This is a genomic window from Streptomyces sp. NPDC096136, from assembly GCF_044763325.1.
Taxonomy (GTDB): Bacteria; Actinomycetota; Actinomycetes; order Streptomycetales; family Streptomycetaceae; genus Streptomyces.
Window position 1 is genome coordinate 114274 of record NZ_JBIWFZ010000007.1, and the last position, 55897, is coordinate 170170.

50 protein-coding genes, 1 tRNA gene and 1 pseudogene (2 of these 52 running past the window's edge) are annotated in these 55897 nt (G+C 73.8%); 24 read left to right on the forward strand and 28 right to left on the reverse strand.

The genetic code is table 11. The annotated features are described in order from the left end of the window. Positions 1–1222, forward strand: partial view of a M1 family metallopeptidase gene (locus ACIRBY_RS17160; protein ID WP_403901633.1) — the 3' portion only. 266 nt of this gene lie to the left of the window's left edge; only the last 1222 of its 1488 coding nucleotides appear in the window; its start codon lies off the left edge, out of view; its stop codon occupies positions 1220–1222. Positions 1223–1258: 36 nt separating this feature from the next. On the opposite strand, the gene ACIRBY_RS17165 is transcribed toward ACIRBY_RS17160, so the two are convergent. Next, the gene (locus tag ACIRBY_RS17165) at positions 1259–2149 is read right to left on the reverse strand and encodes an oxygenase MpaB family protein (protein ID WP_403901302.1); all 891 of its coding nucleotides are present in this window, start codon (positions 2147–2149) and stop codon (positions 1259–1261) included. 163 nt (positions 2150–2312) lie between these two features. Here ACIRBY_RS17165 and sph point away from each other — a divergent pair, with 163 nt between their 5' ends. Beyond that, positions 2313–3302 (forward strand): sphingomyelin phosphodiesterase, encoded by a 990-nt coding sequence (gene sph / locus ACIRBY_RS17170; RefSeq protein ID WP_403901304.1) that lies wholly within the window; start codon positions 2313–2315, stop codon positions 3300–3302. Between the two features lie 78 nt (positions 3303–3380). Here sph and ACIRBY_RS17175 read toward each other — a convergent pair whose 3' ends face one another. After that, complete coding sequence (locus ACIRBY_RS17175) at positions 3381–3674, reverse strand: hypothetical protein (RefSeq protein ID WP_403901306.1); 294 nt, start codon at positions 3672–3674, stop codon at positions 3381–3383. 199 nt (positions 3675–3873) lie between these two features. Here ACIRBY_RS17175 and ACIRBY_RS17180 point away from each other — a divergent pair, with 199 nt between their 5' ends. The 3 genes from ACIRBY_RS17180 to ACIRBY_RS17190 are packed head-to-tail and all read left to right on the forward strand — an operon-like array spanning position 3874 to position 5861. Further along, the gene (locus ACIRBY_RS17180) at positions 3874–4890 is read left to right on the forward strand and encodes a hypothetical protein (protein ID WP_403901308.1); all 1017 of its coding nucleotides are present in this window, start codon (positions 3874–3876) and stop codon (positions 4888–4890) included. A gap of 10 nt (positions 4891–4900) precedes the next feature. Beyond that, entirely contained in the window at positions 4901–5302 is a 402-nt protein-coding gene (locus tag ACIRBY_RS17185) for a hypothetical protein (RefSeq protein ID WP_403901309.1), read from the forward strand. Continuing rightward, entirely contained in the window at positions 5295–5861 is a 567-nt protein-coding gene (locus ACIRBY_RS17190; protein ID WP_403901311.1) for a type VII secretion system-associated protein, read from the forward strand. Before ACIRBY_RS17185 ends, ACIRBY_RS17190 begins: the two co-directional genes overlap by 8 nt. A gap of 257 nt (positions 5862–6118) precedes the next feature. Here the strand turns inward: ACIRBY_RS17190 and ACIRBY_RS17195 are convergent, their stop codons facing one another. Next, positions 6119–7945: an AMP-dependent synthetase/ligase gene (locus ACIRBY_RS17195; protein WP_403901313.1), complete on the reverse strand. Its 1827-nt coding sequence runs from the start codon at positions 7943–7945 to the stop codon at positions 6119–6121. A gap of 85 nt (positions 7946–8030) precedes the next feature. Between ACIRBY_RS17195 and ACIRBY_RS17200 the strand changes: the two genes are divergently transcribed. Next, entirely contained in the window at positions 8031–8762 is a 732-nt protein-coding gene (locus tag ACIRBY_RS17200; protein ID WP_403901315.1) for a MerR family transcriptional regulator, read from the forward strand. An 18-nt stretch (positions 8763–8780) separates the two neighbouring features. Here the strand turns inward: ACIRBY_RS17200 and ACIRBY_RS17205 are convergent, their stop codons facing one another. The 6 genes from ACIRBY_RS17205 to ACIRBY_RS17230 form a co-directional block, all read right to left on the reverse strand. Further along, positions 8781–10955, reverse strand: coding sequence for a 3-hydroxyacyl-CoA dehydrogenase NAD-binding domain-containing protein (locus tag ACIRBY_RS17205; RefSeq protein WP_403901316.1), 2175 nt, complete (start codon positions 10953–10955; stop codon positions 8781–8783). 45 nt (positions 10956–11000) lie between these two features. Next, the gene (locus ACIRBY_RS17210; protein WP_403901318.1) at positions 11001–12215 is read right to left on the reverse strand and encodes an acetyl-CoA C-acetyltransferase; all 1215 of its coding nucleotides are present in this window, start codon (positions 12213–12215) and stop codon (positions 11001–11003) included. Between the two features lie 59 nt (positions 12216–12274). Continuing rightward, a complete protein-coding gene (locus tag ACIRBY_RS17215; protein WP_403901320.1) occupies positions 12275–13417 on the reverse strand; it encodes an acyl-CoA dehydrogenase family protein in 1143 nt (380 codons plus the stop codon). Positions 13418–13426: 9 nt separating this feature from the next. After that, positions 13427–14452: an LLM class F420-dependent oxidoreductase gene (locus tag ACIRBY_RS17220; RefSeq protein WP_403901322.1), complete on the reverse strand. Its 1026-nt coding sequence runs from the start codon at positions 14450–14452 to the stop codon at positions 13427–13429. Beyond that, positions 14452–15588, reverse strand: coding sequence for a CaiB/BaiF CoA transferase family protein (locus ACIRBY_RS17225; RefSeq protein ID WP_403901324.1), 1137 nt, complete (start codon positions 15586–15588; stop codon positions 14452–14454). The genes ACIRBY_RS17220 and ACIRBY_RS17225 overlap by 1 nt, the downstream gene beginning before the upstream one ends. A gap of 132 nt (positions 15589–15720) precedes the next feature. Then, positions 15721–16107, reverse strand: a complete 387-nt coding sequence (locus ACIRBY_RS17230) for an MmcQ/YjbR family DNA-binding protein (RefSeq protein WP_403901325.1) — start codon at positions 16105–16107, stop codon at positions 15721–15723. A 96-nt stretch (positions 16108–16203) separates the two neighbouring features. On the opposite strand from ACIRBY_RS17230, the gene ACIRBY_RS17235 reads away from it, so the two are divergent. Then, positions 16204–17415, forward strand: coding sequence for a saccharopine dehydrogenase family protein (locus ACIRBY_RS17235; RefSeq protein ID WP_403901327.1), 1212 nt, complete (start codon positions 16204–16206; stop codon positions 17413–17415). On the opposite strand, the gene ACIRBY_RS17240 is transcribed toward ACIRBY_RS17235, so the two are convergent. Together ACIRBY_RS17240 and ACIRBY_RS17245 are read right to left on the reverse strand one after the other, a co-directional pair. Beyond that, a complete protein-coding gene (locus ACIRBY_RS17240; protein ID WP_403901328.1) occupies positions 17412–18155 on the reverse strand; it encodes a hypothetical protein in 744 nt (247 codons plus the stop codon). The genes ACIRBY_RS17235 and ACIRBY_RS17240 overlap by 4 nt on opposite strands. Further along, on the reverse strand, positions 18152–18838 hold the full coding sequence (locus ACIRBY_RS17245; protein ID WP_403901330.1) for an endonuclease V: 687 nt from the start codon (positions 18836–18838) through the stop codon (positions 18152–18154). The genes ACIRBY_RS17240 and ACIRBY_RS17245 overlap by 4 nt, the downstream gene beginning before the upstream one ends. A gap of 25 nt (positions 18839–18863) precedes the next feature. Here ACIRBY_RS17245 and ACIRBY_RS17250 point away from each other — a divergent pair, with 25 nt between their 5' ends. Continuing rightward, complete coding sequence (locus tag ACIRBY_RS17250; RefSeq protein ID WP_403901634.1) at positions 18864–19163, forward strand: YciI family protein; 300 nt, start codon at positions 18864–18866, stop codon at positions 19161–19163. A 159-nt stretch (positions 19164–19322) separates the two neighbouring features. Here the strand turns inward: ACIRBY_RS17250 and ACIRBY_RS17255 are convergent, their stop codons facing one another. Beyond that, positions 19323–20408 (reverse strand): WD40/YVTN/BNR-like repeat-containing protein, encoded by a 1086-nt coding sequence (locus tag ACIRBY_RS17255; protein WP_403901332.1) that lies wholly within the window; start codon positions 20406–20408, stop codon positions 19323–19325. A 483-nt stretch (positions 20409–20891) separates the two neighbouring features. Here ACIRBY_RS17255 and ACIRBY_RS17260 point away from each other — a divergent pair, with 483 nt between their 5' ends. From ACIRBY_RS17260 to ACIRBY_RS17270, 3 genes are all read left to right on the forward strand, one after another. Then, positions 20892–21308, forward strand: coding sequence for an SsgA family sporulation/cell division regulator (locus ACIRBY_RS17260; protein ID WP_403901334.1), 417 nt, complete (start codon positions 20892–20894; stop codon positions 21306–21308). A gap of 200 nt (positions 21309–21508) precedes the next feature. After that, on the forward strand, positions 21509–23155 hold the full coding sequence (locus tag ACIRBY_RS17265) for an ABC-F family ATP-binding cassette domain-containing protein (protein ID WP_403901335.1): 1647 nt from the start codon (positions 21509–21511) through the stop codon (positions 23153–23155). 240 nt (positions 23156–23395) lie between these two features. Then, positions 23396–24367 carry an acyl-ACP desaturase gene (locus ACIRBY_RS17270; RefSeq protein WP_403901337.1) on the forward strand — a complete coding sequence of 324 codons (972 nt, stop codon included), beginning with the start codon at positions 23396–23398 and terminating at the stop codon, positions 24365–24367. A gap of 113 nt (positions 24368–24480) precedes the next feature. Here ACIRBY_RS17270 and ACIRBY_RS17275 read toward each other — a convergent pair whose 3' ends face one another. After that, on the reverse strand, positions 24481–24717 hold the full coding sequence (locus tag ACIRBY_RS17275) for a WhiB family transcriptional regulator (RefSeq protein ID WP_366456261.1): 237 nt from the start codon (positions 24715–24717) through the stop codon (positions 24481–24483). Positions 24718–24905: 188 nt separating this feature from the next. Between ACIRBY_RS17275 and ACIRBY_RS17280 the strand changes: the two genes are divergently transcribed. Next, positions 24906–25838, forward strand: a complete 933-nt coding sequence (locus ACIRBY_RS17280) for a GDSL-type esterase/lipase family protein (RefSeq protein ID WP_403901339.1) — start codon at positions 24906–24908, stop codon at positions 25836–25838. A 51-nt stretch (positions 25839–25889) separates the two neighbouring features. Here the strand turns inward: ACIRBY_RS17280 and ligD are convergent, their stop codons facing one another. After that, complete coding sequence (gene ligD, locus ACIRBY_RS17285) at positions 25890–26921, reverse strand: non-homologous end-joining DNA ligase (RefSeq protein ID WP_403901341.1); 1032 nt, start codon at positions 26919–26921, stop codon at positions 25890–25892. A gap of 75 nt (positions 26922–26996) precedes the next feature. On the opposite strand from ligD, the gene ACIRBY_RS17290 reads away from it, so the two are divergent. Next, complete coding sequence (locus tag ACIRBY_RS17290) at positions 26997–28064, forward strand: ATP-dependent DNA ligase (RefSeq protein ID WP_403901343.1); 1068 nt, start codon at positions 26997–26999, stop codon at positions 28062–28064. Here the strand turns inward: ACIRBY_RS17290 and ACIRBY_RS17295 are convergent. Continuing rightward, positions 28028–29548 carry an NAD(P)-binding protein gene (locus ACIRBY_RS17295; RefSeq protein ID WP_403901345.1) on the reverse strand — a complete coding sequence of 507 codons (1521 nt, stop codon included), beginning with the start codon at positions 29546–29548 and terminating at the stop codon, positions 28028–28030. The two genes, ACIRBY_RS17290 and ACIRBY_RS17295, sit on opposite strands and share 37 nt — an antisense overlap. 185 nt (positions 29549–29733) lie before the next feature. Here ACIRBY_RS17295 and ACIRBY_RS17300 point away from each other — a divergent pair, with 185 nt between their 5' ends. Together ACIRBY_RS17300 and ACIRBY_RS17305 are read left to right on the forward strand one after the other, a co-directional pair. After that, positions 29734–30321, forward strand: coding sequence for an NUDIX hydrolase (locus tag ACIRBY_RS17300; protein WP_403901346.1), 588 nt, complete (start codon positions 29734–29736; stop codon positions 30319–30321). A 127-nt stretch (positions 30322–30448) separates the two neighbouring features. Continuing rightward, a complete protein-coding gene (locus tag ACIRBY_RS17305) occupies positions 30449–31549 on the forward strand; it encodes a serine hydrolase domain-containing protein (protein ID WP_403901348.1) in 1101 nt (366 codons plus the stop codon). Positions 31550–31562: 13 nt separating this feature from the next. On the opposite strand, the gene ACIRBY_RS17310 is transcribed toward ACIRBY_RS17305, so the two are convergent. The 3 genes from ACIRBY_RS17310 to ACIRBY_RS17320 all read right to left on the reverse strand — a co-directional run bounded on the left by ACIRBY_RS17310 (position 31563) and on the right by ACIRBY_RS17320 (position 36157). Further along, positions 31563–33539 carry an MDR family MFS transporter gene (locus tag ACIRBY_RS17310; protein WP_403901636.1) on the reverse strand — a complete coding sequence of 659 codons (1977 nt, stop codon included), beginning with the start codon at positions 33537–33539 and terminating at the stop codon, positions 31563–31565. A 165-nt stretch (positions 33540–33704) separates the two neighbouring features. Next, on the reverse strand, positions 33705–35063 hold the full coding sequence (locus ACIRBY_RS17315; RefSeq protein ID WP_403901349.1) for a 6-phospho-beta-glucosidase: 1359 nt from the start codon (positions 35061–35063) through the stop codon (positions 33705–33707). A 221-nt stretch (positions 35064–35284) separates the two neighbouring features. Further along, a complete protein-coding gene (locus ACIRBY_RS17320; protein ID WP_403901350.1) occupies positions 35285–36157 on the reverse strand; it encodes a helix-turn-helix domain-containing protein in 873 nt (290 codons plus the stop codon). A gap of 335 nt (positions 36158–36492) precedes the next feature. Between ACIRBY_RS17320 and ACIRBY_RS17325 the strand changes: the two genes are divergently transcribed. From ACIRBY_RS17325 to ACIRBY_RS17335, 3 genes are all read left to right on the forward strand, one after another. Beyond that, the gene (locus ACIRBY_RS17325) at positions 36493–37161 is read left to right on the forward strand and encodes a helix-turn-helix transcriptional regulator (RefSeq protein ID WP_042817517.1); all 669 of its coding nucleotides are present in this window, start codon (positions 36493–36495) and stop codon (positions 37159–37161) included. A gap of 64 nt (positions 37162–37225) precedes the next feature. Continuing rightward, the gene (locus tag ACIRBY_RS17330; protein ID WP_366456269.1) at positions 37226–37783 is read left to right on the forward strand and encodes a toxin-antitoxin system, toxin component; all 558 of its coding nucleotides are present in this window, start codon (positions 37226–37228) and stop codon (positions 37781–37783) included. Then, entirely contained in the window at positions 37780–38970 is a 1191-nt protein-coding gene (locus tag ACIRBY_RS17335) for an MAB_1171c family putative transporter (protein WP_403901351.1), read from the forward strand. Before ACIRBY_RS17330 ends, ACIRBY_RS17335 begins: the two co-directional genes overlap by 4 nt. A 40-nt stretch (positions 38971–39010) precedes the next feature. On the opposite strand, the gene ACIRBY_RS17340 is transcribed toward ACIRBY_RS17335, so the two are convergent. From ACIRBY_RS17340 to ACIRBY_RS17350, 3 genes are all read right to left on the reverse strand, one after another. Beyond that, the gene (locus tag ACIRBY_RS17340; protein WP_403901353.1) at positions 39011–39787 is read right to left on the reverse strand and encodes a hypothetical protein; all 777 of its coding nucleotides are present in this window, start codon (positions 39785–39787) and stop codon (positions 39011–39013) included. Positions 39788–39908: 121 nt separating this feature from the next. Then, positions 39909–40478 carry a hypothetical protein gene (locus ACIRBY_RS17345; protein WP_403901355.1) on the reverse strand — a complete coding sequence of 190 codons (570 nt, stop codon included), beginning with the start codon at positions 40476–40478 and terminating at the stop codon, positions 39909–39911. A gap of 165 nt (positions 40479–40643) precedes the next feature. Further along, positions 40644–41516, reverse strand: a complete 873-nt coding sequence (locus ACIRBY_RS17350; RefSeq protein ID WP_403901357.1) for a helix-turn-helix transcriptional regulator — start codon at positions 41514–41516, stop codon at positions 40644–40646. A gap of 187 nt (positions 41517–41703) precedes the next feature. Between ACIRBY_RS17350 and ACIRBY_RS17355 the strand changes: the two genes are divergently transcribed. Genes ACIRBY_RS17355 through ACIRBY_RS17365 form a run of 3 tightly spaced genes read left to right on the forward strand, consistent with a single transcriptional unit; the run spans position 41704 to position 44977 of the window. Beyond that, positions 41704–43386, forward strand: a complete 1683-nt coding sequence (locus ACIRBY_RS17355) for a sensor domain-containing protein (RefSeq protein WP_403901358.1) — start codon at positions 41704–41706, stop codon at positions 43384–43386. Next, on the forward strand, positions 43374–44042 hold the full coding sequence (locus ACIRBY_RS17360; protein ID WP_403901359.1) for a response regulator: 669 nt from the start codon (positions 43374–43376) through the stop codon (positions 44040–44042). Before ACIRBY_RS17355 ends, ACIRBY_RS17360 begins: the two co-directional genes overlap by 13 nt. 59 nt (positions 44043–44101) lie before the next feature. Next, positions 44102–44977 (forward strand): hypothetical protein, encoded by an 876-nt coding sequence (locus ACIRBY_RS17365; RefSeq protein WP_403901361.1) that lies wholly within the window; start codon positions 44102–44104, stop codon positions 44975–44977. Between the two features lie 38 nt (positions 44978–45015). Here the strand turns inward: ACIRBY_RS17365 and ACIRBY_RS17370 are convergent, their stop codons facing one another. Further along, positions 45016–46215, reverse strand: a complete 1200-nt coding sequence (locus ACIRBY_RS17370) for a glycosyltransferase 87 family protein (RefSeq protein WP_403901363.1) — start codon at positions 46213–46215, stop codon at positions 45016–45018. 153 nt (positions 46216–46368) lie between these two features. Further along, entirely contained in the window at positions 46369–48084 is a 1716-nt protein-coding gene (gene metG / locus ACIRBY_RS17375; RefSeq protein WP_403901364.1) for a methionine--tRNA ligase, read from the reverse strand. 383 nt (positions 48085–48467) lie between these two features. On the opposite strand from metG, the gene ACIRBY_RS17380 reads away from it, so the two are divergent. Further along, positions 48468–49070, forward strand: a complete 603-nt coding sequence (locus tag ACIRBY_RS17380) for a sigma-70 family RNA polymerase sigma factor (protein WP_403901365.1) — start codon at positions 48468–48470, stop codon at positions 49068–49070. An 812-nt stretch (positions 49071–49882) separates the two neighbouring features. Further along, positions 49883–50602, forward strand: a pseudogene (locus tag ACIRBY_RS17385) (IclR family transcriptional regulator C-terminal domain-containing protein); the annotation flags it as partial. A 353-nt stretch (positions 50603–50955) separates the two neighbouring features. Here ACIRBY_RS17385 and ACIRBY_RS17390 read toward each other — a convergent pair. The 3 genes from ACIRBY_RS17390 to ACIRBY_RS17400 form a co-directional block, all read right to left on the reverse strand. Then, the gene (locus tag ACIRBY_RS17390; protein WP_403901366.1) at positions 50956–52638 is read right to left on the reverse strand and encodes a serine/threonine-protein kinase; all 1683 of its coding nucleotides are present in this window, start codon (positions 52636–52638) and stop codon (positions 50956–50958) included. A 101-nt stretch (positions 52639–52739) separates the two neighbouring features. Next, a tRNA-Leu gene (locus ACIRBY_RS17395) sits at positions 52740–52827 on the reverse strand. A gap of 186 nt (positions 52828–53013) precedes the next feature. After that, entirely contained in the window at positions 53014–53955 is a 942-nt protein-coding gene (locus ACIRBY_RS17400) for a beta-ketoacyl-ACP synthase III (protein WP_403901368.1), read from the reverse strand. Positions 53956–54175: 220 nt separating this feature from the next. On the opposite strand from ACIRBY_RS17400, the gene fdhD reads away from it, so the two are divergent. After that, on the forward strand, positions 54176–55021 hold the full coding sequence (gene fdhD, locus ACIRBY_RS17405) for a formate dehydrogenase accessory sulfurtransferase FdhD (protein ID WP_403901370.1): 846 nt from the start codon (positions 54176–54178) through the stop codon (positions 55019–55021). A gap of 62 nt (positions 55022–55083) precedes the next feature. Here the strand turns inward: fdhD and ACIRBY_RS17410 are convergent, their stop codons facing one another. Both ACIRBY_RS17410 and ACIRBY_RS17415 read right to left on the reverse strand, forming a co-directional pair. Beyond that, positions 55084–55512 (reverse strand): (2Fe-2S) ferredoxin domain-containing protein, encoded by a 429-nt coding sequence (locus ACIRBY_RS17410; protein WP_403901371.1) that lies wholly within the window; start codon positions 55510–55512, stop codon positions 55084–55086. A 9-nt stretch (positions 55513–55521) separates the two neighbouring features. Further along, a protein-coding gene (locus ACIRBY_RS17415) for a bile acid:sodium symporter family protein (protein ID WP_403901372.1) crosses the window boundary here: on the reverse strand, positions 55522–55897 show its 3' end. It continues 686 nt past the right edge of the window; only the last 376 of its 1062 coding nucleotides appear in the window; its start codon lies beyond the right edge, outside the window; its stop codon occupies positions 55522–55524.

Here is a 55897-nt window from a genome sequence, read left to right on the forward strand (position 1 = left end):
GGTCAACGGGGCCAAGGCGAAGTTCGCCACCTCCGGCGCGCACGAGCTGGAGGTCACCCCCGCGCAGCCGCTGGCCAAGGGCAAGCAGGCCACCGTCGTCGTCAAGTACGCCGGAAAGCCCTCGGAGTTCAAGGTCGACGGCTGGTCCGCCTGGCAGCGCACCCCGGACGGCGGCATCGCGGCGCAGGAGCCCGACTCGGCGGTCTGGTGGTTCCCGAGCAACGACCACCCGCTCGACAAGGCCACCTTCGACGTGTCGATCAACGTCCCGGACGGCACCCAGGCCATCAGCAACGGCGTGCTCCAGTCGCAGACCTCCCGCCTCGGCTGGACCCGCTACAACTGGCGCTCCAACAAGCCGCAGGCCACCTACCTGGCCACCCTCGCCATCGGCAAGTTCGACATCACCACGGACAAGACGGCGAGCGGCCTGCCGATCCTCAACGCGTACAGCAAGGACCTCGGCGACAACGCGGGCTCGGCGCGCGCGAGCGTCGAGCGGACCGGCGAGGTCGCGGAGTGGCTGGAGTCGGTCTTCGGCCCGTACCCCTTCAACGCGCTGGGCGGATACGTCCCGAACGTGCCCTCCGGCTTCGCGCTGGAGACCCAGACCCGGCCGTTCTACAGCCCGCGCCAGTTCGCGAACGGCGCGAACGTCTCCGTCGTCGTGCACGAGCTGGCCCACCAGTGGTACGGCGACAGCGTGTCCGTGGACAACTGGAAGGACATCTGGGTCAACGAGGGCTTCGCCCGCTACGCCCAGTGGCTGTGGTCGGAGAAGGAGGGCGAGGGCACGGCGCAGGAGCTCGCCCAGTGGACGTACGACAACCGTCCGGCCGAGGACCCGTTCTGGCAGGTCAAGCCGGGGGACCCGGGCGCCGAGAACCAGTTCCACGGGGCCGTCTACGACCGGGGCGCGATCGCGATCCAGGCGCTGCGCAACGAGGTCGGCGACGAGAAGTTCTTCCAGATCCTCAAGGGCTGGCCGACCGAGCGGGCCTACGGCAACGCCAAGGTCGGGGACTTCGTCCGGTACGCGGAGAAGGTCTCGAACAAGCCGCTCGCCCAGCTCTTCGAGACCTGGCTCTACACCCCGGGCAAGCCGTCCTTCGGCGCCCCCGCCGCCAAGGCGGGCGCCCGCTCCCAGGCCCCGGCGAAGCCGGCGGCGGAGCCGAAGTCCTGGAAGAAGATCCAGGCGACGAACACCCTTCACGAGCACTGACCCGCGACGCCGCCCGCCCCGGCGCGCCGGGACCCCTCAGCGGGCCCCGGCGCGCCGGCGCGCCCGGGCGGCACGGGCCTGCGGGAGGTAGCGCAGCCGTTCGGGCAGGAGCGGTACGAGGAGCCGCACGGCGGTACTGAACCGCCGCAGCCGCCGCTCCTGGGCCGGCGTCCACTCCAGGCCGATGGCGGCACGGGCCTCGGGCGGCATGTAGCCGACGGTGACGAAGGCCCGGAAGCGCAGGTAGCCGGAGCACAGGAGCGGCCAGGTGAGCCGCAGCAGCAGCCGCAGCGTCCGGGAGGCCGGCTCGGGGCGGGGCAGGTCCGCGTCGGTGGCGACCAGCTCGCGGGCGACCTTGGTCGGCTCGATCTCCTCGGCGAGCATCCGGTGGTAGTACGGCCAGAACTCCTCGACGGTCTGCGGCATGTCCCGGTCGCGCAGCCCCAGGATCCGGCCCACCTGGAGCCACTCCCGGTACATCTGCCGGTCCTGGGCGGGGGTGGTGCGGCGGAAGAGGTAGCGGCCGGCGTACTGGGCGACGGGGAAGCCGGTGGCGTGCACCCAGGCGTAGCAGGCCGGGTCCAGGGAGTGGTAGCGCCGGCCCCGGGTGTCGGTGCCCTGGATCTCCTTGTGCAGGCGGCGCACCCGGCGTCCCTCCGCGGCGGCCTCCTCCCCGCCGTAGACCCACAGCATCACGGAGCGCAGCGAGCGCTCGCCGCGCCCCCAGGGGTCGGTGCGGAAGACCGAGTACCGGTCGACGCCGGCCCCGACGGCCGGGTGGGCGACCTGCATCGTGAAGGCGGCGGGCAGGGTCAGCAGGGAGCGGATGTCCCCCGCGGTGCTCCACAGCACCCCGCCGGGCGGCGGAGGCTCGGGATCGAGCCGCCTGATGGGGCTTTCGGGGGAGATGTGACCCGTGTGGTTCATGAGGTCAATTATGCGAGCGCGAGAAGTCGCGGGCCGGACAGAAAGTCTTGTCACGGGTGTTACCCCGAAGTAACCGCGGCTGCTTGGATAACGGCGTCGATCTTCCCCCCGCCCCCTCCCCCGCAGGATTCCCGGGGATTCCACAGGACTGATGGAGACCTCCATGCAGCAGATCACGCACCGCAGCCGCACCGCCGCCACGGCCGCCGCCGCGACCGCGGCCGCAGCGGCCCTCGCCCTCGCCCCCGCGCCCGCCGCCACGGCCGCCGAGACCGCTGCCGCCCCCCGGATGAGCGTCCTGACCTACAACACGTTCCTGATGAGCAAGAACCTCTACCCGAACTGGGGCCAGGACCACCGGGCCGCCGAGATCCCCGAGGCCTCCTTCTTCCAGGGCCACGACGTGGTCGTCCTCCAGGAGACCTTCGACAACGGCGCCTCGGACGCCCTGAAGGCGAACGCCGCCGCCCAGTACCCGTACCAGACCCCGGTCGTGGGCCGCAGCAAGAGCGGCTGGGACGCGACGGGCGGCTCCTACTCCTCCACCACCCCGGAGGACGGCGGCGTCACGGTCCTCAGCAAGTGGCCGATCGTGCGCAAGGAGCAGGTGGTCTACAAGGACGCCTGTGGCGCCGACTGGTGGTCCAACAAGGGCTTCGCGTACGTGGTGCTGGACGTCGACGGCACCAAGGTCCACGTGGTCGGCACGCACGCCCAGTCCACCGACCCGGGCTGCGGCGCGGGCGAGGCGGCGCAGATGCGCAGCCGCCAGTTCAAGGCGATAGACGCGTTCCTGGACGCCAAGAACATCCCGGCGGGCGAACAGGTCGTCGTGGCGGGCGACATGAACGTCGACTCCCGCAGCCCGGAGTACACCTCGATGCTCAGCGACCTCGACCTGGCCCCCGCCGACGCGCGCACGGGCCACCCGTACTCCTTCGACACTGCGCTCAACTCGATCGCCAACTACCGCTACCCGACGGACCCCCGCGAGGACCTGGACTACGTCCTCTACCGCAAGGGCAACGCCCGCCCGTCGGGCTGGGAGAACAACGTGGTGAAGGAGCAGTCGACCCCCTGGACGGTCTCCAGCTGGGGCACGTCGTACACGTACTCCAACCTCTCGGACCACTACCCGGTGATCGGCCGCTAGTGCTGTGACCGCAACGTCGTTTGGTCGCTGCTCCGTTCGTGGCGCGCCGACTCGAACTGACCGATGAGGCGTGGCCGGTCAACCGAGCCGTTGCCGGCCCCGTCCCGGATGGGCCGTCCTGTCCGGGACGGCCGGCATGTTGTCAGCAGGATGCTGTGAAAGCTGTCCACGGGTGCGGTCTGGCCGGAACTGCCCGAACGCCGCCACCCGTGGAAGACGGCGCACGATCGGTTCCGCCGCTGATCGGCGGACGGAACCTGGGATCGCCTCCTGGTAGAGGAGCCGGCCCAGCAAGGCGCTGCGGCGCTGCCGCAGCGGACTGAGGATGCCCCAAGGGCGGACCAGCACCGGCAGAATGATGTCGTGGTCCATGGAGATCGACCCGCCCGTCTTCGCATAAAGTGGATCAAGAACGAGTGCCGGTCGCCTTCTGAGGAACAGTCAGGGACAAGAGGCCAGCGTTCAACTGGATGCCGTCGGAGGAGTGCCGGAGCGAGCGGATCACCAAACGCTGTCGCGCTCGAGCGCGCCATCGACAAGGCGTGGGGAGCGACATGCGCTGGGGGCGTAGATGAGCGAGTTGCACGGAGGCGAGGGCGCAGAGCCTCAGTCGCCTGGATACGAGATACCCGCTGCGCCTTCCGCAGAAAAGGAAGAGATCGGGGAGCCGGTCGAGCCGGCTGAAGGCCCCGAGGCGGAATCCGGGCCGGATGCCCCCTCCGACGATGACGAAGCGGAGCCCGTGGAGCCGGGAGACCCGGAAGGGTCATCGGACCTCGAAGAAGCAGAGCGGCAGGAAGCGCCGGACGACGAGCCTGAAGAACCAGACGAGTTCGCAGCGGAAGCCTTGGACGAAGCTGCACGGGATGAAACTCCGGATGCCCCCGAGGAGCCTCAGGACTTTGTCGACGAGGACCACATCGAGGATCCCGAGGAAGTTGAGCCTCAGGCAGCTGCAGAGCCCGGGGAAATCATCGAGTCCCAGGACGCCGCAGTAGCGGACGGGCACGACACGGACTTGCACTCGGAAGCCGACGGGAACACGGAGAGCGCCGAACCTGCCGGGCAGGCCGATTCCTCGGAGGCTGCACCAAGCGCGAACGACGAAGCAGCGCCAGGCGATGAACCTGATCGGCTGGCCGTAGCGACGCATCGCGACATCAACCTGGACGAGTTGGGCATACCTGTCGTCTGGCGGACGGACAACCTACCCTTGCACCGCAACGACAACCGTGAGCCCGACATCGTCTTCGGGGGCGGCTTCAAGCCCCTTGATCCTTCACGCGTCGACCTCGTCGAGTACGTACAGGAAAGCAACCCTTCAGCCTTGGTCAGCACGTCGTATCGCGACGACATCGGTGAAGAGTTCGGAGGGAAGTTCACGTACCTGATCAACGCGCCCGGCGGGATTGACGTGAACGCCTCGATGGGTGATCATCCACTCTCCTACGAGCAGGAGGTAGCGTTCCCGGGAGGCATTCGCACCGAATACATCTCGGGGGCTCGACCCTACAATTACGCAACCGCCGAACTTGGCGACTTCATTCCGAACCCGAACTACCGCCCCGAGGACGACCGTGTCACATGACCCCCAAGTCTTGTACGACAGAGAGATTTCCCTGGTCTCTGATGAAGAAGTTCTGGTCGGGAGGCTCGTCGGAGAGTACTCGGGCACTGATTACACCGTCCGCATCACCTATCGGACAGACATGTCAGAACACACGGCGTGGAACCTGTTCGAGGCCCTGGCGCACGTGCGAAACGACCTGGAAAGGAGCGGACTGAAACCCGCGATCGAAGGTGCCTGCAAGGACGTCTATCCCAGCAGAATGGCGCTGGAAATGGGCGGCGGAAGGCGAGCCTATCGATGGACATCATCCCGTCGGCCGGAAACCGTGGACATCTTTGACGGTGTGCCGACTGTGGACTATGCAAGGCTTGCCTATGTGGCTGAACAGAGCGACCTGAACAAAGAACGCAGAGGGCGCGGAAATGAGTGAGCCAAAGATGACGGCGCCGCCGGTGACCGACGCGGTGCGCGCAGAGGCGATGACCAAGCCGGGATCCTGGGTATATGCCATCGATCGTTTCTTCGACCCGGCGGGGAGAGTCCCCCCGTTCGGCATCATTGGCGCCTGGAAGGTTGACGATCTCGGGCACATTACGGGCGAGTTCAAACACAATCCGAGTTACCGCCCGTCTCCTCTCACCCTTGGCATGAATGAGCCAACCGACGCCGTGGACGCCGCGATTCAGCGCGCCGCAGCGGGGTATTCCGATGACGGAGCCATTCGTAGCGCACTCTTGGATTCCATCCTCTTCTTCGTTCCCGACGGCGTCCCTGACGCGGCCGCACACGCGGACGACACCCATCACCGCGCCGTCATGGCATATACGAACGAGCGCCAAGCACCCCGATCGGTGCCACTGCTGCGACCGGTCGCATTCCGCGATCTCCTCGCGCGCCTTCCGGACCACGCGATTCTGAAGCTGAACCCCGGCAGTTCGGCTTCGGTGCACATCCCCGTTTCGGAGCTGAGGCGAGCTGCTGATGGGTGAGTCCCGTGCTTCGACCTGGTACCCCATCCCGTCCAGCAGCCGGGCCCGCTCGCCGCTGCGGTAGGCACGCCGTCATGCGGCCGTGTCGGGGATCAGGCGTACCGGCCCCAGACCGGCGGCGGACGCCGAGACGGGGGAAGCGCGTAGCGATCTGGTGCGGGGAGCGGCTCCGGAATTCCGGGAAGGGGGCCGGATGCCCGGTCCGCCGGGACCCCGCTCTCCCAGGTCCCGGCCGGCCGGCGAGTTCCCGCAGGCGGTCAGTCCCCCTCGTACAGTCCCTCGATCAGGGCCCCGTACTTCTCCCGGACCACCCGGCGGCGGAGTTTCAGCGTCGGGGTGAGTTCGCCCGTCTCCGGGCCCCATTCCTCCGCCAGCAGGCGGTAGCGCTTGATCTGTTCCGTGCGGTTGAGGCGGGCGTTGGCGGTCTCCACCGCGCGGGCGGTCTCCTCCAGGACCGCCGGGTGCGCGGCCAGGTCGGCCAGGGTGGTCGCCTCGATGCCGCGGGCGGCGGCCCAGGCCGGGGCCAGCTCGGGGTCCAGGACCAGCAGGGCGACGAGGTAGGAGCGGCCGTCGCCGTGGACCAGGGCCTGGCCGATCAGCGGGTGTTCCTTGACGGTGTTCTCCACCAGGGCCGGGGCCACGTTCTTGCCGTTCGAGGTGATGATCAGCTCCTTCTTGCGGTCGGTGAGCCACAGGAAGCCGTCCTCGTCGATCCGGCCGATGTCCCCGGTGGGGAACCAGCCCTCGGCGTCGGCGGCGCCCTCCAGCGTCCCGTCGGGCCGCAGGTAGCCGTCGAAGACGGTCGCTCCGCGTGCGAGGACCTCCCCGTCCTCCGCGAGCCTGAGCTCCAGCCCCTCGATGGGCCGGCCCACCGAGCCCAGCCGGAAGCCCCCGGGGCCGTTGCTGTTGACGGTGCACACCCCGGAGGTCTCGGTCAGGCCCCAGGCGTCCATGATGGTGATCCCCCAGCCCGCCCAGAAGCGGACCACGTCGATCGGCATCGGCGCGGTCGCGCTGGCCGTCCACAGCAGCCGGTCCAGCCCCGCCAGCCGCAGCAGCGGGTCCAGCACCCGCTCCTTCACCTCCGCGTACGCGGCCTCCAGCGCGGCCGGGACCTCCTCCCCGCGCTCCCGGTGGCCCGCCCGGGCGCGGGCCACGTCCCCGGCCCCCTCGATGGCGCGCCGCTGCTCCTGCGGGAGGCCCGCGAGCACCGCCCGTACGCCCGCGGCGAGCTTCTCCCAGACCCGGGGCACGCCGAAGAACTGCACGGGCCGCAGCTCGCGGACCGCGGCGGCCACGGCGGCGGGGTCGGCGACGAGCCGGACGTGCGCGGCGCGCAGCAGCGGCAGGTAGATGCCGAGGATGCGTTCGGCGATGTGGGCGAAGGGCAGGTAGCAGATGTGCTCGGCGTGTTCGGGGAGGTCCACGTTCCGGTCGAGGCGCACGGACTGGAGCAGGATGTTGCGGTGGCTGAGCCGGACGCCCTTGGGGTCGCCGGTGGTGCCGGAGGTGTAGACGACGGTCAGGGGGTCCTCGGGACGGGCCTCCTGCCAGGCCTTCTCGAAGGCGTCGGGGCTGTGCAGGCGGGCGCCGCTCGCGCAGAGGGAGGCGTAGGTGGTGTGCGGGCCGGCCTCGGCGGCCTCGGCGACGACGAGGCGTTCCAGCGGGGTGGCCGGGTGGTCCAGCAGCGGGGCCCAGCGGGCGAGTTCGCGGGCGCCCTCGACGACGGCGAGCCGGGCCCGGCTGTGGCGGGCGATGTGGGCGATCTGCTCGGGCGCGGAGGTCCCGTAGACGGTGACGGGGACGGCGCCGAGGTGGACGAGGGCGAGGTCGGTGAGCCAGTGCTCGGGCCGGTTGCCCATCATCAGCAGGACGTGCTCGCCGCGGGTGACGCCCAGGGCGGTGTATCCGGCGGCGAGGACGGCGACGCGGCGGCGGGCCTCGCTCCAGGTGAGGGTCTGCCAGCCGTCCCCGGTGCGCCAGGAGAGGGCGGGCAGGTCCGGGTGTTCGGCGGCGTTGCGGGCGAGCAGGGACGGGAGGGTGAGGTCTTCGGGACGTCCGGGCAGTCGCAGGTTCGTGGTCATGGGCAGCTCCTGGCCGTTTCACATCGTTGGTGCGACAGCAATACTGTTGAACCCAAGCCGTGCAGCAGAGAGCGAGGAGCGGACGATGGCCGACCACCGGGCGACCGAGCCGATGCTCACCGTCGACGAGCTGGCGTCGAAGGCCGGTGTCACCGTCCGCACCGTACGGTTCTACAGCACGCGCGGCCTTTTGCCCCCTCCCGTGATCGGACCCCGTCGGGTGGGGCACTACGGGCCGGAGCACCTGTCGCGGCTGGCGCTGATCGAGGAGCTCCGGCACCAGGGGATGACCCTGTCGGCGATCCAGCGCTATCTGGACGCGCTCCCCGACGACCTGAGCCCGCACGACCTGGCGATCCACCGGGCGCTGGTGGCGACCTGGGCGCCGGACACGGCGCGGGAGGTGTCGCGGGCGGAGCTGGAGCGGCGGGCCGGGCGGGGCCTGTCGGACGGGGACCTGCGCCGGCTGGCCGCGATGAACGTGCTGTCGGAGGCGGGTGAGGGCTACCGGGTGGACCTGGGCCTGCTGCGGCTGGGGGTGGCGCTGCTCGACGTGCCGATCGCGCACGAGACGCTGCTGGCGGCGCGGGACGTCCTGGTGGAGCACGCGCGGACGGCGGCGCACCAGCTGACGGCGCTGTTCCGGGACGAGGTGTGGGGGCCGTTCACCGAGGGCGAGAGCGACCTGGAGCAGATCGAGTCGATGAAGGCCCTGTCGGCGCACATGCAGCCGATGGTGGTGCAGGCCCTGGTGACGGCCTTCCAGCGGTCGCTGAAGGAGGAGCTGCGGGCGGCGTTCGACTCGGAATCCGGGTGAACGCCGCCCGCGGGCGGGTCAGTCGGAGTACGTCTCGCCGCGCTCGGCCTTCGCCACCAGGGAGGCCGGCGGGGTGAAGCGCTCGCCGTAGGTGGCGGCGAGCTCGCGGGCGCGGGCGACGAAGCCGGGCAGGCCGCCCTCGTAGCCGTTGATGTACTGGATCACGCCGCCGGTCCAGGCCGGGAAGCCGATGCCCATGATGGAGCCGATGTTGGCGTCGGCGACGGAGGTGAGCACGCCCTCGTCCAGGCAGCGGACGGTGTCCACGGCCTCGGCGAAGAGCATCCTCTCCTTCATGTCCTCGAAGGGGACCTGGGCGGCGTCCGGCTTGGCGAAGTGCTCGCGCAGGCCGGGCCAGATGCGGGTGCGCCTGCCGGTCCCGTCGTACTCGTAGAAGCCGGCGCCCCCGCTGCGGCCGGGGCGGCCGAAGTCGTCGACCATGCGGTCGATGACGCGGTCGGCGGGGTGCTCGGTCCACTCGCGGCCCTCGGCCTCGAAGGCCTTGCGGGTCTCGTTGCGGATCTTGCGCGGGAGGGTGAGGGTGAGCTCGTCCATCAGGGAGAGCACCTTGGCCGGGTAGCCGGCCTGGGCGGCGGCCTGTTCGACGGAGGCGGGCTCGATGCCCTCGCCGACCATCGCGACACCCTCGTTGATGAACTGGCCGATGACGCGCGAGGTGAAGAAGCCGCGCGAGTCGTTGACCACGATGGGGGTCTTGGCGATCTGGCGGACCAGGTCGAAGGCGCGGGCGACGGCCTCGTCGCCGGTGCGCCCGCCCTTGATGATCTCCACCAGCGGCATCTTGTCGACGGGCGAGAAGAAGTGCAGGCCGATGAAGTCGGCGGGGCGCGCGACCCCTTCGGCGAGGCCGGTGATGGGGAGGGTGGAGGTGTTGGAGCAGAGCAGGGCGTCGGGGGCGACCACGTCCTGGATCTCCTGGAACACCTTGTGCTTGAGGGCGGTGTCCTCGAAGACGGCCTCGATGACGGCGTCGCAGCCCGCCAGGTCGGCGGCTTCGGCGGTCGGGGTGATGCGGGCGAGCAGCTCGGTCCGCTTGGCCTCGGTGGTGCGGCCCTTGGCGAGCGCCTTGTCGAGCAGCTTCTCGGAGTACGCCTTGCCCTTGGCGGCGGCCTCGGGGGTGACGTCCTTGAGGACCACCTCGATGCCCGCGCGGGCGCAGGAGTAGGCGATGCCCGCGCCCATCATGCCGGCGCCGAGTACGGCGACCTTGCGGACCTTGCGCGGCGGGACGCCCTGCGGACGGCTGCGGCCGGCGTTGACGGCCTGGAGGTCGAAGAAGAAGGCCTGGATCATGTTCTTCGCGGTCTGGCCGGTGACCAGCTCGGTGAAGTAGCGGGCCTCGATGGTCAGCGCGGTCTCGAAGTCCACCTGGGAGCCCTCGACGGCGCAGGCCAGGATGTTGCGCGGGGCCGGGTACGGGGCGCCGTTGAGCTGCTTCTTGAGGTTGGCGGGGAAGGCCGGCAGGTTGGCGGCGAAGCGCGGGTTGGAGGGCGTGCCGCCCGGGATCTTGTAGCCGGGGACGTCCCAGGGCTGCTTCGACTCGGGGTTGGCGTCGATGAAGGCGCGGGCCTTGGCCAGCATCTCCTCGGGGGTGGCGGCCAGTTCGTGGACCAGGCCGCTGTCGAGGGCGCGCTGCGGGGTGTACTGGGTGCCCTGGAGGAGGACCTTCAGGAGGGCGTCGGCGATGCCCATGAGGCGGACGGTGCGGGTGACGCCGCCGCCGGCCGGGAGCAGGCCGAGGGTGACCTCGGGCAGACCGATCTTGGAGCCGGGGGCGTCGAGGGCGACGCGGTGGTGGGAGGCGAGGCAGATCTCGTAACCGCCGCCGAGGGCGGCGCCGTTGATCGCGGCGACGACGGGCTTGCCGAGGGTCTCGATGCGGCGCAGCGAGCGCTTGATCTCGGTGCCGGTGTCGAAGGCGAGCCGCGCGTGCTCGGGGCGCAGCCCGATCATGTCCTTGAGGTCGCCGCCGGCGAAGAAGGTCTTCTTGGCGGAGGTGTAGATGATGCCGCGGATGGAGTCCTTCTCGGCCTCGGCGCGGTCGGCGATCGCCGCGATGGAGTCCTTGAAGGCCTGGTTCATCGTGTTGGCGGACTGGTCGGGGTCGTCGAGGACCAGGGTGACGACGCCGGTCTCGTCCTGTTCCCAGCGGATCGTGGTGGACTCGCTCATGTTCGCTACTTCCGTGTGAGAGGTGGGATCAGGGGTCAGGACGGATCAGACGCGTTCGACGATGGTGGCGACGCCCATGCCGCCGCCGACGCAGAGGGTGACGAGGCCGTAGCGCTTGTCCTGGCGCTCCAGTTCGTCGACGACGGTGCCCAGCAGCATGGCGCCGGTGGCGCCGAGGGGGTGGCCGAGCGCGATGGCGCCGCCGTTGACGTTGACCTTGTCGAGGGAGACGCCCATGTCCTTGACGAAGCGCAGGACGACGCCGGCGAAGGCCTCGTTCATCTCGATGAGGTCGATGTCGTCGATGGTCAGGCCGGCCTTGGCGAGGGCCTTGCGGGTGGCGGGGGCGGGTCCGGTGAGCATGATGGTGGGCTCGGAGCCGGAGACGGCGGCCGAGACGATGCGGGCGCGCGGCCGCAGGCCGCCCCGTTCGCCGGCCTCGCGGGTGCCGATGGCGACGAGGGAGGCGCCGTCGACGATGCCGGAGGAGTTGCCGGCGTGGTGGACGTGGTCGATCTTCTCGATCCAGTGGTACTTCTGCAGGGCGACGGCGTCGAAGCCGCCGAGGTCGCCGATGTCGGCGAAGGAGGGCTTCAGCTTGGCGAGGGTGTCGGCGGTGGTGCCGGGGCGGACGAACTCCTCGTGGTCGAGGACGACCAGGCCGTTGCGGTCGGTGACGGGGACCACGGAGCCGGCGAAGCGGCCCTCCTTGATGGCGGTGGCGGCCCGCTCCTGGGAGAGGGCGGCGTACTCGTCGACGTCGCGGCGGGTGAACCCCTCGATGGTGGCGATCAGGTCGGCGCCGATGCCCTGGGGGACGAAGCCGGTGTCCCAGTTGGTCATCGGGTCGGCGAACCAGGCGCCGCCGTCGGAGGCCATGGGGACGCGGGACATGGACTCGACGCCGCCGGCCAGGACCAGGTCCTCCCAGCCGGAGCGGACCTTGGCGGCGGCGAGGTTGACGGCTTCGAGGCCGGAGGCACAGAAGCGGTTCTCTTGGACGCCGGCGACGGTGTCGGGGAGTCCGGCGGCGATGGCCGCGATGCGGGCGATGTCGGAGCCCTGGTCGCCGACCGGGCCGACGACGCCGAGGACGATGTCGTCGATGGCGGCCGGGTCGAGGCCGGCGTTGCGCTCGCGCAGGGCGTGGATGAGGCCCACGACCAGGTCGATCGGCTTGGTGCCGTGCAGGGCCCCGTTGGCCTTGCCGCGCCCGCGCGGGGTGCGGATCGCGTCGTACACGTACGCTTCGGTGCTCACAGGTCTTGCCTTTCGGGGGAGGTCCGGGATGCGTCGGGGGGAGCCGGCGGGGTCGGGTGTCAGCCGAGGAGGGAGCGGCCGATGATCTCCTTCATGATCTCGGTCGTGCCCCCGTAGATGGTCTGGATGCGGCCGTCGGTGAAGGCCCGCGCCACGCGGTACTCGGTCATGTAGCCGTAGCCCCCGTGCAGCTGGAGGCAGCGGTCGGCGACCCGCTTCTGGAGTTCGGTGGCCCACCACTTGGCCATCGAGGCGTGGACGTGGTCCAGTTCGCCGTTCGCGTGGTCGGTGATGCAGCGGTCGAGGAAGGAGCGGGTGACCGCGCACTCGGTGGCCATCTCGGCGATCTCGAAGCGGATGTGCTGGAGTGCGGCGAGCGGGCGGCCGAAGGCCTCGCGCTCCTTGACGTACGTGGTGGTGATCTCCAGCAGGTGCTCGGCGCCGGCGATGGCGGCCATGGCGATGCCCATGCGCTCCTGCGCGAGGTTGGTCATCAGGTGGAGGAAGGCGCCGTTGAGCTCGCCGAGCAGGTTCTCCTTGGGTACGCGGACGTCGTTGAAGAAGAGTTCGGCGGTGTCCTGGGACTTCTGGCCGATCTTGTCGAGGTTGCGGCCGCGTTCGAAGCCCTCCGCACCGCGCTCGACGACCAGCAGCGACAGTCCGTGCGCCCCGCCCTCGGGGGTGGTCTTCGCGACGACGATCACCAGGTCGGCGAGGATGCCGTTGGAGATGAAGGTCTTGGAGCCGTTGAGCAGCCAGTGGTCGCCGCGGTCCTCCGCGCTGGTGCGGATGCCCTGGAGGTCGGAGCCGGCGCCCGGCTCGGTCATCGCGATCGCGGTGACGGTCTCGCCCGAGCAGAAGCCGGGCAGCCAGCGGCGCTTCTGCTCCTCGGTGCCCAGTGAGGTGAGGTAGGGGCCGATGATGTCGTTGTGCAGGCCGATCGCCAGGCCGGGGGTCCCGGCCCGGGTGAACTCCTCGGCGAGGACGGCCGCGTAGCGGAAGTCGGGGTTTCCGCCGCCCCCGTACTCCTCCGGGACGGCGAGGCCCAGCAGCCCCTGCCGGCCGGCGGCGCGCCAGGCCTCTCGGCTGACGATGCCGTCCTTCTCCCACTGCTCGTAGTGCGGCAGCACCTCCTTGGCGAGGAAGGTGCGGACGGTCTCGCGGAACGCCTCGTGGTCGGCGTCGTAGATGCGGCGTTGCATCGGGGCCCCCTAGAGCCAGCTCTTGACGGTTTCGATCAGACGGGCCGGCTCGGGGCCGACGGGCGTGACGTTGAGCATGGTGACGCCCGCCTCCCGGAAGGCCTCGACGCGCTCGCGCACGTACCCTTCGGGTCCGCAGAGGGTCATGAGTTCGCAGAACTCGTCCGGGACGGCGGCGGCCGCGTCGCGCTTGCGGCCGGAGAGGTAGAGCTCCTGGATCGTGCGGGCCTCCTGCTCGTAGCCGTAGGCCACGGCGAGGTCGTTGTAGAAGTTGCGGCCGGGCGCGCCCATCCCGCCGACGTACAGGGCGATCTGCGGGCGCGCCAGGTCCCGGGCCTTCGCCGCGTCCTCCCCGATGGCCAGCAGGCCGCCGGCGACCGTCTGGAGCGGGCCGAGCCCGGCGGGCCGCTTCGCCGCGCCCTCGGCGAGGGCGCTCCCCCATACGGCGTGCGCCTTCTCGGGGAGGAAGAGGGTGGGCAGCCAGCCGTCGGCGATCTCGGCGGTCAGGGCGACGTTGGCGGGGCCGAGGGAGGCGATGTAGACGGGGATCCGGTCGCGCACCGGGCGGGTGAGGATCTTCAGGGGCTTGCCGTGGCGGCCGCCGCGCTCGGGCGGCAGCGGCATGTCGGTGATGCCGTGGTGGTCGATGGTCTCGCGGCGCCAGATGCGCCGGCAGAGCTCGACGGTCTCGCGGGTGCGGCCGAGGGGCCGGTCGTAGGGCTTGCCGTGCCAGCCCTCGACCACCTGCGGGCCGGAGGCGCCGAGGCCGAGCAGGGCCCGGCCGCCCGAGACCGCGTCGAGTCCGGCGGCGGTCTGGGCGATGAGGGCGGGGGTGCGGGAGTAGACGTTGACGACGGCCGAGCCGATCTTCATCCGCTCGGTCCGCGCCGCCAGGTACCCCATGATGGTCGGGGAGTCGAAGCCCCAGGCCTCGGCCACCCAGACGGCGTCGAGGCCGGCCGGTTCCAGGGCCGCCGCCTCGTCGGCGGCCCGGCGCGGGTCGCCCGCGTAGTCGAGCAGCATGGACAGTTCCATCAGGCGTCCTTCCCGGTCAGGCCCGGTACGTCCCAGTCGCGTGCCACGGACGCGGTGTCCGCCCCGGGCTGCGCCGGGCCCCTGACGGCCCCGGTGGGGGTGGCGGAGAAGCGGGGCGCGGGGGCGGGCTGGGTGATCCCGCCGGACTCGGTGAAGGTGGCTCGGGCGGCGAGGTGCGGGTGGTGCGGGGCCTCGCCCAGGGAGAGCACGGGGGCCACGCAGGCGTCGGTGCCCTCGAAGACCTCGGTCCACTCGGCGCGCGTACGGGTCCTGAAGCGGGCGGCGACGCGTTCGCGCAGCTCGCCCCAGCGGGCCGGGTCCTTGCGCGCGGGGGCCCCGTCGGCGATCCCGAGGAGGCCGGCGAAGGTGTCGTAGAACTGCTGCTCCAGCGCGCCGACGGCCATGTACTTCCCGTCGGAGGTCTCGTAGGTGCCGTAGAAGGGGCAGCCGCCGTCGAGGAGGTTGGCGCCGCGCCGGTCCTGCCAGCCGCCGGCCGCGACCATGCCGTGGATCATGGCGGTGAGGTGGGCGGTGCCGTCGACGATCGCGGCGTCCACGACCTGGCCGCTCCCGCCGGCGGTGCGGGCGTGCTGGAGGGCGGCGAGCACGCCGACGACCAGGTAGAGGGAGCCGCCCGCGTAGTCCCCGACCAGGTTGGCGGGGACGGCCGGGGGCCCGTCCGGGTCACCGATCATGCCGAGGGCGCCGGTGACGGCGATGTACGCGATGTCGTGCCCGGCGGTGTGGGCGAGCGGGCCCTCCTGGCCCCAGCCGGTCATCCGCCCGTACACGAGCTTCGGGTTGCGGGCGAGGCAGTCGGCCGGGCCGACCCCGAGCCGCTCGGCGACACCGGGGCGGAAGCCCTCGATGAGCACGTCGGCCCGCTCGACGAGTTCCAGCACCCGGGCGGGGCCCTCGGCGGACTTCAGGTCGACCAGTACGGAGCGCTTGTTGCGGTTGGTGACGTCGTACGCCGGATCGACGGCGAGCCCGCCGCCGCCCGGCCGGTCCACGCGGACGACGTCCGCGCCGAGGTCGGCGAGGAGCATGGCGGCGAAGGGACCGGGCCCGATGCCCGCGAGTTCCACGACGCGCACCCCGGCGAGCGGGCCGGTCCCTGTCTTCGCCACTGTCATCGGGCCCCCAGCGTCCCTGGTGCGTGTGTGACACAACTGATGTAACACCAGCGATGCTAGGAACGCGTTCCACTCAGCACAAGAGCAAGCGCTTAGCCGATTGGCTCAATCTCCCCCGCGCCGTCGCCGCCGTCACGCCGGGTGCCGGGCGTCGAGTTCCCTGACGTGCCGTTTGAGCGCGACCGTCCGGTAGCTCTCCTCCACCCATTCGCACAGCACCTCCGCCGACGGCGCCCCCTTCTCCCCCAGCGGTACCGACACCCATCCCGCCCGGCCCAGGCCGTACCCGGTGGGCGTCGCGCCGGGAGCGGCCAGCGCGTGCCCGTGCAGGGCCTCGTCCTTGAGTTTCACCGAGAGGCCCGGCGGTTCGGGACCGTCCGCGTTCCCCAGGAAGACGAAGATCTTCTTGTTGACCTTCACCACGCCGTCCTCCGGACCCCAGGGATGCTCCTCGACGGCCTCCGGCAGCCCCAGCGCGAACGCGCGCACCGCCTCCCACTTGCGCACCGCAGCCCTCATCGAACCCTCCCACTTACCGCAGGTCACACCTGCGCGCACGGACCGTCGACACCCACGCTAGCCTCAGCCACCGACACCAGCCGGGAGGAACGTTTCATGACCGCGCACGTCCACCGCAGCCGCCCCCAGCCGGGCCCGGAACGGGAGTTCGACCTCGTGCTCTTCGGCGCGACCGGGTTCGTCGGGGCGCTGACCGCCGAGTACCTGGCCCTGAACGCCCCGGCCGGCTGCCGCTGGGCCCTGGCCGGACGCGACCTCGGGAAACTGGAGCGGCTGCGCGAGCGGCTGACCGCCCTGAACCCGGCCTGCTCCGGCCTGCCGCTGCTGCGCGCCGACGCCGCCGACGGGCCGGCCGTGCGCGAACTGGCCGCCTCCACCCGGGTGCTGGCCACCACCGTCGGGCCCTACGTCTGGTACGGGGCCGAGCCGGTCGCGGCCTGCGCCGACGCCGGGACCGACTACGTGGACCTCACCGGCGAGCCGGAGTTCGTCGACCGGATGTACGTCGCGCACGACGCGCGGGCCCGCGAGACCGGGGCGCGGCTGGTCCACGCGTGCGGGTTCGACTGCGTCCCGGCCGACCTCGGGGCGTACTTCACGGTGGGCCTCCTGCCGGCCGGCGAGCCGCTGCGGGTGGACGGGTTCGTCCGGTCCGCCGCGCTCGCCTCGGGCGGCACCCTGGCCTCCGCCCTCACCGCCCTGGGCCGGGGTCCCCAGACCCTGGCCGCCGCGCGGGAGCGCAGGCTGTACCAGCCCCGGCTGCCCGGGCGCCGGGTGCGGGGCACGGCGGGGGCGCCCCGGTTCAGCCGGGAGACCGGGACCTGGGCGCTGCCGCTGCCCACCCTGGACCCCCGCGTCGTCACCCGGTCGGCGGCCGCGCTGGAGCGCTACGGGCCGGACTTCCGCTACCGCCACTACGCCTCGGTGCGCCACCTGCCCGTCGCCCTGGGCGGGACGGCGGCCCTGGGCGCGGCGGTCGCGCTGGCCCAGGTGCCGGCGGCCCGGCGGTGGCTGACGGCCCGTTGGGAGCCGGGCACCGGCCCGGACGCGGAGCGCCGCGCCCGCAGCTGGTTCACCGTCCGCTTCGTCGGGGAGGGCGGCGGGCGCCGCGTGTTCACCGAGGTCTCGGGCGGCGACCCGGGCTACGGGGAGACCGCGAAGATGCTGGCGGAGTCCGCCCTGTGCCTGGCGTACGACGCCCTCCCCGACGCCTCCGGCCAGCTCACCCCGGCGGTGGCGATGGGCGACGCCCTGCTGGCCCGCCTCCAGAAGGCGGGCATCCGCTTCCGCGTGGCGGCGGAGTCCTAGGACCCCTCGCCCACGGGCTCGGGATGGTCCGACCTGACCTGGGCCACGGCGTTCGGCATGAACCCGGCGACGGCGCCGGCCTCGTCCGGGGTGAGCGTGAGGACGCTGGAGAAGACGATGAGCACGTTCCCCACCCGGACGACGGTCGCATCCGCGTGCTCCGTGCCGTCGGCCTCCGTCATGACGGAGGCCCGGACGACGAGGCTCTCGTCCCCGAGCCGGGGGCCTTCGGCCGCGGCGAACGCGGCCGTCTCGGCGGGCTCCCCCGCCGTGTGCGGCAACTCCACGCTGCGGCACCGGTCCGCCAGGGCGCGCATGTCCTCCACCGCCCGGTGCGCACCGCCGTCCGGGAACGAGTAGAGCTTCTCCACACCGGGGATGACGCCGTTCCCGGCGGAGTGCCCGCCGCTGAACATGGCCGTCGCGTCCGCGGACGCCGCCGTCGTACTCGCGTCCACGATGCTCTGCCCGTCCAGCAGTGCCAGGCAGGACGCGGACGTCGCCGACGCGGCCGGGGCCCCCTTCGGGCGCTCGTGCGCGGGTTCGGCCCGGGAGGTCCAGCCGCCCGGCAGGACCGCGGGCAGGAGGTGCGTCCGCAGCTCGGCGGCCGACAGGGACGCCGGCCGGGGTGCCGGCCGCGTTGCCGGTGCCGACGGGTGCGGCTCCGCCTCGGGCGCGCACCCGGCGACCGACAGCAGCAGCACGAGTCCGGCGGCGCACCGGATTCCGGAGCGGGTCATCTGCCCTCACCGGCCTCGTGCAGGGCGCGCCGGCACAGGGAGTCGGCGTGCCGGGTGGTCTCGGGGATCCGGAACCGGGGGCTCAGGGCGAGGGCGTGGGCGCAGGCGTTGTCCAGGGAGACCCGGTGGCCGACGGACACGTACACCGGCTTGACCCCGTGCCGGGTGCGCAGCGCCCGGCCGACGACGGACCCGTCGGCCGCGAGCAGCGGCGAGGCCTCGCCGCGCAGGGCGCCCGGCTCCTCGTGGGTGAAGGTGAAGGGGTTCTTGGCGACGCCGATGCTGGGCAGGCCCGTCACCACCCCCAGGTGGCAGGCGAGGCCGAAGCCGCGCGGGTGGGCGAGGCCGTAGCCGTCGCAGACGACGAGGCCGGGGGTGACGGGGAGCGCCTCCAGGGCCGCGAGGACGGTCGGCAGCTCGCGGAAGGCGAGCAGGCCGGGGACGTAGGGGAAGGTGACGTGGCCGACGGCGGTGGACTCGGCGACGACATCGAGGGTGGCGGCGTCGAGGACGACGGCGGCGGCCGCCACGAGGTCGCGCTCGTCGTCGTAGGCCACGTCGACCCCTGCGACCAGCCCGCGGCCGGGCTCGGGGCCGGGCTCGTCGAGCACGACGTGCTTGCGGAGTTCGTCCTGTATCGCCCGGGCCTCGGCTTCGTCGGCGGGGGTCTTCACTCGTGTCATGGAGTGCGAGGGTAGCCTGGCGATCATGTTCGTCATGGAACTCGTGTACACCGCGCCCATCGAGGACGTCGAGGAGGTGCTGGACGCGCACATCGCCTGGCTCGACGGGCACTACGCGTCCGGCGTCTTCCTCGCCTCGGGGCGCAAGGTCCCGCGCGAGGGCGGGGTCATCCTGGCCCGCGGGGTCTCGCGGGCCGAGGTCGAGCAGATCGCGGCGTCGGACCCGTTCGCGGTGGCGGGGGTGTGCGCGTACCGGATCACCGAGTTCATCGCCACGAAGACCTCCTCGGACCTGGCCGCGGTCCGGGAGACCCTCCCGTCGTAGCCGCCCCGGCGCCCTGCCGCTGCGCGGGCCGGTCCCCCGCCCGCCCTTCAGCCGTCCCGCCCTTCCGCCGTTCCCAGGGGCTCCGCGCCTGGTGCGCTCGCACGCCGCGCGGGCCGGCTTTCGCGCACCGGTGCCGGAGGGTGGCGGGCTGGGCGGCGGTCAGCGGTGGGGTTCCAGGCGGGCCGCGCGGCCCTTCTCGCCCGCCGCCCAGCACGCGCCGTCCGCCGCGCAGGCGACGGTGTCGAACGAGCCCCCGTCCAGCGCCCGCCAGCTCCGCCCCGCGTCGAGCGTGACGTCCGTGCCCGTCGGCCCCACCGCCAGGGCGGCCGTGCGGCCGTACGGGTACCAGGCCGCGCCCGAGCGGTACGCCGCCGGCGGCGTGGCCGCCCGGGTCCAGCTGCGGCCTCCGTCGGCGGAGCGGGCCGCCGCCAGGGGCGAGGCCTGGCCCGTGCGGTGGTCGCCCCCGACCGCGAGGCCCGTCGTGCGGTCGCGGAAGGCCAGGGCGAAGACCCCGCGCGCCGGGTCCCCTCCCGGCAGGGTGGAGTCGGCGACCCGCCAGGTCAGTCCCCGGTCGGCGGAGTGCAGCACGCGCGCCGACGCCCCTCCCCCGGTGGCCAGCCAGACGTCCCGGGGCCCGGACGCCGCCAGGCACTGGCCGCTCGCGGCGAACCCGGCCTCGCCGGACAGCGCCTGCGGCATCCCGGCGTCCGGCAGGACCCGCCAGTCGCGCCCGCCGTCGTCGGTGGCCAGGACGCGGAACTTCCCGTCCACCGGGTCGCTCACGGCCAGCCCGTGCCGGGAGTCGAAGAAGGCCAGGCAGTCGTAGAAGGCCCGCGGGTCGGGGTTGCGGAAGGCCTCGGCCCAGTTCGCGCCGCCGTCCTCGGTCCGCAGGATCCGCGAGGCCCCGCCCTCCCCGATGGACAGCGCCACCGCCCGCCGCGCGTCGAAGGCCTCGATGTCGCGCAGTTCCAGCTGCTCCGCGACCGCGCCGGGCGGCGAGACGTCCTGCCAGCTGCGCCCGCCGTCGCGGGTGCGCAGCACCGTGCCCTTGGATCCGGCCAGCCAGGCCGTGTCGCGTCCGACGGCGGCCAGCCCGCGGAAGCGGACCCCCTGCGCGGCCGCCGGGCCGGTGTCCTTGAGGGCCCAGCCCGCGCCCCGCGGCCCGGCGGCGAGGAGGTCCGCCGCCCCGGCGTCCGCCCGCGCCGGCACGGCCACCACCGCCGCCAGCAGGGCTGCCGCGCACATGCCAACTCCCAGAAGTCTCATGGCGCGGGAAGCTAACGCACCCTCATTTCGCCGTCCAGGGCGCGGAACCGGCCGCGCGGTCCTCACGCGAAGGCCCCGCGGGCGTCCGGACCGGCGGAGGAGGGGGACCGGTCGACGACCGTGGCACGGTCGCCTCTCGGCCAACTGTTCCTGCCGGGGGGAACTGAGCGTGACCACCTCGGACCGGGGCGTCCGCAGGGAGTCCAGGGTGGTGCTTTGCGCCTGTGGAGTGAGCGGTAACCAGCCTTGTTGCGATCACTCGGGAGCCTGCGGCAAGGAGCCGGACCCCCTTCCCCACCCCCTCCACACGGTCACTCTGTGCGATCACACAGATGAGATCCGGCCAATCGGTGACGCAGCTCACGTCATCCGCCCTGCACGGATTTGCCGATTCCGGCGTCTATCCGGTTGCCGGGTTCCACCCCACAGCCCGGCAGCAGATCCGCTGCAAGGGAGCGAGCCTTGATCACTGTCATCGAGCAGGCCGTACAGGCACGGCTGGTCGCCACCGCCCCGAAGGTCGAGACCGTCCCCGTCACCCTCTGCTACGACCGCTCGGATCCCTTCGCCGTCCGCATGGCCTTCCCCGCCCTCGCCACGCTGGAGGGCGTCGAGGTCTCGTGGACCTTCGCGCGCGAGCTGCTGATGTCCGGGATCCGGCACCCGGCCGGCTGCGGCGACGTCCGCGTGCGCCCCTACGACGGGGACCGCACGACGATCGAGTTCCACGCGCCGGAGGGCGTGGCGATCGTGCTGATGACCACGGCCGAGGTCCGCGGGTTCCTGGAGCGCTCCCGCGAGCTCGTCCCGCCGGGTCTGGAGCACCGCTACCTGGACATGGACCACAGCCTGGACGAGCTGATGCGCGGCTCCTGCTGAGACCGCGGGGACACGACGGCTTAATCCGGTTGCGGGCGGCCCGGGCCGCCCGTAGCTTCATCGGCGACCCATCCCCGCCGAAACGGAGTAGGACATTGCTCTTCTGAGGTCCGAGACACCGACCACCACGCCCACACCTTCGTGACAGTCGGCTGTCTCCCCGCGTTGCACGCACCACTTCACGCAACCTGGAGGCCTCCATGAGTCATGCCCCTACCTTCGTCACCTGCTCCGCCCTCTCGTTCGACTGGCCCGACGGGACCCCCGTCCTCGAGGGGTTCCAGTGGACCGTGGGCCCCGGCCGCACCGGCCTGATCGGGCTCAACGGCTGCGGGAAGTCCACCCTGCTGAAGCTCGTCGCGGGCGCCCTGACCCCCTCCGGGGGCCAGGTCTCCGTGGCCGGCACCATCGGCTACCTCCCGCAGGACGCCACCCTCGACACCGCGCTCCGCGTGGACGAGGCGCTCGGCATCCGCACCGCCCGCACCGCCCTGCACGCCATCGAGGCGGGTGAGGCCACCGAGGCCAACTTCGCCGCCGTAGGCGACGACTGGGACGTGGAGGAGCGGGCCCTGGCCGTGCTCGACCAGCTCGGACTCGCCCGGATCGGCCTGGACCGCACCGTCGGCGAGCTGTCGGGCGGCGAGTGCGTCCTGCTGCGGCTGGCGGCCCTGCTGCTGGCCCGCCCGGACGTCCTGCTGCTGGACGAGCCCACCAACAACCTGGACCTGCGGGCCCGGCGCCGCCTCTACGCGGCCGTCGAGTCCTGGTCCGGGGTGATGGTGCTGGTCAGCCACGACCGGGAGCTGCTGGAGCGGGTCGACCAGATCGCCGACCTCCGCGACGGCGAAGTCCGCTGGTACGGCGGGAACTTCGGCGACTACGAGCGGATGCTCGCCGCCGAGCAGGAGTCGGCCGAGCGGATGGTCCGGGTCGCGGAGGCCGACGTCCAGCGCCAGAAGCGCGAACTGGCCGACGCACAGCTCAAATTGGCCCGCCGCAAGCGGTACGCGCAGAAGATGCACGACAGCAAGCGCGAGCCGAAGATCGTGATGAACGCCCGCAAGGGCGCCGCCCAGGAGTCGGCGGGCAAGCACCGCACGATGCACGCCGAGAAACTGGCGGACGCCCGCGAGCGGCTGGACCAGGCGGTGGACGCGGTGCGCGACGACGCCGCGATCCGCATCGAGCTGCCGGCCACTCAGGTTCCGCCCGGCCGGCGGGTGCTGACCCTGACCGATCTGCGCCTGGCCCACGGGGCGGGCGTGGAGGGCGAGTGGGAGGTCCGCGGTCCGGAGCGGATCGCGCTGGTCGGTGCGAACGGCTCCGGCAAGACGACGCTGCTGCGGACCCTCGCCGGGCTGCTGCCGCCCGTGTCGGGGGAGGCCGTGACGCACGTCCCGGCGCGTTTCCTGCCGCAGCGGCTGGACGTGCTGGACGACGCGCGCTCGGTCGTGGAGAACGTGGCGCGGTTCGCCCCGCACGCCTCCGACAACACGGTCCGGGCACGGCTCGCGCACTTCCTGTTCCGGGGCGCCAAGGCGGACCGCGCGGCCGGGACCCTCTCGGGCGGCGAGCGGTTCCGGGCGGCGCTGGCGGCGCTGCTGCTCGCCGAGCCGGCGCCGCAGCTGCTGATGCTGGACGAGCCGACGAACAGCCTGGACCTGGCGAGCGTGCGCCGGCTCGGCGAGGCCCTGGATGCGTACCGGGGCGCGCTGGTCGTGGCGAGCCACGACGTGCCGTTCCTGGAGTCGGTCGGGATCACGCGCTGGCTGCTGCTCGACGCCGAGCAGGGACTGCGGGCGACCTCGGCCGACGAGGTCCGCGCCTCGTTCTGGCAGGACTGATCCGGGCTCCCGCGGCCCGCCCCCCGGCCCCTCCCGCCGTCAAGGCCGGAGGGGCCGGCCACCTTCTGGCGTGATTCTCACCTTTGTGGAGGCTCTCGGGACCCCGTCCAACTGCATAGATAACCGGACGTAGCGGGACAGGCCGACGGGTGGGGCTTGGCTCGCCCTGATGTCGCGCTTAACCTACGAGACCGTAGGCTACGGAACCGTAGGTAATTCGCTTTGTCCCCAGGAGCACCCGTGACGATCACCTCTCCCCACCTCGGCAGCTCGGAGGCGTGGACCGACGCCAAGCTGCTGTACGCGCTGGAAGAGGTGGTCGAGAAGGAGCTCAACCGCCATCTGAAGGTCACCAAGGACTGGATGCCCCACGAGTACGTCCCGTGGAGCGACGCCCGGAACTTCCCGGGCTTCTTCGAGGACGGCGAGGCCTGGGACCCGCAGCAGTCCAAGGTCACCGACATCGGCAGGATCGCGCTGGTCGTCAACCTGCTGACCGAGGACAACCTCCCCAGCTACCACCACGAGATCGCGACCCTGTTCGGCCGCAACGGCGCCTGGGGCACCTGGGTGCACCGCTGGACCGCCGAGGAGGGCCGCCACGGCATCGTGATGCGCGACTACCTGCTCGCCTCGCGCGCGGTGGACCCGGACAAGCTGGAAGCCTTCCGGATGCAGCACATGTCGGAGGGCTTCGAGTCCGACAACAGCCACTCGATGCTGCACTCGGTGGCGTACGTGGCCTTCCAGGAGCTCGCGACCCGCATCTCGCACCGCAACACCGGCCACCAGTCCGGCGACCCGGTGTGCGACCGGATGCTGGCCCGCATCGCGCAGGACGAGAACCTGCACATGATCTTCTACCGGAACCTGCTGGCCGCGGCCTTCGAGATCGCCCCGGACCTGACGATGCAGGCCGTGCGCGATGTCGTCGTCAACTTCCGGATGCCCGGACACGGCATGCCCGGCTTCGAGCGGATGGCCGCGCAGATGGCGATCGGCGGGGTCTACAACCTGCGGATCCACCACGACGACGTGCTGAGCCCCGTGATCCGCTTCCTCAAGATCATGGACATCGACGGGCTGGGCCCCGAGGGGCAGAAGGCCCAGGAGGAGCTCGGGCTCTTCATGAACGGCCTGGACACCGAGGCCCGCAAGTTCGACGAGCGCCTGGCCGCGCGCGCCGCGCGCATGGCCGCCCGCCGGGGCTGAGGCCTCCGGTCCCGGCCGGCCCGGCCGGACTCCCGAACCCCTGGTGGACCCCCCGTTCCGCCAGGGGTTCCCTGCTGTCCGGAGCGGGCGGGCGTCCCGGCACCGGCACGCGGTCAGGCGCGCGGTCGCAGGGCCTGGCGCTCCGTCTCCGAGAGCCCGCCCCAGACGCCGAAGCGCTCGTCGTTGGCGAGGGCGTACTCCAGGCAGGCCGCCCTGCCCTCGCACGCCCCGCACAGCCGCTTCGCGTCCTGGACGGAGGAGCCCGGGTCCGGGAAGAAGAAGCTCGGGCCCGTCTGGGCGCACAGCGCGAGGTCGTACCAGGCGGGGGCGGTGGTGGTGTTCATCGACATGCGGCGATCCTGGGCGCGGGCGATGGACGTCCGATCAACAGCTGATCAACACCGGGCCGGAGCCCCTGCAGGACCTTCCTCCCGAAGCATCGCACCCCCCACTGACAACGCCCGCCCTCCCGCGCCGACGGGCGGCCGCTAGGGTGCGATGATCATCCTTTTTTTCGACGAAAGGCCTGGCGCCCGCGGTGACCGAGTCACGACCCCACGCCCTGTTCTCCTTCGGCACCCTGAGGAACGGGCGCGTCCAGACCGCCCTCTTCGGCCGCGCCGTGCCCAGCTCCCCGGCCTCGCTGGTGGGCCACACGACCCGGCCCCTGAAGATCACCGACCCGGAGGTGATCGCCGCCAGCGGCCTCGACGTCCACCTGACCCTGGAATGCCGGCTGGGCTCCACCGTCGAGGGCTCCGTCCTGCGCCTCACCGACGAGGAGCTGGCCGCCGCCGACGCCTACGAGGTGGACGACTACGCCCGCCGGCGGGTGCTGCTGTCCTCCGGCGAGAGCGCCTGGGCCTACCTGGACGCGAACCCGCTGCGCTCGGCGGCGCGGATCGTGATCGCCGGCGACAGCATCGCCTACGGGCGCTGCGACCCGCAGGGCGGCTGGGCGGCCCGGCTCGCCGCCCGCCACATCGCCGCCGACGAGACGGCCCACCGGGTCTTCAACCTGGCCGTCCCGGGCAGCACCCTGGCCGACGTCGCCGAGCAGACCCCCGGCCTCCTCGCCGCGCGGCGCCCGGACACCCTCCTGGTCGCCGCGGGCATCAACGACTCGGCCGTGCCGGCGGACGCCCCGGATCCGGACCCGGCCGGCCCGGAGCACCTCGGGGCGGCCCTCGCCTCCCTGGCGGCCACGGCCCGGGACCACAACGCCCGCCTGGTGGTCCTCGGCCCCGTCTGGCTGGACGAGTCCCGCACGGCCGACTACGAGGGCCTGCGCTTCACCGAGGCCCGGGCCCTGGACCTGCGCGAGTCCCTCCGCGCCTGGTGCGCGGAGAACCACGTCGACCACATCGACCCCTGGGACCTCCTGCGCGACCGCCCCGACCTCCTCGTGGACGGGATCCATCCGACCCCGGAGGGCCACGAGGCCCTCCACCGCCACCTCACGGCCGGCTAGGAGGCGGCCGGGAGCCCCGGGGGATGCGGGCACGGCCGGGGCCGCGGCCGTTCAGGCCTCCGGCTCCGCGTGCTTCGCGCGGCTCGGCTGGACGCGTTTGGGTTCGCCCGGCATCTTCGGGTGGTCCGGGGGGTAGGGCATGTCGCCCAGGCCGTGGTCGCGCTCGTCGCGGGCCGCGCGTTCCAGCACGGCCTCCAGGCCGAACGCGTGCTCGTCCATCTCGGCGTGCAGGTCGCCGAGTGCGGCGAAGCGGGCCGGCATCGTCACGATGTCGAAGTCGCGCGGCTCCGCGTCGTCCAGCTCCTCCCAGCGCAGGGGCGCCGAGACCGGGGCGTGCGGGCGGGGCCGGACGGAGTAGGCGGAGGCGATGGTCCGGTCGCGGGCGGTCTGGTTGTAGTCGACGAAGATCCGCTCGCCGCGCTCCTCCTTCCACCACGCCGTCGTGACCTCGCCGGGCATCCGCCGCTCCAGCTCCCGGCCCAGGGCGATCGCGCACCGGCGGACCTCGGTGAAGGTCCAGCGCGGCTCGATCGGCACGAACACGTGCAGGCCGCGCCCGCCCGAGGTCTTGGGCCAGCCGCGCAGCCCCACCTCGTCCAGGAGGGCGCGCAGCTCGTGCGCGGCCGCCACCGCGTGGTGGTAGTCGGTGCCCGGCTGCGGGTCCAGGTCGATGCGCAGCTCGTCCGGCCGGTCGGTGTCCCCGCGGCGGACCGGCCAGGGGTGGAAGGTGAGGCAGCCCAGGTTGGCGGCCCACAGGACGGCGGCGGGCTCGGTGGGGCAGATCTCGTCCGCCGAACGGCCGCTGGGAAAGGTGATGTGGGCGGTCGGGATCCAGTCGGGCAGGTTCTTCGGGGCCCGTTTCTGGAAGAAGGACTCCCCCTCGACGCCGTCCGGGTAGCGCTCCAGGGTGGTGGGGCGGTCGCGCAGGGCGCGGGTGATCCCGTCGGCGACGGCCAGGTAGTACTCGGCGACGTCCCGCTTGGTGAGCCCGCGCTCCGGGAAGTACACCTTGTCCGGGCTGGACAGGCGTACCGCCCGCCCGCCCGCGTCGATCTCCACCGCGCCGCCCTTGCCCGTGCCCATGGGCGCCACGGTAGGCGGGCGCGTGCGGACGCGCACACCGGGCGCGCCCGCCCGTACCACCGCAGAATCGGGGGCATGGACCTGCCGGTGATGCCTCCCGTGAAGCCGATGCTCGCCAAGTCCTCGGCGAGGATCCCGCCCGGCATGCAGTACGAGGCCAAATGGGACGGCTTCCGGGCGATCGTCCACCGCGACGGGGACGAGGTGGTCGTCGGCAGCCGCACCGGCAAGGACCTGGCCCGGTACTTCCCCGAGCTGGTGGCGGCGCTGAAGGAGAACCTGCCGGCCCGCTGCGTGGTCGACGGGGAGATCGTGATCGTGCACGGCGGGCGGCTCGACTTCGACCGGCTGACCGAGCGGATCCACCCGGCCGCCTCCCGCGTGAGGCTCCTCGCCGAGACCACCCCGGCCGCCTTCGTCGCCTTCGACCTGCTCGCCCTCGGCGACGAGGCCCTCCTCGACACCCCGCTCGCCGAACGCCGCAGCGCCCTGGTCCACACCCTCTCCACAGCCCGGCCCCCCGTGCACCTCGCGCCCGCGACCACCGACCCCGCGCTCGCGCGGGAGTGGTTCGAGCGGTTCGAAGGCGCCGGACTCGACGGGGTCGTCGCGAAACCCCTCGATCTCCCCTACCGGCCCGACGCCCGCCTGATGTTCAAGATCAAGCACGAGCGTACGGCCGACGTCGTCCTCGCCGGATTCCGTTTCCACAAGAGCGGTCCGATCATCGGATCGCTGCTCCTGGGCCTCTACGACGGCCACGGCGCGCTCCAGCACGTGGGCGTCTGCGCCGCCTTCCCGATGAAGCGCCGCGCCGAGCTCGTCGAGGAGCTGGAACCCCTGCGGATGCCGGACGCCGAGGGGCACCCGTGGGCGTCGTGGACCGAGGAGGCCGCGCACGAGGGCGCCCGGCTGCCCGGTGCGCAGAGCCGCTGGACGGGGAAGAAGGACCTCTCGTGGGTGCCGCTGCGCCCCGAGCGGGTCTGCGAGGTGAAGTACGACCACATGGAGGGCGACCGCTTCCGGCACACCGCGCAGTTCGTCCGCTGGCGCCCCGACCGCACCCCGGGTGAGTGCACGTACGGGCAGCTGGAGGAGGTCGTCGGCTACGACCTGGCCGAGGTGCTGGGCGGCGCGGGCTGAGGGGACGGGGCGGCCGAGGCCGTGAGCTCCTCCCACCGCGCCCGGTCGGGGCCCACCGCGTGGGGCGCCCAGCCGGGCCGCTCCGCGAGCCAGCGGGCCACCGCGGCCCGGACCGCGGGGTCCGCGTAGGCCCGGGCGGGTGGTTCGGCCAGGTGCCGGACCCTGGCCCGGGCCCGCATCACCACCGGGTCCTCCAGCGCGCACTCGAACAGGGCGGCCGCATCCCGCACCCGGTCGGCGCGGACCGGTCGGCCTCCCGGCACGCGCCCGCCGGCCGCACCCGCCTGCCCCGTCCCGACGGCCCCGTCCCCAGCCCCCGCATCCGTCCCCGCCCCCGCCGCGAGGCGCTCCCCCACGGCCGCGTCCGCGCCGGCCTGGAAGTCGAACCAGGGCTTCAGGGTGCGCAGCGCCCAGCCGTGGTAGCCGGCGGCGAAGCCGGGCGAGCCCGGGTCCCGGTGGGCCGTCCGGGTCACGCGGTCGGCCGCCCACAGCGCGAGGGAGGTCCCCTGGGCCAGGGTCGGATTGGTGTGCGCGAGGGCGTCCCCGACGGGGACCATCCCGCTCACCACGGGGCCCCGCCCGTCGGCCAGGGGGCTCCACCGGTTGTCCAGGCCCGCGGTGGCCAGGACCGCCGACAGCGGTTCGGCGCCCAGGCCGAGCCAGGCGGCGCCGGGCGGGAAGGCCCGGGCGGCGGCCTCGAAGACGGCCGGATCGCGCAGGGCGGCCCGGGTGGGGTCCCCGGTGTGGGCGAACACGGTCACGGCGAAGACCCGGTTGTCGGACGGGAAGACGGCGCAGCCCGCGAAGGCGCCGCCGGTCACCGTCCAGGGCCGGCGCGGCCCCTCGTCCACCCCGTCGGGCAGCCGGTACCAGCGGCAGAAGTAGGCCAGGCCGGTGCGGTGCCGCTCGACGGTGGCCGGGCGGCAGCCGACCGCGGCCAGCAGGGGCGCGGAGCCGCCGCGGCGGCCGCCGGCGTCCACCACGAGGTCGCCCGCGTAGGCGCCGCCCGGGGTGCTCACCCCGGTGATCCCGGGCTGCGCGCCCCCTGCCGCGGTCAGCCCGGTGACCGGCTCGCCGTAGCGCACCACCGCACCCGGTTCCGCGCGCAGGGCGGTGGTCAGCGCGCTCTCCAGCACGATGCGCCGGGCCTGGAGAAGCACCAGGTCCTCGTCGCCGGGGCGCGCCGGCGGGCGTTCGTCGAACCAGTCGAGCTCGTGCCGCTCGCGGGCGCCGAGCCGGAGCATCTCGGCGTGCACGTCGGGCAGCTCGCCGCGGAGCACCGCCCGGGCGGCGCCGAGCAGGACGTGCGGCTGGGCCGCCTGGGGCACGCCCGGGCGGCGCCAGTCGAAGAAGTCCCGGTCGAGGGCGGTCCCGGGGGCGCGGGCGTCCCGTTCGAAGACCTCGGCGGTGTGTCCGCGCCGGGCCGCGAGCAGGGCCGTGGCCAGCCCCGCCACCCCGCCGCCGATCACCAGCAGATGTGCCATGGCGCGCCCCCCGGGCCGGTGTACGTACGACGATCGGACCGACAGAGCCTGCGCGCACGGCGCCTGGCCGAAACTCGTACACCCGTCCGAGGGGCGGGCGTGCACCGCCTTGACGCGCCGTCTCCCCGCGGCGGCGCATGGGAGAATGGCCGCTCCCCGCAGGACGACGGACAGGACCGCACCGCGTGACGTCCCAGAACCCCGAACCCACCGGCGCCCCGCGCGCCGTCCCCGGGCCGAACGCCGTCGTCGGCGTGGGGCTGGTCGTCCTCGGCCCCGACGGGCGGGTGCTGCTCGGCCAGGCGCACGACGGCCGCTGGGAGCTGCCCGGCGGCAAGGTCGACCCCGGGGAGGGCTTCGAGCGGGCCGCCGCGCGGGAGCTCGCCGAGGAGACGGGCCTGCGCACCGCCCCGGAGGCCGTCGAGGTGCTGGCCGTCCACCTCTCCTCCACGGCCACCGACGTGACCCGCCTGACGGCGGCCGCCCTCACCCGCTCCGCCGAGGGCACCCCGGCGGTGACCGAGCCGCACAAGATCGTCCGGTGGCGCTGGTTCGCCCCGGCGGAGATCCCCGGGGCGCTGTACGCCCCTTCGGCGGCGGTCCTGCGCGCCTGGCGCCCCGACCTCCCGAACCTGCCCGCCGTCCCCCACCACGACTACCCCACCGGCCGCACCGACCAGACCGTTTCCGAGTCGGGATGCGGCATCCCCTCGCACCGGCGTCCCGCGGTACTGCCGGTCCCTCCGCTCGGCTGTGAACCTGACGAGCCGTGACGTGTCAAGGGGGGTGGCCGCCCTCCCCTTCGGGGGCCGAGCGCAATGATCTCGGGTCGGGGTCCTGGCAGAGTCGTCGTCAAGCGACCGGCCGGCCCGGGCGGGTCCGTGATCAGGGGGAGAGCTCATGCACCGCACGTCGATCGCCACCGCGGTCCTGCTCGCCGCGGCAGTCATCGGGGCGTCCGTCCCCGAGGCGGCGGCCCGGCCGGTCGACCCGGTGCAGCGGCAGCTGGACCTGCTCGTCACCGGCGACGGCGTCCCGGGCGCGCTGGCGTACGACGGCAGGTCGACGCGTACGGCCGGTGTCGCGGACAGGGAGTCGGGCCGGCCCATGGTCGACGAACGGGGGCGGATCCGGCTGGCCAGCGACACCAAGGCGTTCACGGCGACGGCCGTGATGCGCCTGGTGGCGGACGGGCGGATCCGACTCGACGACAACGCCGGCCGCTACGTACCGCAGCTCGCCGAACGCACCGTCACCATCCGGCAGCTGCTCAAGCAGACCAGCGGTCTGCCGGAGTACACCGCCCTGGTCGACTGGACCCGGCCCGGCACATCGCAGGACTACCTGGCCCTCGCGCTCAGGGAGGAGCCGGTCTTCGCTCCCGGCAGCGACTGGGGATACTCCAACACCAACTACCTGGCACTCGGCATGGTCATCGACAAGGTGTCGGGGGTCGGCTTCCGCACGTACGTCGAACGCACGATCCTGCGCCCGCTGCACCTGGACGACACCTACTGGCCCGCACCCGGCGAGCTGGCGCTGCGCGGACCGCACGCCCGCAACTACGGCATCCACCCGGCCGCCCCGGAGGCCGGCCGAGTGGACGTGACCGAGCTCCCCGGCTACGAGTTCGGTGCGTCCGGCGGCCTCGTCTCCACACCGAAGGACCTCAACGCCTTCTGGGACGGACTGTTCGGCGGCCGCCTCCTGCCCGACTGGGCCCTGCGCCAGATGACCCGGGACACCACCGCGGTCGGCGGGCGCGACGTCTACCCGGCGGGCAGCCGCTACGGCTACGGCATCGCCTCGATCCCGCTCAGCTGCGGCGGCGTCTACTGGGGCCACGGGGGCGACCTGCCCGGCAGTTCGGTGGGCGGGGGCCGCGCCACGGCGGGCCGCGGGACCGTGACCGTCTACACCACGACCTGGACCGCCGAGGGCGAGGGCCTCCGCCACCTCCAAGGGGCGGTGGACGCGGCCTTGTGCACCAAGCGCCCCTAGGGGCCGGAAGGCCCTAGACCTGCTGCCGGGGTGCGAAGTCGCCCTCGCGGAGGTCCTCCGCGAGCAGCCGCTTGGCGATCGCGTCCGACGCCGCCCTCAGCTCCGCGCTGCGCGGGCGGCCGCGGTCGCGCTCCAGCTGGTCGCCGAGCCACTGCGCCCAGGCGGCGGAGATGACGTCGGCCTCCCGCTGCCCGCCCCGCGTCAGGCTGAAGTATCCGTTCTGCCGGGTCAGGTAACCCTCCTCCACCATCCGGTCGAAGACCGGCAGCAGCACTTCCGGCGGCAGCGACCGGCGGGAGGCGATCAGTCCCAGGCCGGCGTGCCCGACCGTGCGGGTCAGCAGGTCCACCTGCATCACGGCCCACGCGCCGGCCATGTCCAGCCGGGTGTCGGAGGCCTCGACGATGCCGCGGGCCTGCTGCGGCCCCATGGTCCGTACGAGCTTGCCCACGGCCAGCTCCAGCAGCTTGGCCGAGTCCCCCGAGGCCGTGGCCGGCGAGGCGAAGCCGTCGCCCATGTCCGTGGACGCGGCGCGGACGCTGTCGCGCAGCCGGACCTGCTTGAGGAAGAGGGCGACGACGAAGCCGACGACGGCCACCGGCACGGTCCACAGGAACACGGTGTGCAGGGCCTGGGCGTACGCGTCGACGATCGGGCCGGCCGCCGCCGGGTCGAGGGCGTGCACCCCCCGGGGGCTCTGCGCGGCGGCCGCGAGCCGCGCCGGGTCCTCGCCGGTGGCCCGGGCGGCCCGCGCCACGGCGGCCTCCAGCCCGGGCGCCAGGCCGTTGGCGTAGATCGTCCCGAAGGCGGCGGTCCCGAACGCGCTGCCCAGCGTGCGGAAGAAGGTGACGCCGGAGGTGGCCGTGCCGAGGTCGGCGTAGTCCACGGTGTTCTGCACGGCGATGGTGAGCACCTGCATGCACAGGCCGATCCCGGCGCCGAGGACCAGCATGTACAGCGATTCCCGCCAGGGCCCGGTGTCCGCGTCCATCCCCGACAGCAGGTACAGGCCGACGCCCATCACCGCGCAGCCCACGATGGGGAAGATCCGGTACCGGCCGGTCCGGCCGGTGACGCCGCCGCTGAAGACGGACGCGGCCAGCAGGCCGAAGACCAGGGGCAGCGTCCGTACGCCCGACAGGGTGGCCGAGTCCCCGTCCACGTACTGGAGGTAGGTCGGCAGGAAGGTCATCGCGCCGAGCATGGCGAAGCCGACGACGAAGCTGAGCACCGAGCACACCGTGAACACGGGGTTGCGGAACAGCCGCATCGGCAGCATGGGTTCGGCCGCCCGGGTCTCCGCCAGGCAGAACAGCCCGAACGCCAGGACCCCGCCCGCCAGCAGTCCGACGATCACGGCGGAGTTCCACGGGTACTCGTTCCCGCCCCAGCTGGTGGCCAGGATCAGCGCGCTCGACCCGACGGTGACCAGGGCGATGCCCGCGTAGTCGATGCGCGGCCGCCCCGGGGTGCGTACCGAGGGGACGGTGCGGGCGGCCGCGACGACCACCAGCACGGCGAGGGGGACGTTGACGTAGAAGGCCCAGCGCCAGCTCAGGTGGTCGGTGAACAACCCGCCGAGCAGGGGCCCGATGACGGTGGCGACGCCGAAGACCGCACCGATCGCCCCCTGGTAGACGCCGCGTTCCCGCAGCGGGACCACGTCCGCGATGAGCGCCATCGAGGTGACCATGAGGCCGCCGGCGCCGAAGCCCTGGAGGCCCCGCCACAGGATCAGCAGGGACATGTTCGAGGCGAGGCCGCAGAGGAACGAGCCGGTGACGAAGACGACCGCGGAGATCTGAAAGACGATCTTCCGGCCGAAGAGGTCGCCGAACTTCCCGACGAGCACGGTCGCGACGGTCTCCGCGAGGAGGTACGCGGTCACCACCCAGGCCATGTGGTCCCCGCCGCCGAGGTCCCCCACGATCGTCGGGAGCGCGGTGCCCACGATCGTCTGGTCGAGGGCGGCCAGCAGCACGGCGAGCATGATCGTGCCGAAGACGACGCGCCGCCGCCGCCGGTCGAGCGCGGGCGGCGGCGCGGCCGTGGCGGGGGCGGTGGTCACCCTCGCACTGTCACAGCCGCCCGCCCCTGCCGCATGCCGCAAGCCGCCGTACGGGTGAACCCGCCGGAGGCCCGCCGGAACCCGGGCTCAGCGCAGGTGGGCGAGCCCCGGGTGCTCCGCCGCGTACCCGTCCAGCAGCCGGCGTGCCACGGTCACCGAGTCCACCAGCGGGTGCAGCGCGAAGGCCTTGACGGCGTCCGCCCGCGAGCCGCTCCCCGCGGCGGCCAGGACCGCCCGCTCGGCCGCCTTCACCGAGGTCACCAGCCCCACCGCGTGGAGGGGCAGCGGGGCCACGGACACCGGGTGGGCCCCGTTCGCGTCGACCGCGCAGGGCACCTCGATCACCGCCTCCGCGTCCAGCACGGACAGGGTCGAGCCGTTGCGGACGTTGAGGATCAGCGTCGTCCGCTCGTTGCGGGCGATGGCCCGCATCAGCGCCAGGGCCACCTTCTCGTAGCCGCCGGACTCCAGGTCGCTCTCCTCGCGCTCCCCGACGCCCGCCACCTCGCGGTTCTCCGACATGTACGTGGCCTCGCGCTCGGCCCGGGTCCGGTCCCAGGCGGCGAGCGCCGCCCCGGCGGGCTGCCCGGGCCGGCCGGCCTCGGCGTAGAAGCCGCGCTGCTGGTCGCGCAGGAAGGCCCCGCGCGTCCGCTCGGCCTCCTGGTAGGCCCGCACGGTGTCGCGGTTGAAGTAGTAGTAGTGCAGGTACTCGTTCGGGATCGCGCCCAGCGAGCGCAGCCAGTCGGCCCCGAAGAGGCGTCCCTCCTCGAAGGACTCCAGCGCCTCGCCGTCGGCCAGCAGCCGGGGCAGTTCGTCGCGCCCGCCGACGTGCAGTCCGCGCACCCAGCCGAGGTGGTTGAGGCCGACGTAGTCGATCCAGGCCTCCTCGGGGCGGGCGACGCCCAGGAGGCGGGCGATCCGGCGGCCGAGGCCGACCGGCGAGTCGCAGATGCCGATGACCCGCCCGCCCAGTTCCTCGGACATCGCCTCGGTGACCACCCCGGCGGGGTTGGTGAAGTTGATGACCCAGGCGTCCGGGGCGGTCCGGGCGATCCGGCTGGCCAGCTCCCGCGCCACCGGGACGGTCCGCAGGCCGTAGGCGACACCGCCCGCGCCGACCGTCTCCTGGCCCAGCACCCCCTCGGCCAGGGCGATCCGCTCGTCCGCCGCGCGCCCCTCCAGGCCGCCGACGCGGATGGCCGAGAAGACGAAGTCGGCTCCGCGCAGGGCCTCGTCCAGGTCCCGGGTGGCGGTGACCTCGGGGGCGTCCGCCTCCTTGGAGGCGGCGGCCTGGTCGGCTAGCACCCGGGCCATGGCGGCGAGCCGCACGGGGTCCTCGTCGTAGAGGGTCACCCGGGACACCCGGCCCTCGGCGTGGTCGCCGAGCAGTGCTCCGTAGACGAGCGGGACGCGGAATCCGCCCCCGCCGAGGATGGTCAACCGCACGCCCCTACCGTCCTTCCGGCCTTTCGAGGTACCGCCCGCCGCCACGGCCCGGGGCGACGCGCCCCGGGCACCGGCGCGGATGCCACGATCGGCGACATCCACTCGATGTCGCCGATCGTGGCATCCGGCCCTCGGCGCCCGGCGGGGGCGGGCCGGAGCATCGCCGGATCCCGCCGCCGCGCGCCGCGGCGGGCGCTGGGGGACCAGTGTCCCCCGCCGCGTCAGTCCCCCAGCGCCGGAACCGCCCGCAGGCGGGCCCCCTGCTGCTGCGGGAAGCCGGCGCCGCCGGGTGCCGGACCGGTCGGCAGGCCCTGCGGGGCCGAGAGCACCAGGGTGATCCGGGTCAGCCCCATCCCGTCGAGCATCCGACTGGATTCGGCCACCATCCGGCAGCGCACCAGGCCCCAGCCCGGGTCGGGGTGGCGCACGGTCCGCACCGCGCCGTCCCGCTCCGCGGCCTCCTGCCCGTGGGTGGTCAGCCAGTGCGGGACCCCGTACCGGTAGGCCGCCTCCATGAACGGGTCGCGGGCCACCTCCTGGCGGATGCTCCGCAGCCCCTCATCCTCCGGGGACGCCTCCAGGGCGGTCGCGAACTGGGCCAGCAGCGGTACGCACCAGGCCGGTTCGTGGTCCTCCAGCACGGCCGCGGCGTCCGGGTGGAACAGCACGAAGCGCAGGAAGTTGTCGTCCGGCAGGGCCGTGGGGTGCGGCCTCACCGTCTGGAAGAGCCGGTCGAAGGCCGAGTTGGTGAGGGCCACGTCCCAGCGGTGGTCCACCAGGAAGCTCGGGTAGGGCACGGCCTCCATCAGGGCCGCGTAGTCGACCAGGTAGTCGCGCTGGGCCGGGTCCTGCGGCAGCCGGCTCTCCTCGGCCGCGCGCCAGGTCGGCGGCGGATCGCGGTCGACCATGACCCGGAAGAGCCAGAAGCACTGCCGCTCGCTCATCTCCAGGGCCTCGGCCAGGGCGAGGAGTTTGCGGTCGGTCCATTCCTTGACCAGGCCGCGCTCCCAGTTCCCGTACGCGCGTACGCTGATGCGCAGGCGCGCCGCGAGGTCTTCCTGACTCAGGCCCAGTTCTTCGCGGCGTTGGCGCAAAATCTCCTTGCGCCGCTCCGACCGCACTGCGCCACGGGCGGACTCGTCGCCCGCCAGGCGCTCCTCACCGGCTCGGACGAGGCCATCAGACGGGCCCACCGCTGCGAGATGTGGCACCGAGAGCTCCCCCTCCTCAACGGTCTGGATCTTCATTTCCGTGTGGCGATCCTGCTACCGACTTCATTCGAGTGTCAACTATTGTGGCAATTCCAGCCTGGCGACAGCTCATTCGCGCCACAGCTGTGGCAAGTTATGGCTCTCCCAAAACAAACCGGATAGATTCCCTGAGGCCGACCACGTGCCCACTGACCTCGCGCGATCTAGGAGAACCACTGGTGACAGACGGCTTCCCGGCTCCCGTCGCGGTGGCCAACGCGCCCCTGGCGGCAACCGTCACGCGGGTCGCCGAGCTGGCGAACAAAATGGGCCGCGACCCGAACCAGGTCTTCGACCTCCGCCGCCTTTCCGAGGCCTCCGGGGTTCCCACGGACGTGATCAGATCCCTGCTCGACGGCAGGCGGGCCGGTGAACCCGATCTCCAGGCGCGCTTCCTCCAGCGCCTCGACCTGCTCCGACGGACCCGGGTGAAGCCCAACGGCCGCCGCTACACGCAGCAGGAGATCGCGGACGGCGCCGGGATGTCGCGGCAGCAGGCGGGCGCCCTCATCAACGGCGACCGGCGGCCCACCATGGAGCACTGCGACGCCATCCAGCGCTTCTTCGGGGTGCACGCGGGCTTCCTCACCGCCCATGACGCAGACGCCCTCACCGACGCCCTCCAGCGCACCGAGCAGCAGCTCCTCCAGGACTTCGCGGGACGCGAGCGGCAGACCGTACCGGCCGAGGCCGCCGCGGCCGGCGACCCGCTCGCACGGCTCCTGCAGAACCACGGTGTTCGGGGCATCGCCTGGCGCGCCGCCCAACTGCCCAGCGACAAGCACCGGGACAAGGTGACCGAATGGCTGGACATGCTTCTCGAAAGCGTCAAACCGAACGAATCATGACCCAGTCGAAAGTCTGGATCTGATCCTTGAGTCCTGATCCGGATCCGCGTCGACGGGGAGAACGGTGAGCATAGGCAGAGCGCAGCGGCGATTGTGCGCGGAGCTGGTGTCCGGCATCAAGCTGGCCGCCCCCGTGGAACCCGTGGACCTCTACGCCGCCCTCTGCGACGGCATGAGCAGGCACCGGGGCCGCCCGGTGCAGTTCCGGATGGCGGCGTTCCCGCAGGGGACGGCGAGCGGGCTGTGGCTGGACATGGCGGACCGGGACCTGGTCGTGATCGAGGAGCGCACCGCGCCGGACCACCAGCTGGTCATCCTGGGCCACGAGCTCTGGCACATGAAGGCGGGCCACTGCAGCCACCACGTCGACGGCGCCGCGGTCGCGGCCCGGCTGTTGAGCGACGGCGCCGACCTCGGCGAGACGGTCCGCAGCGTCGCCGCGCGCACCCGCGCCGACGTCCAGGAGGAGACGGAGGCCGAGACCTTCGGCCTCCTGCTCGGCAGCAGGTGCCGCACCTGGCTCGCCGGATCCTCCGGTGCCCGGCCGGCCGGCCGGCGCGACGAGCTGGCGGGCCGGATCGAGACCTCCCTCGGCTACCGGGGGCACAGGAACGACCGTTGAAAGGACCGGACTACTACATCCCGGCGGCCGCCATGGCGATCTCCCTCGTCTGCAAGCTGCCGGCCCTGCGCACCAACTGGCGCGATCCGCTCCTGCGGTCGGTCTGTGTCCTGCTCCTCCTGGCCGGCTCGGTCTTCACCTTCGCCGCCCCGCCCACCATCGAGGCCGTCAACCGCTGGACCGGGATACCCAACTTCTCCGCCCCCCTGGTCTACTGCCTGATGACCGCCTTCAGCGCCTCCTGCCTCGTCCTGGTCTTCAACTGGCGCGGCGGCCCCGCGGAGGAGATCCGGGCCACCTCGCTGCGCTGGATCGCCGGCTACTCCGTCGTCGTCGCGGCGATCGTCGTGCTGTTCGCCCTGGGCTCGGCGCCCGTCGAGCGGCTGCGCGACTTCGACACGTACTACGCGAACACCCCGTACATCCGGCTGATGATCGCCTCCTACCTGCTGGCGCACAACGTGGCCGTGATGATGATGGTCTCGATGTGCTGGCGCTGGTCCCTCCAGGTCTGCGGCTGGCTCCGGGCCGGCCTCCTGATCATCGTGTCCGGCTACGCCATCAGCCTGGCCTACGACGCCGCGAAGATGTCCGCCGTCGCCGCCCGCTGGTTCGACCGCGACCTGGACTTCCTGAGCACCTTCGTCGCCCCGCCGCTGGCCTCCGCGGGCGCGCTGGTCAGCTCGGTGGGCTTCGTGCTGCCCCTGGTGTACCAGCGGGTGTCGGACAGCTGGCGCACCTGGAGCACCTACCGGCACCTGGGGGCGCTGTGGCACGAGGTGCAGCGCACGGCGCCGGTCGGGACGCCCGGGGTGCGGATGTCCTGGTGGTCCCCGGCCGCGATCCGGGTGATCCAGCGGGAGTCCGACATCCACGACGGGTTCCTGCGCCTGGGCCCCTGCTTCGACCGGCGCCACCGCGACACCGCCTACGAGCGGGCCCTGGCGGCCGGCGCGGACGAGGAGACGGCCCGCGCCGTGGCGGACGCGGCGATGGTGGCGGCCGCCGTGCTGGTGTGCGCCGCCGACCCGGAGGCGGCGTCCGGGGGCGAGGAGGAGGCGGCGGAGGGGAACCGGGTCCTCGTCACCGCCGAGGGTCCGCGCGACCTGGTACGGATCTCGCACGCGCTGCGGCACTCGCCGCTGGTGGCCGCGGCCCGGCGGCAGGCGGCCCCGGCGGGGGGCTGAGCCCGCCGGGGCCGCGCGGCCGGGGAGGGTGCCCGGGGCCTCAGCGGGAGGCGGTCACCGACAGGGCCGGGAACAGGTCCTGGAAGGCGCCGGCGGAGTCGGTGCCGGCCCGCCCGTAGGGGGCGTCGAAGCTCCAGACCATGAACAGCAGGAACACGATCAGCGCGCTGAAGAGCCCGGCCAGCAGCAGCTCGCGGCCGGAGCGCCGGATCTGGAGGGTGAAGATCAGCCCGATGGTGACCACCCCGCCCACCAGCAGCCCCACCCAGACCACGCTCGGCAGGGTGGACTCGTCGCTCTGCGTGCGCGAGTGGCGGGCGTCGTCGGCGGCCGCGATCTGGTCGAGCAGCGGCTGGTAGGCCTGCGCCTGGAGCTCGTTGGCGGGGCTCTGGTGGGTGACGTCGGTGCGCAGCTTCCCGAGCAGCTGCGCGCCCTCGGGGGAGGCGTCCTTGCCGGAGACCAGCCGCGGCCAGTCGACGCTGACGGTGTGGGAGACGTACGCGTCGACCTCGCCGCGGATCCGGTCGCGGACGGGCACCGGGTAGACGTCGGCCCGCTGGGTGACCTCGTACAGCGCCTGTGCCTCGCGGCGCACGCTGTCCTCGGCGGCGCCGCGCGCCTCCCAGACCCCCGCGATCGCCAGGCCCAGGACGATCGCGTAGACCACGCCGACCATCATCGTCATGTACTCGATGACGTCGGGGGTTTCGCTGGTGTCCTCGTCATCCGCGACCCGGCGGTGCCGGATCGCCGTCATGGCGAGGACGAGGGCGCAGACGAGCGCCAGGGCGATGGCCAGGACCAGCCATTCGGACACGAGGGATCTCCCGTTCGTGGATGCGTCAGTGCGGGGATGCGTCGGCGCTCCGGCGCCGCGGTGCTTCGGTGTCTCGATACTTCGGTGTCTCGATACTTCGGTGCTTCGGTGCTTCGGTGTCTCAGGAGGCCGGGCCGCGGCTCTTGCCCCGGGGGCGCAGCGCGGCGGCGGCGAGCACGGCCGGGGTGGTGACGACCACCATCAGCATCATGGTGCTCAGTCCGTTCGGGCCGCGCCGCTCCAGGGCGGCGGAGTGGTACGGGCGCACGTGGAAGGCGTGCACGGGCGCGGCCGCGCCGGGCGCGGGCGGACCGGAGGCCGCGGCCGGCGCCGCCTCCGGCAGGGGCGCGGGCGCCGGCGGAGCCGGGGGCGGCTGCGCCGCGCCGTCCGGCGCCGGGACCCCGGGCGCGGGGGCCTGCGGCAGGCCCGGCGCCGTGCCCGGGTGGTGCACGGCGGGCCGCTCGGCGCCGGGCACCGTCACCCGTACGGCGGGCGGGACCACGGCCGGCGTCCCGGGCCTTGCCACGGGCGGCGGGGGCATGGACGGCCGTACGGGCGGCCGCCCGGCGGGCACGCACACGTCGACCCGGGCCCCGCTGCCGTGCCCGTCACCGGCGACCGCCACGTGGCCGTGCAGCGGGCAGAGCGCGGCCACCATGCCCGCCCCGGCGTAGTACTGCCAAGCCGTCACCGCGGTCCTCCGATTCGGCAGCCGACATGAGGGTTACGGCTGAAGAAACGATCAAGGGCCCGGTTCGACACGCGCCGGACGGGTCAAGATCCTTGTCCGAGGGATGACTTCGGGCCCCGCGGCTGACGGCCCCGGCCGGGCCCGGCGGGCGCGGCCGGCGCGGCGTCAGGCGGGGGTGCGGGCCCGTTCCCCGGTGGCCGCCCCCGCGAGGAGGCGCAGGGCCGCCTCGGAGGGGGAGCCGGCCTCCGCCGTGTAGGCGACCAACGTCTGGTCGGGGTCGTCCGGGAGGCTGAGGGCCTCGTAGGCGAGGGTGAACCCGCCGACCAGCGGGTGCCGCAGGTGGTAGCCGCCGTGCGTCTTCCCGGAGACCTCCTGGGCCCGCCACATCGGCCCGAACTCGGGGCTGTGCGCGGTGAGTTCCTCGATCAGGGCGTTCGCGCGGGGGTCGTGGGGGTGGCGTGCGAGGTCGAAGCGGAGGTGGGCGACGAGGTCGCGGGCCTTGGTCTCCCAGTTGGCGAACCGGTCGCGCGTCGCGGGGTGCAGGAAGACCGCCCAGGCCTTGTTGCGCCGCTGCGGCGGCAGGGCCGCGAAATCGGCGAAGAGCGCGGCGAAGAGCGGGTTCCAGGCGAGGACGTCGGTACGGCGGCCCAGGACGAAGGCCGGGGTGTCGGGGATCGACTCCAGCAGCCTGAGCAGGCCGGGCCGGACCCGCTGCGGCTCCTCGGCCGCCGGGGCGGGGGCTCCGCGCCCGGCGTTGCGCACCAGCCGGGTCAGGTGGGCGGTCTCGGCGCCGTCCAGTCGCAGGGCGGCGGCCACGGCCCCGAGGACGGCCTCGGAGACGTTCTCGGCGCGGCCCTGTTCGAAGCGGGTGTAGTAGTCGACGCTGACCCCGGCGAGCTGCGCCAGCTCCTCCCGCCGCAGCCCCGGCACCCGGCGCCGCCCCCCGAAGGCGGTCAGCCCCGCGTCCTCGGGCCGGATCCGGGCGCGGCGGGAGCGCAGGAAGTCACCGAGTTCGGTCTTGGGTCCGCTCTGCGTCATGCCCCGCATCCTAAGCCCGCCCGCCCCGGCCGAGGGCCGCGCGGCGTCGGGGGAACGCGCAGGTCAGGCCCTTGCCCCGGGCGGCGCCCGGGAAGGGCGGACCGGCGGCGCGGGGCCCTGCACGGCTGCGGGTGCGGTCGGGTGACGGCCCGTCGGGTGCGCCGGGGTCGTCGCCTAGGGTGGCCGTATGCCCGGATCCTCCGCTGCCGTACCCCCTGCCGAGACGCCACCCGAGCCTCCCGTGGCCGTCTGGCGGGTGCTGCGGCGGCCGCTGCGGTTCCTGGGGTCCTGGTGGCCCTGGCGGTGCTGGGCGTACCTCGGCGGCGGGTGGGCGCTCGGGTACGGGGTGCTGTGCGCGCTGGTCCTGCTGCTGGGGCTCGGGGTGCTGCTGGCCGTCGCCGGGATCGGGCTGGTGCTGCTGGTCGGGGCGGTGGCCGGGGCGGTGCCGCTCGGGGAGCTGGAGCGGCGGCGGCTGCGGTGGGTGGAGCCGGAGCCCGTCGGGGATCCGCACACCTCGCTCGCCGGGGCCGGCGCGGCGGCCTGGCTGCGGACGCGGCTGCGGGAGCGCGCCACCTGGCGGGAGTTCGGGTACGCGCTGCTGTTCGGGGCGGTCTTCGGGGCGGCCGGGTTCGGGGTGCTGGCCCTGCTGGCGCTCTCCCTGATGCTGGCGGCGGCCCCGGTGATCGTGTGGGCCCTCGCCCCGGAGCCGGTGATGCTGATACCCGGGCGGGCGGTGGCGGGTCCGCTGGAGGCCCTGGGCGGGACCGCCGTGGGGCTGGCCGGGCTGGTGCTCGCCGCGTACGCGGGCGCGCTGATCGCCGGGGCCCAGGTCAAGACCGCCCGGCTGCTGCTCGGGCCGCGCGAGGAGGACGCCCGGGTGCTGGAGCTGACCCGGTCGAGGGTCCGGCTGGTGGAGGCCTTCGAGGCGGAACGGCGGCGCATCGAGCGGGACCTGCACGACGGGGCCCAGCAGCAGCTGGTCGCCCTCAGCATGACGCTGGGCCTGGCCGAGCGGGAGCTGCGCAGGGCCGCCGCGGCCCTGCCGGCCCCGGGAGCGCGGCCGGCCCCGGCGGACGGGAGCACTCCTACGGGGCAGCCCGTCCCGGACACGGGCGCCCCCGCGACACTGCCGGCCCCGGGCGCGCACGCCCCCACGGGGGAACCGACCCCGGACACACACGCCCCCACGGCACTGCCGGCCCCGGGCGCGCACGCCCCCACGGGGCAGCCGACCCCGGACACACACGCCCCCACGGCACTGCCGGCCCCGGGCACGGGCGGCCCCGCCGGGCTGCCGGCCCCGCCCCCGGGTGGTTCCCCGGCCGGCCCGTTCGCCGGGGGCCCCGTCGCGGGTGGTCTCCCCGGGTGGAAGGACGCTCCCGCCGGCGGTGTACCCCCGGTGGAGAGCGCCGCCGTGCTCGTGCGCCGGGCGCGCGGGGAGGCGAAGCTGGCCCTGTCGCAACTGCGGGACCTGGTACGGGGCATGCATCCGCAGGTGCTCACCGACCACGGGCTGGCCGCCGCCGTCGCCGAGGTGGCGCTGCGCCATCCCGTGCCGGTCACGGTGGACCTGGAGGTGCCCCGGCTGCCCGAACCGGTCGAGGTCACCGCGTACTTCACCGTCACCGAGGCCCTCGCCAACGCCGCCAAGCACAGCGGCGCCTCCCGGGTCGCCGTCGCCGCTAGGGTCGAGGGCGACCGGCTCACCCTCACCATCACCGACGACGGCCGCGGCGGGGCCGATCCCGGCGCGGGGGCGGGCCTGGCGGGACTGGCGGACAGGGTGGCGATGTTGCGGGGGAGGCTGACGGTGTCCAGCCCGGTCGGCGGGCCGACACGGCTGCGGGTGGAGGTGCCGTGCTCCGGGTGATCCTCGCCGAGGACTCGGTGCTGCTGCGCGCGGGCCTGACGGAGCTGCTGGCCCTCGGCGGCCACCGGGTCCTCGCCGCCGTCGGCGACGCCCCCGCCCTGCTGCGGGCCGTGGCGGCCGAACGGCCGGACGTGGTCGTCACGGACGTGCGGATGCCGCCCGGGCTGCACGACGAGGGGCTGCGGGCCGCGCTCGAACTGCGTTCCCGGGATCCCGCGCTGCCGGTCCTGGTGCTCTCGCAGTACGTGGCCACCGCCTACGCCACGCAGCTGTTCTCCGGCGGTTCGGCGGCCGGGCTGGGCTATCTGCTCAAGGACCGGGTCGGCGAGGTGGAGGAGTTCCTCGACGCCCTGCGGCGGGTGCACGCGGGGCAGACGGTCATCGACCCCGAGGTGGTCCGCGTCCTGCTGGCCCCGCGGCCGGTGGACGGCCCGCTGGCCCGGCTGACCCCGCGCGAGCGCGAGGTGCTCGGCCTGATGGCGGAGGGGCTCAACAACCAGGCCGTGGCGGCGCGGCTGTTCGTCACCGAGGCCTCGGTCGTGAAGCACGCGGGCAGCATCTTCGCGAAGCTGGAACTGGACCCGGCGGAGGGCAACCGGCGCGTCCTGGCCGTGCTGGCCCATCTGCGCGGTTCCGCAAGCCCGGGGCCCGCATAGTGATGAGGCTGTGACCTGGGGGCATTCAGATCGGCGGAAGCGGTCACTAGGGTCTCAGGGTGCCGAAGAACGATGCGATGCCCCCAGGACCGGACGGACCGGACGAGGACAAGTGGAACGTGGTCCTCGACGAGGACTTCGTCCGCGGCGCCTCGATCCACGAGCCCGCCGCGCCCGGGCGCTCGCGCACCTGGCCGATCGTCCTCGGACTGTGCCTGCTGATGGCCGCCCTGGCCCTCGTCACCCTGGAGATGACGGACCCCGCCGACGAGGAACGCGTCACCGCCCGGCCCCGGCACACGGCCTCCGCCCCCGGCGCCCCGGCCGCCACCGCCACTCCCTCCGGCCCCGGCTCCCCCGCCGCCACGGCCTCCCCGAGCGCGCCGGTGTCGCCTCCCGCCGCCGGCACCGCGGGCGACCGCCCGATGGTCCCGCTGGCCGACGTCTTCCCCTCCGAGGTCCCCGACGGCGCCGGGGGCGCCTTCACCCGGGTGGGCGCGAAGGTGCTGGACTCCTGTACCCGGCCGGACTCGGTCGGCCCCCGCCTCACCCGCATGATCTCCGCGGGCAAGGGCTGCGTCGGCGAGCAGGTCGCCCTCTACAAGGACGCGCAGGACAACCAGTTCAACCTCGCCGTGTTCACCCTGAGGGACCCCCGGGACACCGTGGGGGTGGTGACCGCCCTGTCGACGGCCTTCGACGACTACCAGGTCGGCCCGCAGGCCCCGCCGCCCGGATCCGGGCTGGCGACCCTGGGGCCCGAGACCGGGCTGGTGCAGTCGTTCACGGGCGTCGGCCGCGTGATGGTGGTCGGGCTCGGGCAGTGGAGCGACGGCCGCAGCGGCGACTTCCAGACGCTGGTCGACCGGCTGCGTCCCCTGCAGAACGAGGTCGGTGCGCGGGTGGACCGGTACGAGGGCGCCGGCGCGCCCTGACCCCGGCCCGTCCGCGGACCGGCGCCGACCCCGGCCCCTCAGCGGACCCGCGCCGACCCCGGCCCCCGCGTCCGGGACCGGGCCACCACCCGCGAGGGGAGGGGGCCCGCGGGGGCCGCCGAGCGGGCCCAGACCACCAGCAGCGCCGGCAGCGCGAGGTAGCCGAAGCGCCCCGCCGGGGCCAGCAGGAAGGCCAGGGTGAGCCCGAGCGCGAGGCGGTCCGCGGCGGCCACCAGCGTGCGCGGCGGGCGCACCCGCAGCGAGAGCGCCACCCCCAGCCCGGCCGACACCAGCAGGGCCGCCGTCAGGTACCAGCCCCACGGGCCGAGCTCCGCCAGCAGGTGCCCCGGCAGGGGGCTGTCCGCCGGGGTCGGCACCGGCGCCCGGCCCGTCGGGAAGGCGAACACCTGCCGCCACAGCTCCGCCGGCTGGAGCAGGGCGCCCGGCAGCACCAGGGCGGCCGTGACCGCCCCCGCCACCGCCGCGCAGCGCACCGCCGCCCGGGAACCGGAGCGGGACCCGAGGAGGGCCGCCGCCACCGCCACCGCCGGCAGCGCCGTCCACTTGAGGGCGCCCGCGGCGCCCAGGGCGGCCCCGGCGAGGCCCGGGCGGCCGGAGGCGGCCGCCGCGAGGGCGAGGCAGCACAGCCCGGCGAGCGGCAGGTCCACCCCGCTCACCGCCAGCGGAAGGGCCACCACCGGCGAGGCCACGAGCAGCGGGAGCAGCGGTGAGGGGCCCGCGCCGAGGAGGCGGCGGCCGGCCCGCAGGCCCGCGAACAGCACGGCCGCGCACCAGACGCGGGCGTCGCCCAGCAGCCGGACCGCCCACTCCCCTCCCCCGCCGGAGCCTCCGTCCAGCAGGGCGCGGGGGAGGCCGAGGAGGGACGCGGCGGGGAGGTAGGGGGTGTACTCCCCCACCCCGGCGGGTTGGTCGACGTACGTCTTCCCGGTGTCGAGGAGGAGCCGCCCGGACCGTTCGATCACGCCGACCTCGGACTGGCCCTGCCCGGTCAGGACCAGGTACAGGAGGGGGACGGCGACGGCGCCCAGCAGGGCCGCGCCGAGCGCCGCGCGGCGCCGGCCGAGGGCGGTGGCCGCGGCGGCGGCGAGGTATCCGGCGCCCGCGCACCACCCCCACAGGCGGTGCGGGGCCAGGGTGGAGAACAGCGGGAAGGACAGGGCCCACGCGGCGGCGAGCAGCCAGCCGGCGGTCCACCGGGCGGTACGGGAACGGGTCATGGCCCCATTCCAGCCGGGCGGCCCCGGCCCGGTCTGCACGTCCAGGCGGAGCTTTCCCGGTGGGGTTTTCCCTACCCCGGCCGCCGCTCCCGGACGCGCCGAAGGGCGCGACCCCGGCGGGGTCGCGCCCTTCGGGCGGCGGGGTCGGGGGCCTCAGGCCTCCGGGGAGCCGCCGAAGCGCTCGCGGTAGGACTCCAGGTCCTCCTCGGTGATCCGGGCGAAGAGCACCGGCGGCACGGTGAACGGGGTCCCGGCCGGAACCGCGTCCAGCGCCTTGGCCTGCTCCGGGGTCACCCAGGCCGCGGTGTCGCCGGGCAGGTCGAACGCGGTGCGCATGGCGCGCGCCGAGGCCGGGATGAACGGCTCGGAGACCACCGAGTAGAGGTGGATGAGGTTCATCGCGGTGCGCAGGGTGAGCGCCGCGGCGTCGAGGTCGGTCTTGACCTCCAGCCAGGGGGCCTTCTCGTCCAGGTAGGCGTTGCCCGCCGACCACAGGGCGCGCAGCGCGGCCGCGGCCTTGCGGTACTGGAGGGTCTCCATGTGGCCCTCGTACTCGGCCAGCAGCTCGGCGATCTGCTCGCCCAGCTTCGCCTCGGCCTCGCCCGCGGGGCTGCCGGCCGGGACCTCGTCGCCGAACTTCTTGCGGGAGAAGGTCAGGACGCGGTTGACGAAGTTGCCGAGGGTGCCGCCGAGGTCCTTGTTGACCGTGGCGGCGAAGTGCTCCCATGTGAAGGAGGAGTCGTCGGACTCGGGGGCGTTGGCGATCAGGAAGTAGCGCCAGAAGTCGGCCGGGAGGATCTCCAGCGCCTGGTCGGTGAAGACGCCGCGCTTCTGCGAGGTGGAGAACTTGCCGCCGTAATAGGTCAGCCAGTTGAAGGCCTTGACGTAGTCGACCATCTTCCACGGCTCGCGGGTGCCGAGCTCGGTGGCGGGGAACATCACCGTGTGGAAGGGGACGTTGTCCTTCGCCATGAACTGGGTGTAGCGGACGTCCTCGGCCTCGTACCACCACGCCTTGTAGTCGCGGTTGGCCGGGTCGGCGTCGGCCCACTCCTTGGTGGAGGCGATGTACTCGATCGGCGCGTCGAACCAGACGTAGAAGACCTTGCCCTCGGCGGCCAGTTCGGGCCAGGTGTCGGCCGGGACCGGGACGCCCCAGTCGAGGTCGCGGGTGATGGCGCGGTCGTGCAGGCCCTCGGTCAGCCACTTGCGGGCGATGGAGGACGCCAGCTGCGGCCACTCCTCCTCGTGGCGCGCGACCCAGGCCTCGACCTCGTGCTGGAGCTTGGACTGCAGGAGGAAGAGGTGCTTGGTCTCGCGGACCTCCAGCTCGGTGGAGCCGGAGATGGCCGAGCGGGGCTCGATCAGGTCCGTGGGGTCGAGGACGCGGGTGCAGTTCTCGCACTGGTCGCCGCGCGCCTTGTCGTAGCCGCAGTGCGGGCAGGTGCCCTCGACGTAGCGGTCCGGCAGGAAGCGGCCGTCGGCGGGCGAGTACACCTGCCGGATCGCGCGCTCCTCGATGAAGCCGTTCGCCTGGAGCTGCCGCGCGAAGTGCTGGGTGATCTCGGCGTTCTGCGCGGAGGAGCTGCGGCCGAAGTAGTCGAAGGACAGCTCGAAGCCGTCGTAGACCGCCTTCTGGGCGTCGTGGGCCTGCGCGCAGAAGTCGGCGACGGAGATCCCGGCCTCCTTGGCGGCGAGTTCGGCGGGGGTGCCGTGCTCGTCGGTGGCGCAGATGTACAGGACGTCGTGGCCGCGCTGGCGGAGGTACCGGGAGTACACATCCGCCGGAAGCATCGACCCGACCATGTTGCCCAGGTGCTTGATCCCGTTGATGTAGGGAAGCGCGCTGGTGATCAGGTGTCGAGCCATCCTCGGATGCTCCATTTCAGTTCATTTCTACGGATCCATGCGGTTCCGTGCGGCGGCGGCCCGCCGGGGCGTGCCGTGCCGAATACGCATGGTGAGGCGGTTCATCGTATCGAACCGCGGGCGCGGACCCCGACCGGTATCCGGAGGGCGGACGGGGACCCCGCGCCGGGGCGCGGGAGGGGCCGGCGGAGGGCCGCGGGCGGCCCGGTGCGGGCGTACGTGCCGATGGGATATGCGTACGTACCGACCGGCCCTCCGCCTGATCGACTTCGCTCACGAACCGGTCACCACCCAACGTAATCCCTTCAGGTTTCTCCTCCACGCCCCCCGAGTGCGCCGGTACTGCTCTCATGGACCGGCACCAGGGGATGAGGTGGGGAACGGTGAACGATGGCGGACCGGAGGAGTCCGGCGGGGCCGTGGGACTGCCCAGCCGGCGGCGGCAGCCGACGCCCATGAGCCAGTGGGACCCGACCGCACGCCTGTCGTACTGGGCCTTCCACAGCAACCGGCGGCCGGCTTACATGCGCTTCGCGTACCTCCAGCTCGGCTCCGACGCCGACGCCGAGGACGCGGTGGACGCCACCTTCGACTCGATCATGCACGAATGGCTGCGCATGCTGCACATGGACCGTCTCGACGCCTACGCCTGGACCGTGCTCAAGCAGCGCATCGTCGACTGGCAGCAGCGCCGCGACCCCCGTCTGCGCCGGCCCGAGCCGATGGACATCAGCGCCTTCGAGGCGGCGCTCAAGGAGGTCCACCCCGACCAGTACGAGGTGCTGACCGACACCATCCGCTTCTACCAGGCCGTCTCCCGCCTGGCCGAGCGGCAGCGCGACACCGTGGTGCTGCGGTACGGGCTCCACTGCTCCCCGGGCGAGGCCGCCGCCGTGATGGGGGTCGACGAGGCCACCGTCCGCTCGCAGCTCGGCCAGGCCCACCGGCGCCTCGCGCGGCTGCTCGACGCCGCCCCCGAATCATGAGTGCCGCCGACGGCCGCACCGGCGCGGACGGCGGCCCCGGCGCGGCCCCCCGCGCCCTGTCCGAGTTCCTGGCGCGTGCGGGCGTGCGCGACCGCTACCCGCACTACGACCTGGGCGCCGCCGAGGCCCGCCTGCTGCGCCCGCCCCGCGCCCCCGGCGCCCCGGCGGCGACGACCCGCAACCGGCGGCGCCCCTTCGGCTGGAGCGACCCCGCCCGGGACTGCCCGCTGGACTCCGAACGGGCCCGCCGGGACCTCAAGGCGGCCTGCCTGGCCGTGGTGTGCGACCCGCAGGCCGGACGCGACCTCGGCCGGTTCGCCGACGGCACCCACGCCGACCCGCCGGGGGCGCTGGTCTTCGGCTGCCTGCTGCACCTGGCGGGGCTGCGCGAGGGCGCCCGGTTCTGGTGGCAGTTCGCCGCCGGGTCCGGGAGCGCGCGCACCGCCCCCGCCGCCTACTGCCTCTTCCTCGACCACTCCCGGCGCGGCGAGCACCACGACGCCCGCCTCTGGGCCCGCGAGCTGGGCAGCCGGGGCTTCCGGCCGGGCGGCCGCCGAGAGCTGCGCGAGGTGCGGCTGTGCGCGCAGGCGGCCGTCCTGCGGTACGTCGACCAGTGCGACGACCCCGATCTGGGCCCGGTGCCGCTGCCCCGGCCCGAGCTTCCCCGAGTGCTGACCGCCTTCCTGGCACCGGCTCCGGAGCGCCGGGAGCGCCGTGAGCGCCGGCCGCGCCCGGCCGCGGGCCCGCTGCGCCACCCCGCGCTGGCGTCGGCCGCGCGCGGGACGGCGGTGCGGAGCGACACCGGCGAGGCCATGGAGCAGGCGCGGCGCGCACTGGACGTCGTACGGGTCCTGGAGCGGCACCCCCTGGGGGTGCGGGCCGGGCGGCTCGCGCGCAGGACCGGGCTGACGGACGCGGCCCTGCGCCCCCTGCTGTCGATGCTGTGCGAGGAGGAGTACGCCTACCGCCCGGGCGCCGGGGTGTACGCGCCCGGCCCGGCCCTGGACCGGCTCGCGGCCCCGGGCGGCGCGGGCCTGGCGGGCCAGCTCCAGCGCACCCTGGCGCTGGCGCGGGACAGCGCGGGCGCCGCCGTCTACCTGAGCCGGTACGCGGAGGGCGAGGTCCGGATCACCCAGATGGCGGACGGTCCGGGCGCTCCGCCGGTGCGGGAGTGGGTGGACTTCCGGGCCGCCGCGCACGCGAGCGCGGTCGGCAAGTGCCTGCTGACGCAGCTGGACCACGACGTCCGGGCCGACCACGTGGCCCGCCACCGCCCGGCCCGGCTCACCGCGCACACCATCACCGACAGCCGGGTCCTGTTCAGCGCCCTGGACGCGCTGGCCCCCGGTGCCCCGGTCTTCGACCTGCGCGAGTACTCCCCCGGGGTCGTCTGCGCGGCCGTGCCCATCGCCACGGGCGGAGCCGCCGGAAGCCTGGCGCTCTCCCTGCCCGCCGCGCACGCCCACCGCCTGCGCGGGGCGACGGAGGCCCTGCGCCGCAAGGCGGTCCCCGTGCTGCTGGCCCTGCTGCTGTCGGGTGCGATCCCCCCGGACACCCCGGCGGACGCGGTGGACCCGGCGGCCGGGGCCCTGCCCGCGGCGGACACCGCGCCGACCCCGGAGGCCCTGCGCCACCTGGGCCGGGTCTTCCGGACCCCGCTGGCCCGGTTCACGGAGTCCGCCGCCGGGCCGCACCTGGTCAGCGACTCGGTGGCGGGGGCGGCGTACCTGTTCGACACCGGCCCGGAGGGCGGGGGTCCGCGCCTGGCCCTCCCCCGGACCCTGGGCCCGCTGGCCCCGGGCAGCCTGCCGGCGCGCGGGGGCCTGGTGGTCCTGGGCACCTGACGGGTCGCGCGCGGCCCGCGGGGGCGGGTCGCGCGGGCGCCTCAGGCGCCGGGGACGAAGGAGTCCAGGGCCGTGTCGAAGTGCGCCCTGGCCTGCGCGAGGCGGCCGACGGGGGCCGACACCCAGACGTCGTACCTCCGGCCGTTCCCGTCCCAGCACAGGTCGTAGGTGTGCCGGGCGCCCTCGGCGGTGGTGAAGCCGTTCCAGGTGAACTCCCACAGGGCCGCGGGCAGTCCGTCGTGCGTGGTGGGGACGACCGCGTGGTCGCGGTAGCCGGGGTTGTTGGACGGGCCGTCCGCGTCGGACCGCCGCATCGCGGCGAGCGGGCCGCCCGGCGACGCGGGCCCGACCTTGATGCCGATCCGGAACGCGCCGTCCGGGGAGACGTAGAAGACCCGCTGGTCGTCGGTGGTGCGCTGGAAGCCCAGGGGTACGGCGAGGGCGAAGCCGTCCGGGTCCGCCACGGTCCGGTACCCGGCGGGCGCGGCCCTGCCGGGCTGCGCCTGCGGGGGCGGGGCGGGGGCGGTCACCGTGGTGGTGGCCGTCGCCGTGGCCGCCGCGGCCGGCGCGGACACCGCCGGGGACCGCGGGCCGGTCGTGGCCGCGCCGGGGGGAGGCGTGGTGCGCTCACCCTGCGCGGCCGGCCGCCCCTTGGCGTCCGTACGGTCCGAGAGGAGGGAGGTCACGGCGACCGAGCCGATGACGGCCGCCAGGACGAGCGCGGCGACCAGCCCGACGCGCAGGCCCGCCCGGGGCTTCGGAGCGGGCCCGGTGTGCGCGGTGGCGCGCTCGGTCGGCGTGTACCCGGCCGGCGCGGGGGCCACCGGGGCGGGGGCGGCGGGCCGGTGCGGGCCGGGGGCGGGGCCGAGGAGGGGGAGGCTGCCGGTGGTCACGTACGCCGACAGCATCCGACGGGCCTGCGCCACTCCCAGCCGGCGCCCGGGGTCGCGCTCCAGCAGGCCCCCGACCAGCGGGGCCAGCGGCCCGGCCTGCGCCGGCGGGCGGATCTCGTCGTGGACGACGGCGTGCAGGACCCCGCCCAGCGAGTCCCGGTGGAAGGGGGACTCGCCGGTCAGCGCGGCGCACAGCAGGGCGCCCAGGGACCACAGGTCGGACGCGGGGCCGGCGTCGGCCCCCTGCATCCGCTCGGGAGAGGTGTACTCGGGCGAGCCCACGAACGCGCCGGTCTCGCTGATGGTGGTGGAGCCCGCGAGGCGGGCGATGCCGAAGTCGGTGAGCACCACCCGTCCGGTGCCCGCCTCCATGAGGACGTTGGCGGGCTTGACGTCCCGGTGCAGCACCCCGCGCTCGTGCGCCGCGCCGAGGGCGCCGAGCAGGGCGAGTCCGACGCGGGCGGTCTCGCCGGCGTCCAGGGGGCCGTCGGCGGTGAGGCGGTCGGCGAGCGAGCCGCCCTCGACCAGTTCCATGACGATGTACGGCCGGCCGTCGTCCTCGACGACGTCGTGCACGACGACCACGTGCGGATGCTTGATCTGGGCGACGGTGCGCGCCTCGCGCAGCGCCCCCGCCGCCTGCCCGCCCGCGCCGACGTGGAGTTCCTTCACGGCGACCGAACGGCCCAGGAGCTCGTCGGATGCCTGCCAGACGGTTCCCATGCCGCCGCGGCCCAGCCTCTTCCCCAGGCGGTACCGCCCGGCGATCACGACCTCGTTGCGCGGTTCGTCCTGCGGCACGCTGCTCCCCCTCGACCCGGTCAGGCCCATGATGCCGCACGGGCGGATCCGGCCACCGGCTTCTGCGGCAGCCCGCGCGGCTCCGCCCCGGAACGCAAAAAAAGAACCCCACCGAAGTGGGGTTCTTCCTCTGGTGTCCGAGGGGGGACTTGAACCCCCACGCCCGATAAAGGGCACTAGCACCTCAAGCTAGCGCGTCTGCCATTCCGCCACCCGGACCGGTGGTCGGCCCCGGTTTCCCGCGGCGACATGGACAACAATAGCAAAGGATCGGCGGGCCTCCGACCAGGTTTCCCGCCCGGCCGCCGGCCCGCCACGCCGCGCTGACCTGCGGGCATGCTCCGGGGCCGGATACGACGGCGCCCGCCCCGGTACGGGGCGGGCGCCGGAGCGGGGCGGGGCCGCCTAGGGGCAGCGGATGACCTGGCCGGCGTACGAGAGGTTGCCTCCGAAGCCGAACAGGAGGACCGGGGCGCCGGAGGGGATCTCGCGGCGCTCGACCAGCTTGGAGAGGGCCATCGGGATGCTGGCCGCCGAGGTGTTGCCGGAGTCGACGACGTCCCGGGCCACGACGGCGTTCACGGCTCCGATCTTGGCGGCGAGGGGCTCGATGATCCGCAGGTTGGCCTGGTGCAGGACGACGCCCGCCAGCTCCTCGGGCGTGATCCCGGCCTTCTCGCAGGTCTTGCGGGCGAGCGCGGGCAGCCGGCTGGTGGTCCAGCGGTAGACGGACTGGCCCTCCTGCGCGAAGACCGGGGGCGTGCCCTCGATGCGCACCGCGTGGCCCATCTCCGGGACCGAGCCCCACAGCACGGGGCCGATGGCGGGTTCCGCGCTGGCCTCGACCACGGCCGCGCCGGCGCCGTCGCCGGTCAGCACGCAGGTGGTGCGGTCGCTCCAGTCGGTGATCTCGGCCATCTTGTCGGCCCCGATGACCAGGGCGCGGGTGGCGGAACCGGACCGGATGGCGTGGTCGGCGGTGGCGAGGGCGTGGGTGAAGCCCGAGCAGACGACGTTGAGGTCCATCACGGCGGGCCCGCCGGCCATGCCCAGCTTGGCCGCGACGCGGGCGGCCATGTTGGGGGAACGGTCGATGGCGGTGGAGGTGGCCACCAGGACCAGGTCGACGTCGTCCGGGGTCAGGCCGGCGTTGGCGAGGGCCTTCGCGGCGGCCTGGTAGGCCAGCTCGTCGACGGGCTCCTCGGGACCGGCGATGTGGCGGGTCCTGATACCGACCCGGGAGAGGATCCACTCGTCGCTCGTCTCGACCATGGCCGCGAGGTCCTCGTTGGTGAGCACCTTCGCGGGCTGGTAGTGCCCGAGCGCCACCACGCGTGAACCGGTCATGGGCGGAATCCCCCTTTGTATGGCAGTCAGGATCATTCACCTTCTCCTGCTACCGGCGAGTACGTCTGCGTGTAACCCAACAGGATTAGGCCATGGGAATTTGGAGAATTCCGAGCATCGGCCAGACGGGAGACGGGGCCCGTCCGGGATCCGGGAGAATGTCCTCGTCAGGTGCACGATCGGGTGCGCGACGGGAAACGGAACGGACGGGCTGATCGCGATGGGACGGGTCACCGAGCGGCGCCGCGTCGTACGGGTCCGGGGCAGGGCGGCCGGTGTCCGGCCGGACACCCTGGTCGCCGAGGAGCCGCTGGAGATACGGCTGAACGGCAAGCCGCTGGCCATCACGATGCGCACCCCCGGTGACGACTTCGCGCTGGCGGCGGGATTCCTGGTCAGCGAGGGCGTGATCGCGCGGGCCTCGGACGTCCGGGCCGTGACCTACTGCGAGGGGGCCGCGGAGGACGGCTCCAACACCTACAACGTGGTCAACGTGCAGCTGGCCGCCGGGGTTCCGCTGCCGGACATCACGCTGGAGCGGAACGTCTACACGACCTCCTCCTGCGGCCTGTGCGGCAAGGCCAGCCTGGACGCGGTGCGCACGGCGACCCGCTTCCCGGGGCTCGCGGCGGATCCGGTGCGGATGCCCGCCGACCTCCTCTCCCTGCTGCCGGACCGGCTGCGCGCGGCGCAGAAGGTCTTCGACCGCACGGGCGGACTGCACGCCGCCGGGCTGTTCTCGGCGGAGGGCGAGCTGCTCGACCTGCGGGAGGACGTGGGGCGGCACAACGCCGTGGACAAGATCGTCGGACGGGCGCTGCGGGACGGGCGGCTGCCGCTGGCCGGGGCGGTCCTGCTGGTCTCGGGCCGCGCCTCCTTCGAGCTGGCGCAGAAGGCCGTGATGGCCGGGATCCCGGTGCTGGCGTCGGTCTCGGCGCCGTCCTCGCTCGCGGTGGACCTGGCGCTGGACTCGGGGCTGACGCTGGTGGGCTTCCTGCGGGGGCCGGACATGAACATCTACGCGGGCGAGGAGCGGATCCTCCTGCCCGCCCCCGACACGGCGTAGGAACGGCCCGGCCGGGGCCGGGACGGCGGACCGGGCCCCGGCCGTGATCCGCCGGCCCGGCCCTAACGGCCGCGGCGGCCCCGGCGCGGGGTGGCGGCCGGCTTCGGCTCCGGGGGGTCGATGCGGTGCAGGTCGAGGGTGGCCGGGAGCGGGGTGGCGCCGGGGCCGCCGGACGCGGCCCAGGCGATGATCTCGTCGGTCGCGGTGTCGTCCAGGGCCCAGCCGAACCAGACGGCGCGGGCGCCCCGGCGGCGGGCCTCGGTGGTGGGCTGGACCACGATGACGTTGGCCCGTTCGCAGGGCCCGAGGCAGTCGCTGGTCCGCACCGCCAGCCGGCCGTCGGAGGCGTCGGCGGCCTCCTGGAGCCGGGCGAGCTGGCCCGCGTGGTCGGTGCCGGGGTTCTTGCGGGGGTCCCCGCAGCAGCAGCCCCGGCAGACCACGAGGGTGCAGGGGCGCGGGGCATGGGCGGCGAGCGGGCGTATCCAGGTCACCGACGCACGTTACCGGCCGCGCGGAGCGGGGTGTTGGGGCCGGGGGGAGACCTCCGCCACACGGGCGCCGGGGAGTTGGGCGCCGTCCGGGGTCAGCGGGTCGCGGGCGCGGCGGCGGGCCAGGACGGCGCACACCATCAGCTGCATCTGGTGGAAGAGCATCAGCGGCAGCACGGCGAGGGAGGCCTGCGCCCCGAACAGGACGCTGGCCATGGGGAGTCCGGCGGCGAGGCTCTTCTTCGACCCGGCGAACTGGATCGCGATCCGGTCCCCGCGGCCGAAGCCGAGGCGGGCGGCCCCGTACCAGGTGGCGAGCAGCATGACGGCGAGGAGCAGGGCCTCCACGGCCATCAGCGCGCCCAGGCTCCGCAGGCCGACCCGGTGC

Bases quoted from the DNA above. Each gene is read 5' to 3' on its own strand.
- ACIRBY_RS17165 (WP_403901302.1), bottom strand. From the start codon at position 2,149: ATGAACCACACGGGTCACATCTCCCCCGAAAGCCCCATCAGGCGGCTC.
- sph (WP_403901304.1), top strand. From the start codon at position 2,313: ATGCAGCAGATCACGCACCGCAGCCGCACCGCCGCCACGGCCGCCGCC.
- ACIRBY_RS17175 (WP_403901306.1), bottom strand. From the start codon at position 3,674: ATGGACCACGACATCATTCTGCCGGTGCTGGTCCGCCCTTGGGGCATC.
- ACIRBY_RS17180 (WP_403901308.1), top strand. From the start codon at position 3,874: ATGAGCGAGTTGCACGGAGGCGAGGGCGCAGAGCCTCAGTCGCCTGGA.
- ACIRBY_RS17190 (WP_403901311.1), top strand. From the start codon at position 5,295: ATGAGTGAGCCAAAGATGACGGCGCCGCCGGTGACCGACGCGGTGCGC.
- ACIRBY_RS17195 (WP_403901313.1), bottom strand. From the start codon at position 7,945: ATGACCACGAACCTGCGACTGCCCGGACGTCCCGAAGACCTCACCCTC.
- ACIRBY_RS17200 (WP_403901315.1), top strand. From the start codon at position 8,031: ATGGCCGACCACCGGGCGACCGAGCCGATGCTCACCGTCGACGAGCTG.
- ACIRBY_RS17205 (WP_403901316.1), bottom strand. From the start codon at position 10,955: ATGAGCGAGTCCACCACGATCCGCTGGGAACAGGACGAGACCGGCGTC.
- ACIRBY_RS17215 (WP_403901320.1), bottom strand. From the start codon at position 13,417: ATGCAACGCCGCATCTACGACGCCGACCACGAGGCGTTCCGCGAGACC.
- ACIRBY_RS17220 (WP_403901322.1), bottom strand. From the start codon at position 14,452: ATGGAACTGTCCATGCTGCTCGACTACGCGGGCGACCCGCGCCGGGCC.
- ACIRBY_RS17225 (WP_403901324.1), bottom strand. From the start codon at position 15,588: ATGACAGTGGCGAAGACAGGGACCGGCCCGCTCGCCGGGGTGCGCGTC.
- ACIRBY_RS17230 (WP_403901325.1), bottom strand. From the start codon at position 16,107: ATGAGGGCTGCGGTGCGCAAGTGGGAGGCGGTGCGCGCGTTCGCGCTG.
- ACIRBY_RS17235 (WP_403901327.1), top strand. From the start codon at position 16,204: ATGACCGCGCACGTCCACCGCAGCCGCCCCCAGCCGGGCCCGGAACGG.
- ACIRBY_RS17240 (WP_403901328.1), bottom strand. From the start codon at position 18,155: ATGACCCGCTCCGGAATCCGGTGCGCCGCCGGACTCGTGCTGCTGCTG.
- ACIRBY_RS17245 (WP_403901330.1), bottom strand. From the start codon at position 18,838: ATGACACGAGTGAAGACCCCCGCCGACGAAGCCGAGGCCCGGGCGATA.
- ACIRBY_RS17250 (WP_403901634.1), top strand. From the start codon at position 18,864: ATGTTCGTCATGGAACTCGTGTACACCGCGCCCATCGAGGACGTCGAG.
- ACIRBY_RS17255 (WP_403901332.1), bottom strand. From the start codon at position 20,408: ATGTGCGCGGCAGCCCTGCTGGCGGCGGTGGTGGCCGTGCCGGCGCGG.
- ACIRBY_RS17265 (WP_403901335.1), top strand. From the start codon at position 21,509: ATGAGTCATGCCCCTACCTTCGTCACCTGCTCCGCCCTCTCGTTCGAC.
- ACIRBY_RS17275 (WP_366456261.1), bottom strand. From the start codon at position 24,717: ATGTCGATGAACACCACCACCGCCCCCGCCTGGTACGACCTCGCGCTG.
- ligD (WP_403901341.1), bottom strand. From the start codon at position 26,921: ATGGGCACGGGCAAGGGCGGCGCGGTGGAGATCGACGCGGGCGGGCGG.
- ACIRBY_RS17290 (WP_403901343.1), top strand. From the start codon at position 26,997: ATGGACCTGCCGGTGATGCCTCCCGTGAAGCCGATGCTCGCCAAGTCC.
- ACIRBY_RS17295 (WP_403901345.1), bottom strand. From the start codon at position 29,548: ATGGCACATCTGCTGGTGATCGGCGGCGGGGTGGCGGGGCTGGCCACG.
- ACIRBY_RS17305 (WP_403901348.1), top strand. From the start codon at position 30,449: ATGCACCGCACGTCGATCGCCACCGCGGTCCTGCTCGCCGCGGCAGTC.
- ACIRBY_RS17310 (WP_403901636.1), bottom strand. From the start codon at position 33,539: ATGCTCGCCGTGCTGCTGGCCGCCCTCGACCAGACGATCGTGGGCACC.
- ACIRBY_RS17350 (WP_403901357.1), bottom strand. From the start codon at position 41,516: ATGACGCAGAGCGGACCCAAGACCGAACTCGGTGACTTCCTGCGCTCC.
- ACIRBY_RS17355 (WP_403901358.1), top strand. From the start codon at position 41,704: ATGCCCGGATCCTCCGCTGCCGTACCCCCTGCCGAGACGCCACCCGAG.
- ACIRBY_RS17370 (WP_403901363.1), bottom strand. From the start codon at position 46,215: ATGACCCGTTCCCGTACCGCCCGGTGGACCGCCGGCTGGCTGCTCGCC.
- metG (WP_403901364.1), bottom strand. From the start codon at position 48,084: ATGGCTCGACACCTGATCACCAGCGCGCTTCCCTACATCAACGGGATC.
- ACIRBY_RS17390 (WP_403901366.1), bottom strand. From the start codon at position 52,638: ATGGGCCTGACCGGGTCGAGGGGGAGCAGCGTGCCGCAGGACGAACCG.
- ACIRBY_RS17400 (WP_403901368.1), bottom strand. From the start codon at position 53,955: ATGACCGGTTCACGCGTGGTGGCGCTCGGGCACTACCAGCCCGCGAAG.
- fdhD (WP_403901370.1), top strand. From the start codon at position 54,176: ATGGGACGGGTCACCGAGCGGCGCCGCGTCGTACGGGTCCGGGGCAGG.